The organism is Peribacillus sp. P4_B1 (assembly GCF_056402395.1).
In genome coordinates this window covers 1-57,671 of sequence record NZ_JBFUHM010000021.1, presented here as the reverse complement: position 1 = coordinate 57,671, position 57,671 = coordinate 1, and the positions used below count along the sequence as shown (strand labels likewise).

48 protein-coding genes and 5 pseudogenes (1 of these 53 running past the window's edge) are annotated in these 57,671 nt (G+C 42.2%); 36 read left to right on the top strand and 17 right to left on the bottom strand.

The window, feature by feature from the left end; genetic code table 11:
* The 4 genes in view from AC1DVK_RS14020 to nikC are tightly spaced (at most 12 nt apart) and all read right to left on the bottom strand, a layout consistent with a single transcriptional unit that may run on beyond the window.
* On the bottom strand, nucleotides 1–601 hold the 5' portion of the coding sequence (locus AC1DVK_RS14020; RefSeq protein ID WP_061466203.1) for an ABC transporter ATP-binding protein. 386 nt of this gene lie to the left of the window's left edge; the window shows 601 of its 987 coding nt (coding positions 1–601); the start codon lies at nucleotides 599–601; its stop codon lies beyond the left edge, outside the window.
* Nucleotides 601–1,626, bottom strand: coding sequence for an ABC transporter ATP-binding protein (locus AC1DVK_RS14015; RefSeq protein ID WP_410861566.1), 1,026 nt, complete (start codon nucleotides 1,624–1,626; stop codon nucleotides 601–603). The genes AC1DVK_RS14020 and AC1DVK_RS14015 overlap by 1 nt, the downstream gene beginning before the upstream one ends.
* 12 nt (nucleotides 1,627–1,638) lie before the next feature.
* On the bottom strand, nucleotides 1,639–2,559 hold the full coding sequence (gene nikB, locus AC1DVK_RS14010; RefSeq protein ID WP_061464897.1) for a nickel ABC transporter permease: 921 nt from the start codon (nucleotides 2,557–2,559) through the stop codon (nucleotides 1,639–1,641).
* Nucleotides 2,560–2,571: 12 nt separating this feature from the next.
* Entirely contained in the window at nucleotides 2,572–3,474 is a 903-nt protein-coding gene (gene nikC / locus AC1DVK_RS14005; RefSeq protein ID WP_061464895.1) for a nickel transporter permease, read from the bottom strand.
* Between the two features lie 210 nt (nucleotides 3,475–3,684).
* On the opposite strand from nikC, the gene AC1DVK_RS14000 reads away from it, so the two are divergent.
* From AC1DVK_RS14000 to AC1DVK_RS13965, 8 genes are all read left to right on the top strand, one after another.
* Complete coding sequence (locus AC1DVK_RS14000) at nucleotides 3,685–5,241, top strand: glutathione ABC transporter substrate-binding protein (RefSeq protein ID WP_410861564.1); 1,557 nt, start codon at nucleotides 3,685–3,687, stop codon at nucleotides 5,239–5,241.
* A gap of 66 nt (nucleotides 5,242–5,307) precedes the next feature.
* The gene (locus AC1DVK_RS13995) at nucleotides 5,308–6,822 is read left to right on the top strand and encodes an amidohydrolase family protein (RefSeq protein ID WP_477626721.1); all 1,515 of its coding nucleotides are present in this window, start codon (nucleotides 5,308–5,310) and stop codon (nucleotides 6,820–6,822) included.
* Entirely contained in the window at nucleotides 6,819–8,366 is a 1,548-nt protein-coding gene (locus AC1DVK_RS13990) for an amidohydrolase family protein (protein ID WP_477626720.1), read from the top strand. The genes AC1DVK_RS13995 and AC1DVK_RS13990 overlap by 4 nt, the downstream gene beginning before the upstream one ends.
* 60 nt (nucleotides 8,367–8,426) lie before the next feature.
* The gene (locus AC1DVK_RS13985; protein WP_061464890.1) at nucleotides 8,427–9,992 is read left to right on the top strand and encodes a glutathione ABC transporter substrate-binding protein; all 1,566 of its coding nucleotides are present in this window, start codon (nucleotides 8,427–8,429) and stop codon (nucleotides 9,990–9,992) included.
* 166 nt (nucleotides 9,993–10,158) lie between these two features.
* Entirely contained in the window at nucleotides 10,159–11,406 is a 1,248-nt protein-coding gene (locus AC1DVK_RS13980) for an amidohydrolase family protein (RefSeq protein ID WP_208857032.1), read from the top strand.
* Nucleotides 11,407–11,432: 26 nt separating this feature from the next.
* Nucleotides 11,433–12,683, top strand: a complete 1,251-nt coding sequence (locus AC1DVK_RS13975) for an amidohydrolase family protein (RefSeq protein ID WP_477626719.1) — start codon at nucleotides 11,433–11,435, stop codon at nucleotides 12,681–12,683.
* 28 nt (nucleotides 12,684–12,711) lie between these two features.
* Nucleotides 12,712–13,959, top strand: coding sequence for an amidohydrolase (locus AC1DVK_RS13970; protein ID WP_477626718.1), 1,248 nt, complete (start codon nucleotides 12,712–12,714; stop codon nucleotides 13,957–13,959).
* Nucleotides 13,960–14,452: 493 nt separating this feature from the next.
* Nucleotides 14,453–15,748 carry a uracil/xanthine transporter gene (locus AC1DVK_RS13965; RefSeq protein WP_089364229.1) on the top strand — a complete coding sequence of 432 codons (1,296 nt, stop codon included), beginning with the start codon at nucleotides 14,453–14,455 and terminating at the stop codon, nucleotides 15,746–15,748.
* Nucleotides 15,749–16,053: 305 nt separating this feature from the next.
* Here the strand turns inward: AC1DVK_RS13965 and AC1DVK_RS13960 are convergent, their stop codons facing one another.
* The gene (locus tag AC1DVK_RS13960; RefSeq protein ID WP_477626717.1) at nucleotides 16,054–16,407 is read right to left on the bottom strand and encodes a hypothetical protein; all 354 of its coding nucleotides are present in this window, start codon (nucleotides 16,405–16,407) and stop codon (nucleotides 16,054–16,056) included.
* Nucleotides 16,408–16,524: 117 nt separating this feature from the next.
* On the opposite strand from AC1DVK_RS13960, the gene AC1DVK_RS13955 reads away from it, so the two are divergent.
* From AC1DVK_RS13955 to AC1DVK_RS13945, 3 genes are read left to right on the top strand one after another with little or no spacing between them, the layout of a single operon-like run.
* Nucleotides 16,525–18,471, top strand: coding sequence for a putative thiazole-containing bacteriocin maturation protein (locus tag AC1DVK_RS13955; protein ID WP_477626716.1), 1,947 nt, complete (start codon nucleotides 16,525–16,527; stop codon nucleotides 18,469–18,471).
* Nucleotides 18,468–20,411 carry a TOMM precursor leader peptide-binding protein gene (locus AC1DVK_RS13950; RefSeq protein ID WP_477626715.1) on the top strand — a complete coding sequence of 648 codons (1,944 nt, stop codon included), beginning with the start codon at nucleotides 18,468–18,470 and terminating at the stop codon, nucleotides 20,409–20,411. The genes AC1DVK_RS13955 and AC1DVK_RS13950 overlap by 4 nt, the downstream gene beginning before the upstream one ends.
* Before the next feature lie 23 nt (nucleotides 20,412–20,434).
* On the top strand, nucleotides 20,435–22,006 hold the full coding sequence (locus AC1DVK_RS13945; RefSeq protein WP_477626714.1) for a SagB family peptide dehydrogenase: 1,572 nt from the start codon (nucleotides 20,435–20,437) through the stop codon (nucleotides 22,004–22,006).
* A 153-nt stretch (nucleotides 22,007–22,159) separates the two neighbouring features.
* Here the strand turns inward: AC1DVK_RS13945 and AC1DVK_RS13940 are convergent.
* Nucleotides 22,160–23,022, bottom strand: a pseudogene (locus AC1DVK_RS13940) (transposase); the annotation flags it as partial.
* A 532-nt stretch (nucleotides 23,023–23,554) separates the two neighbouring features.
* Here AC1DVK_RS13940 and pdxR point away from each other — a divergent pair.
* The 3 genes from pdxR to AC1DVK_RS13925 all read left to right on the top strand — a co-directional run bounded on the left by pdxR (nucleotide 23,555) and on the right by AC1DVK_RS13925 (nucleotide 26,595).
* A complete protein-coding gene (gene pdxR / locus AC1DVK_RS13935; RefSeq protein ID WP_477626713.1) occupies nucleotides 23,555–24,985 on the top strand; it encodes a MocR-like pyridoxine biosynthesis transcription factor PdxR in 1,431 nt (476 codons plus the stop codon).
* Between the two features lie 597 nt (nucleotides 24,986–25,582).
* On the top strand, nucleotides 25,583–25,777 hold the full coding sequence (locus tag AC1DVK_RS13930) for a hypothetical protein (RefSeq protein WP_061464872.1): 195 nt from the start codon (nucleotides 25,583–25,585) through the stop codon (nucleotides 25,775–25,777).
* Between the two features lie 368 nt (nucleotides 25,778–26,145).
* Nucleotides 26,146–26,595 carry a YfmQ family protein gene (locus AC1DVK_RS13925; protein ID WP_089364234.1) on the top strand — a complete coding sequence of 150 codons (450 nt, stop codon included), beginning with the start codon at nucleotides 26,146–26,148 and terminating at the stop codon, nucleotides 26,593–26,595.
* 257 nt (nucleotides 26,596–26,852) lie between these two features.
* Here the strand turns inward: AC1DVK_RS13925 and AC1DVK_RS13920 are convergent, their stop codons facing one another.
* The 3 genes from AC1DVK_RS13920 to AC1DVK_RS13910 all read right to left on the bottom strand — a co-directional run bounded on the left by AC1DVK_RS13920 (nucleotide 26,853) and on the right by AC1DVK_RS13910 (nucleotide 30,097).
* A complete protein-coding gene (locus AC1DVK_RS13920; protein ID WP_286140850.1) occupies nucleotides 26,853–27,731 on the bottom strand; it encodes a MurR/RpiR family transcriptional regulator in 879 nt (292 codons plus the stop codon).
* A gap of 106 nt (nucleotides 27,732–27,837) precedes the next feature.
* Entirely contained in the window at nucleotides 27,838–28,530 is a 693-nt protein-coding gene (locus AC1DVK_RS13915) for an N-acetylmannosamine-6-phosphate 2-epimerase (RefSeq protein ID WP_089363034.1), read from the bottom strand.
* 31 nt (nucleotides 28,531–28,561) lie between these two features.
* The gene (locus tag AC1DVK_RS13910) at nucleotides 28,562–30,097 is read right to left on the bottom strand and encodes a maltose/glucose-specific PTS transporter subunit IIC (RefSeq protein WP_477626712.1); all 1,536 of its coding nucleotides are present in this window, start codon (nucleotides 30,095–30,097) and stop codon (nucleotides 28,562–28,564) included.
* Between the two features lie 191 nt (nucleotides 30,098–30,288).
* Here AC1DVK_RS13910 and AC1DVK_RS13905 point away from each other — a divergent pair.
* The 3 genes and pseudogenes from AC1DVK_RS13905 to AC1DVK_RS13895 all read left to right on the top strand — a co-directional run.
* A pseudogene (locus AC1DVK_RS13905) lies at nucleotides 30,289–30,767 on the top strand (ABC transporter permease); the annotation flags it as partial.
* Nucleotides 30,768–30,782: 15 nt separating this feature from the next.
* A complete protein-coding gene (locus tag AC1DVK_RS13900) occupies nucleotides 30,783–31,847 on the top strand; it encodes an ABC transporter ATP-binding protein (RefSeq protein ID WP_477626711.1) in 1,065 nt (354 codons plus the stop codon).
* Between the two features lie 970 nt (nucleotides 31,848–32,817).
* Nucleotides 32,818–34,722 (top strand): endonuclease MutS2, encoded by a 1,905-nt coding sequence (locus AC1DVK_RS13895; RefSeq protein WP_477626710.1) that lies wholly within the window; start codon nucleotides 32,818–32,820, stop codon nucleotides 34,720–34,722.
* Between the two features lie 111 nt (nucleotides 34,723–34,833).
* On the opposite strand, the gene AC1DVK_RS13890 is transcribed toward AC1DVK_RS13895, so the two are convergent.
* Nucleotides 34,834–34,977 carry a hypothetical protein gene (locus AC1DVK_RS13890; RefSeq protein WP_477626709.1) on the bottom strand — a complete coding sequence of 48 codons (144 nt, stop codon included), beginning with the start codon at nucleotides 34,975–34,977 and terminating at the stop codon, nucleotides 34,834–34,836.
* A gap of 33 nt (nucleotides 34,978–35,010) precedes the next feature.
* Nucleotides 35,011–35,976, bottom strand: coding sequence for a DMT family transporter (locus AC1DVK_RS13885; RefSeq protein WP_477626708.1), 966 nt, complete (start codon nucleotides 35,974–35,976; stop codon nucleotides 35,011–35,013).
* A 138-nt stretch (nucleotides 35,977–36,114) separates the two neighbouring features.
* On the opposite strand from AC1DVK_RS13885, the gene AC1DVK_RS13880 reads away from it, so the two are divergent.
* The 3 genes from AC1DVK_RS13880 to AC1DVK_RS13870 all read left to right on the top strand — a co-directional run bounded on the left by AC1DVK_RS13880 (nucleotide 36,115) and on the right by AC1DVK_RS13870 (nucleotide 38,039).
* On the top strand, nucleotides 36,115–37,005 hold the full coding sequence (locus AC1DVK_RS13880) for a LysR family transcriptional regulator (protein ID WP_089363029.1): 891 nt from the start codon (nucleotides 36,115–36,117) through the stop codon (nucleotides 37,003–37,005).
* A 213-nt stretch (nucleotides 37,006–37,218) separates the two neighbouring features.
* Nucleotides 37,219–37,374 carry a DUF1540 domain-containing protein gene (locus AC1DVK_RS13875; RefSeq protein ID WP_065310844.1) on the top strand — a complete coding sequence of 52 codons (156 nt, stop codon included), beginning with the start codon at nucleotides 37,219–37,221 and terminating at the stop codon, nucleotides 37,372–37,374.
* Between the two features lie 428 nt (nucleotides 37,375–37,802).
* The gene (locus AC1DVK_RS13870) at nucleotides 37,803–38,039 is read left to right on the top strand and encodes a hypothetical protein (protein WP_477626707.1); all 237 of its coding nucleotides are present in this window, start codon (nucleotides 37,803–37,805) and stop codon (nucleotides 38,037–38,039) included.
* 48 nt (nucleotides 38,040–38,087) lie between these two features.
* Here AC1DVK_RS13870 and AC1DVK_RS13865 read toward each other — a convergent pair whose 3' ends face one another.
* The 3 genes and pseudogenes from AC1DVK_RS13865 to AC1DVK_RS13855 all read right to left on the bottom strand — a co-directional run bounded on the left by AC1DVK_RS13865 (nucleotide 38,088) and on the right by AC1DVK_RS13855 (nucleotide 38,419).
* Nucleotides 38,088–38,267 carry a hypothetical protein gene (locus AC1DVK_RS13865; RefSeq protein ID WP_477626741.1) on the bottom strand — a complete coding sequence of 60 codons (180 nt, stop codon included), beginning with the start codon at nucleotides 38,265–38,267 and terminating at the stop codon, nucleotides 38,088–38,090.
* Nucleotides 38,209–38,349: pseudogene (locus AC1DVK_RS13860) on the bottom strand (O-methyltransferase); the annotation flags it as partial. The gene AC1DVK_RS13865 and the pseudogene AC1DVK_RS13860, both read right to left, overlap by 59 nt.
* Nucleotides 38,291–38,419 (bottom strand): hypothetical protein, encoded by a 129-nt coding sequence (locus AC1DVK_RS13855; RefSeq protein ID WP_477626740.1) that lies wholly within the window; start codon nucleotides 38,417–38,419, stop codon nucleotides 38,291–38,293. The pseudogene AC1DVK_RS13860 and the gene AC1DVK_RS13855, both read right to left, overlap by 59 nt.
* 498 nt (nucleotides 38,420–38,917) lie before the next feature.
* On the opposite strand from AC1DVK_RS13855, the gene AC1DVK_RS13850 reads away from it, so the two are divergent.
* Nucleotides 38,918–39,478 (top strand): TetR/AcrR family transcriptional regulator, encoded by a 561-nt coding sequence (locus AC1DVK_RS13850; protein ID WP_477626706.1) that lies wholly within the window; start codon nucleotides 38,918–38,920, stop codon nucleotides 39,476–39,478.
* A 36-nt stretch (nucleotides 39,479–39,514) separates the two neighbouring features.
* Nucleotides 39,515–40,870: a DHA2 family efflux MFS transporter permease subunit gene (locus tag AC1DVK_RS13845; protein WP_477626739.1), complete on the top strand. Its 1,356-nt coding sequence runs from the start codon at nucleotides 39,515–39,517 to the stop codon at nucleotides 40,868–40,870.
* Nucleotides 40,871–40,912: 42 nt separating this feature from the next.
* Here AC1DVK_RS13845 and AC1DVK_RS13840 read toward each other — a convergent pair whose 3' ends face one another.
* The gene (locus tag AC1DVK_RS13840; protein ID WP_089363027.1) at nucleotides 40,913–41,356 is read right to left on the bottom strand and encodes a MarR family winged helix-turn-helix transcriptional regulator; all 444 of its coding nucleotides are present in this window, start codon (nucleotides 41,354–41,356) and stop codon (nucleotides 40,913–40,915) included.
* A 79-nt stretch (nucleotides 41,357–41,435) separates the two neighbouring features.
* Nucleotides 41,436–42,527 carry a low temperature requirement protein A gene (locus tag AC1DVK_RS13835; protein ID WP_477626705.1) on the bottom strand — a complete coding sequence of 364 codons (1,092 nt, stop codon included), beginning with the start codon at nucleotides 42,525–42,527 and terminating at the stop codon, nucleotides 41,436–41,438.
* A gap of 215 nt (nucleotides 42,528–42,742) precedes the next feature.
* Here AC1DVK_RS13835 and AC1DVK_RS13830 point away from each other — a divergent pair.
* The 7 genes and pseudogenes from AC1DVK_RS13830 to AC1DVK_RS13800 all read left to right on the top strand — a co-directional run.
* A pseudogene (locus AC1DVK_RS13830) lies at nucleotides 42,743–43,143 on the top strand (isochorismatase family protein); the annotation flags it as partial.
* A gap of 381 nt (nucleotides 43,144–43,524) precedes the next feature.
* Nucleotides 43,525–45,588, top strand: coding sequence for a BglG family transcription antiterminator (locus AC1DVK_RS13825; RefSeq protein WP_477626704.1), 2,064 nt, complete (start codon nucleotides 43,525–43,527; stop codon nucleotides 45,586–45,588).
* Nucleotides 45,585–45,851 carry a PTS sugar transporter subunit IIB gene (locus AC1DVK_RS13820; protein ID WP_048883162.1) on the top strand — a complete coding sequence of 89 codons (267 nt, stop codon included), beginning with the start codon at nucleotides 45,585–45,587 and terminating at the stop codon, nucleotides 45,849–45,851. Before AC1DVK_RS13825 ends, AC1DVK_RS13820 begins: the two co-directional genes overlap by 4 nt.
* Nucleotides 45,852–45,867: 16 nt before the next feature.
* Nucleotides 45,868–46,134 carry a PTS sugar transporter subunit IIB gene (locus AC1DVK_RS13815; protein WP_053347686.1) on the top strand — a complete coding sequence of 89 codons (267 nt, stop codon included), beginning with the start codon at nucleotides 45,868–45,870 and terminating at the stop codon, nucleotides 46,132–46,134.
* Nucleotides 46,135–46,166: 32 nt separating this feature from the next.
* A complete protein-coding gene (locus AC1DVK_RS13810) occupies nucleotides 46,167–47,435 on the top strand; it encodes a PTS ascorbate transporter subunit IIC (RefSeq protein ID WP_477626703.1) in 1,269 nt (422 codons plus the stop codon).
* Nucleotides 47,436–47,555: 120 nt separating this feature from the next.
* The gene (locus tag AC1DVK_RS13805) at nucleotides 47,556–48,401 is read left to right on the top strand and encodes an HAD family hydrolase (RefSeq protein WP_317777525.1); all 846 of its coding nucleotides are present in this window, start codon (nucleotides 47,556–47,558) and stop codon (nucleotides 48,399–48,401) included.
* Nucleotides 48,402–48,807: 406 nt separating this feature from the next.
* Complete coding sequence (locus tag AC1DVK_RS13800) at nucleotides 48,808–50,106, top strand: hypothetical protein (RefSeq protein ID WP_477626702.1); 1,299 nt, start codon at nucleotides 48,808–48,810, stop codon at nucleotides 50,104–50,106.
* Between the two features lie 150 nt (nucleotides 50,107–50,256).
* On the opposite strand, the pseudogene AC1DVK_RS13795 reads toward AC1DVK_RS13800, so the two are convergent.
* Nucleotides 50,257–50,540: pseudogene (locus tag AC1DVK_RS13795) on the bottom strand (transposase); the annotation flags it as partial.
* 438 nt (nucleotides 50,541–50,978) lie between these two features.
* Here AC1DVK_RS13795 and AC1DVK_RS13790 point away from each other — a divergent pair.
* The 7 genes from AC1DVK_RS13790 to AC1DVK_RS13760 all read left to right on the top strand — a co-directional run.
* Nucleotides 50,979–52,151, top strand: coding sequence for a M20 family metallopeptidase (locus tag AC1DVK_RS13790; protein ID WP_477626738.1), 1,173 nt, complete (start codon nucleotides 50,979–50,981; stop codon nucleotides 52,149–52,151).
* 12 nt (nucleotides 52,152–52,163) lie between these two features.
* On the top strand, nucleotides 52,164–52,364 hold the full coding sequence (locus AC1DVK_RS13785) for a DUF3311 domain-containing protein (protein ID WP_061464834.1): 201 nt from the start codon (nucleotides 52,164–52,166) through the stop codon (nucleotides 52,362–52,364).
* Complete coding sequence (locus AC1DVK_RS13780; RefSeq protein ID WP_477626701.1) at nucleotides 52,361–53,884, top strand: sodium:solute symporter family protein; 1,524 nt, start codon at nucleotides 52,361–52,363, stop codon at nucleotides 53,882–53,884. The genes AC1DVK_RS13785 and AC1DVK_RS13780 overlap by 4 nt, the downstream gene beginning before the upstream one ends.
* 169 nt (nucleotides 53,885–54,053) lie before the next feature.
* Nucleotides 54,054–54,458 carry a DUF1259 domain-containing protein gene (locus tag AC1DVK_RS13775; RefSeq protein ID WP_477626700.1) on the top strand — a complete coding sequence of 135 codons (405 nt, stop codon included), beginning with the start codon at nucleotides 54,054–54,056 and terminating at the stop codon, nucleotides 54,456–54,458.
* Between the two features lie 323 nt (nucleotides 54,459–54,781).
* Nucleotides 54,782–55,771, top strand: a complete 990-nt coding sequence (locus tag AC1DVK_RS13770) for a zinc-dependent alcohol dehydrogenase family protein (protein WP_430151589.1) — start codon at nucleotides 54,782–54,784, stop codon at nucleotides 55,769–55,771.
* 234 nt (nucleotides 55,772–56,005) lie between these two features.
* On the top strand, nucleotides 56,006–57,316 hold the full coding sequence (locus AC1DVK_RS13765; RefSeq protein ID WP_125160500.1) for an amidohydrolase family protein: 1,311 nt from the start codon (nucleotides 56,006–56,008) through the stop codon (nucleotides 57,314–57,316).
* Nucleotides 57,317–57,427: 111 nt separating this feature from the next.
* On the top strand, nucleotides 57,428–57,671 hold a 244-nt coding region (locus AC1DVK_RS13760; RefSeq protein ID WP_477626699.1), incomplete at its 3' end, for a hypothetical protein.

The window sequence follows — 57,671 nt, the reverse complement described above, 5'->3', positions numbered from 1 at the left end:
GTACTTGTGCTTGAATGGAGACATCAAGTGCAGATACAGCTTCGTCACAAATGATCAATTTTGGGTCTACTGCAAGAGCCCGCGCAATGCCGACCCGCTGTCTCTGGCCGCCGCTGAATTCGTGCGGGTATCTTTCCATGGACTCCGGTCTCAGCCCCACATGGCCCAATAATTCTTCAATCCTGCTCTTTCGTTTTTCTTTAGGCACCACATTTTGGATGGCCAAAGCTTCTCCGAGGATTTGCCCTATAGTCTGCCTAGGATTAAGAGAGGCAAATGGATCTTGAAAAATAACTTGCAAGTCCTTCCTGGTGCTCCTCATTTCTTTTTTTCCTAAACTGAGTAAATCCTTGTCCTGAAAGTGAATGCTCCCGCTTGTAGGTTCATCCAATCGAAGGATGGCCCTTCCGGTGGTCGATTTTCCGCAGCCTGATTCGCCCACTATGCTTAAGGTTTCACCCTGATAGATATGGAAGCTAATATCATCAACGGCTTTTACATGATTGACGGTTCTTCCGAAAAATCCACCCTTGATCGGAAAATATTGTTTCAATTGATCTACTTTAAGCAAAACCTTTTTCTCTGCAACTGGTACCCCCATCATAAAACCCCCACCTCCTCTTGATTGTTATAGTCCTTCTCCCATTGGGGGGTGAACATCCAGCAGCTGACCTGGGTGCTTGGGCCGGTTGCCTGGAGATCCGGTACGGCTTGTTCACAAATGCTCTTCTTATTTGCACAGCGGGGAGCAAAGCTGCAGCCTTTGGGCATGTTGTAAGGACTTGGAACAGTCCCGGGAATTGTAGTCAGTTCTTCCTGGTCCATATCCAATCGTGGAAGGGATTTTAATAAACCGATGGTGTATGGATGTTTTGGGTTTGTGAATATTTCCTTGGCCAACGTATATTCAACTATTTTTCCTGCGTACATGACGGCAACCCGGTCACAGGTTTCGTATACGACACCCAGATCATGAGTGATCAAAATGACTGCCGTCCCGAAATCCTTTTGCAGCGTCTTGATCAGTTCGAGGATTTGGGCCTGTATCGTCACATCCAGTGCCGTTGTAGGTTCATCCGCTATTAAAACCTCAGGGTGGCAGGCAAGTGCCATGGCAATCATGACCCTTTGCCTCATTCCGCCGCTTAGCTCATGCGGCTCCTGTTTTGCCCTTTTTTCAGGTGAGGGAATCCCGACGAGCCGAAGCATGTCGACGGCTTTGTTCCATGCTTCTTTTTTTCCCAGATTTTGATGGAGCCGGATGGCTTCTGCAATTTGCTCACCTGCTGAATATACGGGATTCAATGATGTCATCGGCTCTTGGAATATCATCGAAATTTCATTACCGCGTATAGATCGCATCTGTTTTTCAGTCTTCGTAAGCAGATCCTCCCCTTTAAAAAGGATGCTGCCCCCGGCAATCTTTCCAGGGGGCGATGGAATAAGCCTTAATAATGATAAGGATGTTATACTTTTACCACTTCCAGACTCCCCGACGATTCCGAGGGTTTCCCCTTTATTGAGGGAGAAACTGATTCCGTTGACTGCTTTACTCGTTCCTTCGTCAGTGAAAAAGTGGGTCTGCAGATTTTTTACCTCCAGTATTTTATCATCAACCTGTTTCATCATCCTACCTCCTTAATTCAAGTCTATTCTTTTGTTAAAGTATCGATAGAGGACATCCACTGCCAAATTCATGAATACGAAGATAACGGAAGCAATAAGGACCCCGCCTTGAACCATTGGCAAATCCCTCGTTCTGATTGCATCAACTATCAATCTCCCAAGACCATTGATGGCAAATACGGACTCTGTCAATACTGTACCGCCGAGTAGTGCACCGAACTGGAGGCCCACGACCGTAATGACGGGGATAAGCGCATTTTTCAGGCCATGTTTATAAATGATGACATATTCTTTTAATCCCTTTGCTCTTGCAGTCCGGATGTAGTCCTGGCGAACGACTTCGAGCATGCTCGACCTGGTCATCCTTGCTACAATGGCCGCTCCGCCGGCCCCAAGGGTTATGGCTGGGAGAATCATGTGCCTAATGGTTCCCCAACCTGAAACCGGAAACCAATGAAGGTTTACGGAAAAGAAGTAGATAAGCATCAGACCTAACCAGAAACTAGGTAATGAGATTCCTAATAAAGCAACGATCATGATGGAAATGTCAGATACCGAGTATTGCTTGGTTGCCGAGATGATTCCTGCCAGCATTCCCAGGACAACGGTTATGAAAATGCTTGCAAGTGCCAGTTCAAGGGTGATTGGCAAGCGGACCATGATTTCGTCCAAAACAGGGCGGCTGCTGCGGAGAGATTCTCCAAAGTCACCTTGTACAGCATGAATGATATAGTCTGCATACTGATAGAGGATTGGACGATCAAGGCCAAGATCATGTCGCAGCGATTCAATCGTTTCTTTAGTAGCCCCTTCACCTGCAAGCAGTGTTGCCGGATCTCCAGGGACCATTTGCATGATGAGGAAAACAACAAGACTCACTCCTAGTAAAACCGGTATGGTTTGAAAGACCCGTCGGATTATAAAAACGAACATTTTCTCTCCTCCTTATTTTTTCATTCTTGGATCCAGGGCATCTCTAAGTCCATCCCCGAAGACGTTGAAACCCAGCACCAGTGTTGATATGGCTATTCCGGGAAACAAGGCGATGTGAGGGGCGCTGAACAAATAATCCCGACCGCTGCTCAGCATGGCTCCCCATTCCGGTGAGGGAGGCTGGGCTCCCAATCCAAGGAATGATAATCCGGCTGCCGACAGAATGGCCGTTGCCAGACGTAATGTAGCTTGAACGATGACGGGTGATAGAATATTCGGAAAAATGTGCTTGCGTATGATCGTGAAGTCAGTGGCTCCCAATGCACGAATGGCATCGATATATTCCAGCTTCCTGACTGACAATGTGGAACCGCGTACAATCCGGGCAAACATCGGTATGGAAAAGACACCGACCGCTACCATTACATTGATTAAACTTGGGCCAAGGGCACTAATGATGGCAAGAGCCAGCAATATTCCCGGGAAAGCCAGCAGAACATCGACAATCCTCATAATGATGGTATCGATCCATTTTCCGTAATAACCTGCTGTTAACCCAAGCAGTATGCCGATGAACGCCCCGAAGAATACAGAGACAAACCCAACCGTTAATGAAAGCCTCGTTCCATATAATAATCTGCTTAAAATATCCCTTCCCTTATCATCCGTACCCATCCAATGTTCGGCTGACGGAGGCTGGAGTTTGTGGACTAAATCAATTTCATAGGGATCCTGTGGTGAAATCAAAGGTGCAAACATGGCCAATAAAATATAAAAAAGTACGATGTACCCGCCTATCAATGCCAATTTATTTCTCTTGAATTTTTTATAAAAAGCTTTCCAGTTTCTTAGTTTTGGAGATTTTCTTTCGTTTACCTTCAATTCGGTATTATTCAAGACGACCTCTGGCTTCATTGGATTTCCTCCTTTTCTTTCATTAAATTTATTCAAAATATGTATTGAAGTAAATATGATGCGGAAAAGCAGTAAAGATAATTAAAAAATGAGTAAAGATTCTGAAAATATAAAATTCTTTTTTTTCTTATAATTTGAAGTAAGCCCGATGTACTCATAGCTGAAAGTTACTTGGAGAAACAAAGGCAGGTTGAAAAGGGAGGAAATAGAATGAGAAAAGGTATGATTGGGGTACTATTCGCATCGTTATTAGGCATCTCATCCATTTTATCTGGGTGTGCAACAGATCAAACCGGCAGCAAGGAACCGGAAGAAAAAGCGAAAGAAGGAGGTACACTAATCGTCGCCCGATTATCTGACGCGACCATCCTGGACCCTCACTTCATAACAGACATTCCATCAGCAAACGTCGTTTATGAAAAGGTTTATCAAACATTGGTCGTTCCTGATAAAAACATGGATCCTAAGCCGCTGCTGGCAAAAGAGTGGAAACAACTGGATGATGTCACTTGGGAATTTAAATTGCAAGAGGGTGTCAAGTTCCATGATGGAGCTCCATTCAATGCCGAAGCGGTGAAAACCAATTTCGACAGGATACTGGATCCGGCAACAGCTTCCCCGCAGGCTGGTAAATTGGAAATGATCAAAGAAATTAAAGTGGTTGACGATACTACCGTACAATTCAAGCTGAAATATCCTTATGCTCCACTGTTATCTATTTTAGTTAGTAATGAAGGAAGCATCATCAGCCCTAAAGCCATTAAGGAGCATAGTGATAAACTAGGCCAAAACCCCGTTGGGACAGGACCCTTCATTTTTAAATCGTGGAAGCCCGGTGAAGAGATCGTACTTTCGAAAAACGAGGACTACTGGGGGGATGAACCTAAGATTGATGGGGTAGTATTCAAGGTTGTACCTGAAGATGCTACGAGGATTGCGATGATTGAAACGGGTGAAGCACATGTGACCGATCAAGTGCCAGTGACCGAGATTGAGAGGATCGAAGCATCGGACACGATGGATTTATATCGCACGGAGGGACTTGCAGTTGAATACCTAAGCTTCAATGTTAAGAAAAAACCTTTCGATGATGTACGTGTCCGTAAAGCGGTCGCACATGCCATCGAGGTCGATTCGATTATCAAAGGGGTTTATAACGACGTCGGTACGAGGGCAAATTCAACAATGAGCCCAAAGGTGTTTGGCTATGATCCGGATATAAAAGGCTACGACTATGATATTAATGAATCGAAGAAGCTCTTGACTGAAGCAGGGGTCAAGGATGGCTTGGAGTTTACACTGACAACGAGTGATCGTAAGGAAAGGATCAACATGGCGGAGGTGATTCAATCCCAGTTAAAAGGAATTGGAATTAAGGTCAAGATTCAGGTCCTTGAGTATGGGGCTTACATTGACGCGACCGCTAAGGGCGAGCACCAAGTATCGATAGGCGGCTGGGGCAATGCTACCGGCGATGGAGATTATAATCAATTCAATCTTTTTGATAGCAAATCCCAAGGTGCTGCGGGAAATAGTTCATTCTATAGCAATCCGGAAGTGGATAAATTGATTGAAAATGCACGTCAAGAATCGGATGGCGATAAACGTAAGGAACTATATTCGAAGGCACAAGAAATTGAAAGGGAAGAAGTTCCATATGTTCCTATTCGCAACTATGAGCACTTGGCCGTATATGGAGGGACGGTTAAAGGGCTTTGGCTGAATCCGGCAAATTATTTAATGCTCGATGATGTAACCGTGAAGTAGGGAATTCAGCAAAAAAGGAAGGCAGCATAAGGATGTTATGCTGCCTTCTCAATTAGGAGGGGAAATATGATTGATTTACTGCTAATCCATGGGACCGTGATAACCATGGATCAAAACAGGAGAATTCTGTCGGATGGCGCCATCGCCATAAATCAAGGAAGGATTTTAGCCGTTGATGCAACCGAGAAACTGCAATTGAAGTATGAGGCTGTAAAGGTCATTGATTGCAGCCATCAGTGTATATTGCCCGGATTAATAGACGTTCATGGTCATGGGGGGCATTCCATGTTCAAAACGATAGCGATGGAGAATATTGATTTTTGGATGCCCATCATGACAAATACGTATAAACATTTTGTAACAGATGATTTTTGGTACTACGAAGGAAAGCTCTCCTCTCTTGAGAGATTAAAGGCGGGTGTGACAACAGGTGTGAGCGTTTTAGGGTCCATGCCACGATCCGATGAACCGATTTTCGCCATCAATCACGCAAAAGCATACGCCGAAGTGGGGATCAGGGAAGTGGTTTGCACCGGGCCCTGCAACCCTCCATGGCCACATTCGTTCAGTCGGTGGATTGACGGAAAGAGAATGGTAAAGGAAGTTTCCTATGAAGAAGTATTGAAGGGGGCAGAAGCTGTAATCGAGGCACTGAACCATGCAAATGAAGACCGCACGAGAGCCTTCATTACACCATTTGTCATCGTTACATCCGTTGATCCTTCCAATCCCACATCTCCTGACAGGCTTTATGGGCTGAATGAACATGATCTTTATCAAGCGAAGAAAATAAGGGAGATTGCCAGGAAATATAACACACGGATACACTCTGATGCCTTTGGCGGGATGATTCATTTAGCGATACAGGATAAGGAAAATGCCTTGTTGGGTCCAGATGTTCATTTACAGCACTGTCGCGGCATTTCCTTCGATGAGGCAAGAATATTGGCGGAAACAGGTACAAACGTCAGTGCATCACCTGGATTTGGCCAGGTTCATGCACGTACCCCCATAACCGAATTATTGGAGATGGGGGCAACTGTGGCAATCTCCACGGATGGGACTTCCCCTTCCACAAGTTTCGATATGTTCCAGGCAATGAGGAAAACACAGTTTGTTCACCAGGCAGCCCTTAGGGATTACTATTATTTACCCCCAGGCAAGCTGTTGGAAATGATCACGATAGATGCTGCGAAATGCATTGGCTGGGATGATGAAATAGGCTCCCTGGAGATTGGGAAAAAAGCCGATGTCATTACGGTCAATCTGCATCAGCCACATCTGACCCCTGAATTCATGCATGTTCATCGGCTTGTGTTTCAAGCAGTGGCGAATGATGTGGAGCATGTCATCGTGGATGGGAAATTGATCATGGAAGGGAGGAATGTACGGACCGTTCATGAAAGTACAGTGCTTGATGAAGCGAATGAGGAGGCCTTTTCAACGATAAAGCGTGCCGGGCTCGAAAAGTATATGCAACCGACGAAATATTTCTGGGGACACGCCAGGGCATATGTAGATGAAAAGCGATATGACGAACGAGAAGACGCTGCCGGCCATGCGGAAAGGGGAATAAGATGAAAACCAAGCTTAAAGGAAGATATGTAATTGGGTATGATGGGTGCGATCATGTCATTTTGGAAAACGCAGAGATCGTTTATGAAAAAGACACGATACTGTATGTAGGGAAAAATTACAATGAAGAAGTGGACGAGGTAATGGATGCCGGTAACGCCATTATCAGTCCTGGGTTCATAGATTTAAATGCATTAGGGGACATTGACCATGATATTTTACATTTTGAAGCCAGTACCAACAGACAGAAAAACCTTCTCTGGTCAGAGAATCATATACAAAGCGGACATCCCGAATTAATGACCGAGGAAGAAGAATCCTTTAAATCTTTATATGCTTATTCACAACTCATTCTTCATGGTGTGACGACGGCCATGCCTATCACTTCCGTTTTTTATAAAAGCTGGGCCGAAACCTATGAAGAATTGGCAGCTGCGGCAAAACATGCAGCTGAATTGGGGTTAAGGATTTACCTGGGCCCGAGTTTCCAATCAGGAATGAGAGTCGTCCAGCCTAACGGAAATATAAAACTGCATTGGGATGAAAAAGCCGGTGAAGCGGGATTGCAAAAAGCGGTGGAGTTTGTAGAAAAATTCGATGGAGCCCATGGAGGTATGGTCAGAGGGATGCTCGCTCCAGAACGCATAGAGTCCCAAACGGCAGAGCAATTAAAACAGATCAAATATTACAGCGAAAAATTGGATGTCCCGATTAAGCTCCATGCCGCACAAGGAAGTTTTGAATTCAACACCATCTGGGAGGCCCATCATGTTACACCGATCAGATATTTGTACGACCTTGGTTTTCTCGGTCCAAGAACAGGGATCCCGCATGCCCACTTTGTTTCAGGATACAGTGGAGCGAAATATGGACAGGGTGATGACTTGGCGCTACTAAGAGAAACGAATACAACGGTGATTCATTGCCCCCTGATTATCGGGAGGCATGGGGAAGCGTTAGAATCATTCGCTAAATATAAAAGGGCTGGGATCAATATAGCCCTTGGAACGGACACCTTCCCTCCGGATATGTTCCAGAACGTAAGGATAGGGAGCATGCTCTCACGGATGGTGGAAGGAGAAACGGACGGCTCTGTCTATGCCGATTTCTTTCGGTCAGCCACACTTGATGCGGCTGCTTTTCTTGGCAGGAACGATCTTGGCCGCATTGCAGCAGGGGCAAAAGCTGATATCATTGCGATTGATTTGGACAGATATCATATGGGCGTAATCGATGATCCCATTCGGACCATGTTCGTAAGTGGGTCTGGGAGGGACGTTAAATTATCCATCATAAATGGAAAAGTAGTCATGAAGGATCAAAAAATCCCCAATCTTGATTTAAAAGAAATCAAATATAAGGGGCAAAAGTATTTTGATAAGATGAGAAGAGGATATCTGGAAAGAGATTATCAGAAGCTTCCCGAGAAAGAATTGTTTAAGCCATCATTTAAGATCGTGGAATCGATAAGCGATGCAAAAGCGAGAAAACAATTTACGAAAACAAGTAAAGAAAATGAAAAACATAGTAAAGATTTTCAAAGTAAATAGTCAGAATATTTCCTATAATTAGATAAGTGTTCAAAAAATGAAATCTGGAGGTCGAAGTCCATGGGATTGAAGCGTGGGGCAGGAAAGCTTTTCCTAATCATGTTCATGGTTATCATCATTACTGGCTGTTCTTCTAACAATGACGTAAGCACAACAGCAAGTGATCCGAACAAAGCATCAAACGAAGGGGGTACACTGGTCATTGCCCGCTTATCCGACGCCGAGAATTTGGATCAGCAGTTCATGTCCACGATTAACGCCGCTAGCGTCACTCACCATAAAATCTATGAAGGTCTTGTCCAGCGTGATGAGAATAGTGAGATACAGCCTATGCTGGCCGAAAAATGGAAGCAAATAAATGACACGACCTGGGAGTTCAAGCTTAGGCATGATGTAACGTTTCATGATGGCACACCATTTAATGCAGCTGCAGTAAAAAAGACGTTTGATCGACTATTGGATCCGTTGGTCGCTTCTCCTAGAGCGGTAGTATTCGATATGGTAAAAGAAGTGAAACCGGTTGATGAATATACCGTGCAATTCATTCTGAAGGAACCTTTTTCCCCGCTGCTTTCCATCTTGGCGAATCACGAAGGCGGAATCATCAGTCCAAAAACGATTGAAAAGTACGGAAAAAAAATTATCCAAGAACCGAATGGAACAGGTCCTTTCGTTTTTGATTCATGGTCACCAGGCCAAGAAATTACCTTGATGAAAAACAAAAATTATTGGGGAGACAAGCCAAAGGTGGACAAAGTTATCTTCAAGGTCGTCCCTGAAGATTCCACGAGGATATCGATGATAGAAACGGGAGAAGCACATATTGCAGAACCTCTTCCTGTAGCTGTCATGGACCAGGTAGAATCCTCAGCGGCTATGGATGTTTACCGCAATGAAGGGTATGGTACCGAATATATAGGATTTAATGTAAATAAAGAACCGTTTAATGATGTCCGTGTTCGTAAAGCCATAGCCCATGCCATTGAAATGGATTCCATTATTAAGGGTGTCTTTAATAATGTTGGTGTAAAGGCAAATTCCTTAATGGGATCTAAGGTATTCGGGTACGACGCTGATCTGAAAACCTATGATTACAATCTTAAAGAAGCAAAGAAATTGATGGCTGAAGCTGGTTATTCTAAAGGTCTTGATGCGACTATTCTAACAATGGATAGTAAAGAAAGAGTTAATTTGGCAGAAGTACTTCAATCACAGTTAAAAGGTATCGGGATCCATTTGAAGGTTCAGGTCATGGAGTACGGTTCGTTCGTTGAACAAGTAAATAAAGGGGAATCGGAAATGTTCATCATCAGTTGGAGAAACGCGACAGGGGATGCCGATTATAATCAATATAATCTATTTCATACGGAATCACAGGGAGCGGCTGGAAATACCTTCTTTTACAGCAATCCAAAGGTTGATAATTTAATAGATGCTGCCCGTAAAGAAAAAGACGAAGAAAAACGCAAAGACCTATACTCAGAAGCACAAGAGATTGAGATGAGTGATACCCCATATATTCCTGTAAGGGTCATTGAAAATGTTGCCGCAGTCTCGAAAGGTGTAAAAGGGTTTTCAATCAGTCCTTCAGGCTATCTGGAAATAAATGAAGTAACGATAAAGTGATGGGGAGATAAGAAGAAAGGGTTCATCCATTAGGGTGAGCCTTTTTTCTTTGGCACAATAAGTAAAAATAACATAAAAAAGAGTAAAAATTCTGAAATTATTAGATGACCTTAAGAATTATAATGAAAGGGACGCATGTTCAATCTGGAATGGAAGGGTGAGTTTAATGTCACAATCGTATTGGTTGACGAATGTACGCTTGGAAAATGGTTTTACTTATGATGAAAATGAAACGATTACCGGTACTGAAACGGGAAATTACCACATTAAGATTGAAAATGGAATAATATCATCCATTTTATTAGCGAAGGAATCGATAACAGATCAGGACCCACAGCATGATGTTCACGGTCTCCTGATGGTCCCTTCATTTAAAGAAATGCATATTCATATTGATAAAACGTACTATGGCGGACCTTGGAAGGCTTGCATGCCTGCCATTAATGGCGTGAAAACCCGGATAGAGGAAGAGCAGGTCTTACTTCCCGAGTTATTGCCTACCGCTAAAGTAAGAGCAGAAAAAATGCTGGATTTATTATTGGACTTCGGATCTACCCATATACGCACCCATTGTAACATTGACCCCGTGATAGGTCTGAAAAATTTAGAGGCCACCATTCAAGCGTTAGAAGGGTATAAGGATAAATTGACGTATGAAATCGTCGCATTCCCACAGCATGGACTATTACGCTCAAATTCCGCAGGATTACTACGGGAGGCCATGAAGTATGGGGCGAATCTTGTAGGAGGCGTGGATCCCGCCACAATTGATGAAAATATAGAGCGGTCCCTTGAAACGATCATGGATATCGCGGTTGAATCGAATTCCGATATCGATGTCCATTTACATGATCCGGATCAGCTTGGACTCTTTACGATGCAACGTCTCGCTTCCATGACGGAAGACGCAGGCTGGCAAGGAAGGGTAACGGTTAGCCACGCCAGCGGTTTGGCAGATGTTTCAGTTCCAGAAGCAACGAGTATAGCCGAAAGGTTTTCGGAAACAGGAATATCCATTACATCCACAGTGCCTATCTTCAGGACGATCCCCATCCCCCTGCTCCATGAAAAAGGGGTGAAAGTCGAACTGGGTAATGACAGCATCACTGACCATTGGACACCCTTTGGCATTGGGGACAATCTGGAAAAGGTCGGCCGCCTTGCAGAGAGGTTTCGCATGATTGACGAACGCTCATTAGCTAAAAGCCTGCAATTCATAACGGGAGGGACTACCCCATTAAACCAAGACGGGATCAAGGCATGGCCTAATGTCGGGGATGTGGCGAATATCGTTTTGCTTGAAGCAAGCTGTTCAGCGGAAGCGGTGGCCCGAAGATCAAAGCGTGCCGCTGTCATCTTCAGGGGCAATGTAGTTAGCGGATCTATTTCATCTTTCGAGACGACAGGTGTTTAATCTTCTATTAAAGAGAGTGAAATTTGATGAATAAAGCATACTGGCTTACAAACGTTACACTTGATAGTGGATTTGTTTTTGAGAATGAAAGAATTGTTCGAACAAAGACAGCTCCATACAACATGTATATAAAAGATGGGATCATAGAGGAATTGCAATTGGTCTCAAGTATGCCTTTGAAAACGGATATGCCCGTTCAAGACGCGAAAAAGCTGCTTGCACTTCCTCCTTTTAAAGAGATGCATAACCATCTGGACAAGACCTATTTAGGACTGCCCTGGAAATCATGCACTCCGGTTCCGAATTTAATGGAACGCTTAAAACTAGAAGCGAAAGAGCTTGCTGAACTTGCTGAAACTGGGCGACTCCGGGCTGAACGGATGCTTGAACTATTGTTAAGCGGCGGTGCGACGCATATAAGGACGCATGTTAACATTGACCCATACATCGGTATGAAAAATTTGGAAGAAATTCAAAAGGCGCTAAGTAGTTTCAAAGGAAAAATGACATATGAGATCGTGGCTTTCCCCCAGCATGGACTGCTAAGGACGAATTCAAAAGGGTTAATGAGACAAGCGATGAAAGAAGGGGCGGCTTTGGTGGGAGGCTTGGATCCTGGTGGAGTGGATAATAATATTGAAGCTTCCCTATATGAAATGGTGGATCTAGCCGTTGAGTTTGATGCAGATATTGATATCCATATACATGATCCAGGTCATCTTGGATTTTATACGATCAAGAAACTGGCTTCTTTAATCGAGGAAGCTGGATGGAAAAATAGGGCGGCTGTCAGTCATGCCTTTGCACTTGGGGATGTCCCTATTGAAGAATCACATGAACTGGCCAGTATTTTATCAAACCTAGGAATAGCCATCATGTCTACTGTTCCGATAAACCGGGTAATTCCCCCCATTGATTTACTTCATGAAAAGGGTGTCCATGTTGCTCTAGGATGTGATGGTTTTTATGACTCCTGGTCTCCATTCGGTACAGGAGATATGCTGGAAAAGGCAGGAAGATTGGCTGAGAGGTACAACTGGAAGGACGAGTATGGATTGTCTCAATCGCTCCAATTCATTACGGGCGGGGTCAAGACACTGGACCCTGAAGGAAATCGTGTATGGCCGAATGTGGGAAATGACGCAAGTATGGTATTTGTGGATGCATCAAGTGCTGCCGAGGCAGTTGCCAGGAGATCGACGCGCGCAGCAGTCATGGTCAATGGAAATCTTGTTTACGGTGGACTCGACTGTGAATCCGCCTTGAAGGCGAATTGAATGTCTATTTCAAGAAGGGATGAAGGGCATGAATACAATCTATTTGTTAAAGAATGTTCGTTTGGAATGTGGTTACCGGAAAGAGAATGAAAGAGTTACAGGAACGATAACCGGGCTATTTCATCTGTTGGTGAAGGATGGAAAAATCACGAAGATTATCAAGGATGGGGAAGCCATGCCTACTGATTCACCAGTGGAAGATGCAAAAGGATTGCTGGCATTACCCTCCTTCATTGAAAAGCATGTCCATCTTGATAAAACACTGATGGGGGATGCTTGGAGAGCATGCACTCCTTCTTCGAGTGTCATTGAACGCTTTGAAAATGAGAAAAAGGTTTTGCCTTCGATTGCAACTAGCACATGTAAACGTGCAGAGTCTTTACTGGAAATACTTTTAGCTTCTGGCTCCACACATGTACGGACTCATGTTGATATCTACCCGGAAGTGAGATTGCAAAACTTAGAGCAAGTACAACAGGCGCTTGCCGGCTATTCTAGTAGACTCAGTTCAGAAATCGTCGCATTTGCCCAGCACGGATTGTTGCGGTCGGGTTCTGCCAAGCTTGTCAGGGAGGCATTGCGAAACGGAGCAGGAATCGTCGGGGCAGTCGATCCAGCATCAGTCGATAACAATATTGAAGCTTCGCTTGTACAATTGATGGATCTAGCAGTGGAAGCGGACGCTGATGTCGACTTGCATTTACATGATCCCGGGCACCTGGGCACGTTCACCATGAAACGTTTGGCAGCTCTGACCAAGCAAGCAGGCTGGGAAGGCAGGGTAGCATTAAGCCATGCGTTCGGTATAGGGGACGTATCCAAGGAAGAAGCCTATGAGCTGGCTGACATTCTTAGGGATGCGGGGATTTCGATCGTCACCAGCGTCCCCATTAACAGGCAGATGCCCCCTGTCGATTTATTACATGAAAGAGGGGTTGAAGTATCAGTAGGTAATGATAATATCTTTGATGTATGGTCACCTCTAGGGAATGGCGACATCTTAGAGAGAGCCGGCAGGCTAGCGGAACGCTTCAAATGGATTGATGAAGTCTCCCTATCTCGAACACTTGGGTATATAACGGGCGGAAAAACTCCATTAGATGAAAATGGTAACCGAATATGGCCGAAAGCTGGGGATGCTGCAAGCTTAGTATTGATTGATGCGAGCTGTTCTGCAGAAGCAGTTGCGAGGCGTTCTGAACGTAAAGCGGTCATTTACAAGGGGAATTTAGTTTCCGGTTCACTGTATAAACAAAAGCAGTCAATAGAGTTGTAAGGCTAACCTAAGGATCTCTGGATACTTCCGGATTTCCTTTTTATTTGGGTTTTGAAAGTCTAGCAAAACAGGCTGGCTGCCGTGTCTGCTCCCGTGTACTTTTTACTTACTGGCGTTATTTGTTGAGGAAGTAATTATTTTGCTATCATTTGTTAAGGATCTCCCTCCCATGTCATTATCGTTATTGCCCAATATACTAAATGGAGAATTCGATTCAAAAAAGGACTGGTTAACAATGCTCCTTTTATAAAGGGTTTGGCTTCCGCTTGTCCGTAATCGAGTCCAGCCAACAAATTAGCAGGGAGCTGCAGCGTTTGTTATATTAATGGTAAGCTCTGATATTTTGTGTGGAATCTGGACCTTTATTCCGGCATGATGGACGGCAGTCATTAACATGGGTGTTGTCCTTTCGCCTTTGTTCAAGGGAAAGGCAATCGAACCATGTATTCACCATGATCTTTAAAAAGTATCATGTTCAAAGGAGATGGAATCTATGAAAAGCTGGAGATCTTCTGTGACTCTATTTTCTTCTTTTCAATGGTTGTTTTTTATTTTTGCAAATACGGTAGTAGTACCAATATCGATTGGCGCAGCTTTTGATCTTCCCCCAAATGTTACGGAAATGACCATGAGAAGCTCGCTCATTTTCACTGGGATCGCTTGCGTGATTCAGGGGTGGAAGGGACATAAGTATCCAATTATGGAAGGGCACTCCGGACTACTGTGGGGAGTGATGTTGAATTTAGGGTTATCTGCACCATCCATAGGGCTCGGTTATGCTGAAATAGGAGGGGGAATAGCGACTGGTCTCATTGCAGCTGGTGTAGTGACCATCATTATTTCTGCCTTCAACCTGATTTCTTATGTCCAGAAGATTTTCACTCCCATGGTCATGACCGTTTACTTATTCCTTCTGACGTTCCAGCTCATTTTTGTCTTTTTTAAGGGGATGCTCGGGATCACGGAGGATGGGGGAATTAACATCCCGGTCAGTATCCTGTCATTGGGGATTGTCTTTTTAGTAAGTATATTAAAGATAAAAGGACCAAGGACCATTAGCAATTTCTCCATTTTGATCGGGATAATAGTGGGGTGGATTTTTTACTCGCTGCTATTTCCAGAGGCTGGGGGAGAAATGGGGCCGGCGAGTGCCTCTTTTTCATTTTTCCCATTAGGTGTTCCAAACCTGGAATTCGGGATAATAGCGATTTCTTTTTTTGCAGGATTACTGAATTTGTGTAATACGTTCGCTTCCATTCAAGCTGCATCCGAGTTAATGGGGGATGAAGCTGACCACAAGCAGTATCGAAATTCTTTATTCATGACTGGCGGTTTTACCATTTTCGCTCCTGTGCTTGGCCTTGTTCCGTATACACCTTTTACTTCATCCATTGGATTTTTGCAAAGTACTCAAATCTATGAGCGGAGGCCGTTCTTATTTGGAGGCATGCTGTTGACCATAATCGGACTCATTCCTCCTTTTATCTCTTTCCTGGCCACCATGCCCATAACAGTCGGGAATGCTGTATTGTTCGTCGCTTACCTTCAACTGTTTGGCACGGCTTTCAACAGCGTCAAGGGTCAGCATTTTACTTCAGACACGATATTCAGGCTTGCCGTACCAGTATTGGTCGGAGTGAGCTTGATGAATATCTTGCCTAATGCATTTTCGGGCGTTCCCACGCTTTTACAGCCCTTTTTGACCAATGGGCTCATAATGGGTGTATTGATATCTATCGTGCTGGAGAAATCAGTAAACTGGAAGCGTTATGAACAACTGCAGAATTAAGGTGACTTTCCATTTAAGCATATCCTGGTGACCGATCGATATGGCTATACATAAATGATCCTCCATTGAAATAAGGAAGAGGAAAAGGCAAGTGACTTGTAAGAACCTTAATTTAAAGAGGTGTGCATGAAAGCCGGAAGGATGTAACCTTCTGGTTTTCTGTTTTTTCATTTGTCTTTTAATGGTGATCAGGCATTCGTCGTGAATGGGTATTTGGTGAAAATAGGCTTTTTCTTCAGTGGCAATACCCACTCCCTTTACATATTTTGTTGAAGGGAGTACTTAATGTGGTGTGGGTTCTTAGATTATCTTGATCCTATTTCCTTTTCTGTAATAAGTATTCCCTCAATGAATATATGGAGGTTATATAAATGTATGAGTTTCAAAATCAACTTCAAATGTTGAATGTAGACGATTTTCAGGTAAGCCAGCCAATTCCTTGGGATCAAGGCCAGTTCCAGCAAGGGTATTCTGACGATTCCCGACTCATTGGTTTCGGTTTTGGTTGTTTTGGTTGCCTTGGTTGCTTTATTGGGGGCTGTGGGTTCGGTCGTTGCGGAGGTTGTGGAGGCTGTGGTCGTTGCGGAGGTTGCGGTCGCTGCGGTCGTTGCTTCCGTTAAGAGTCCAGGTTTTAAAAAGAGGAGGAGATGTCCCTGCATTGATGCTGCAGGGACTTTTCTATGAGGTATTAGACATAAGAGACAAATTGTCATACATAGGATTAAAGTGAAGTGCTGAAGCAGAACCAAGAAAAGCTTCGGGTTAGGAGGATCGGAATGGGAAATATGACCCCTTCTATGCGTCTGAAAGTGAAAAGGGACACGTTTTTTCTCCCTGAACCAAACAGAGGTGTGTACTTCAGGAATAACATAAGTTCGTTCCGTATGGAGGGCAGTTCAATTGTTCAGTGGGTTGAAAAGCTATTACCGATGTTCAATGGGCACCATACATTAAGTGAATTAACGAATGGATTGCCTGACCCATATCGGAATCGTGTGATGGAGATTGCCGAGGTTTTGTACGCGAATGGGTTTGCTAGGGATGTGAGTCAGGATATTCCTCATCAATTAAGGGATCAGGTTGTTGATAGGTATGCTTCCCAAATCGAGTTCCTGGACAGTTGCGGCGATTCCGGGGCTCACCGTTTTCAAACTTATCGAAAGGGAAAGGCGTTGGCTATAGGATCTGGCCCATTGTTCCTTTCATTGGTGTCCTCGCTGGTCGAATCCGGATTGCCCACATTCCATATCCTCATTACGGACACGGTACCGACCAATAGACGAAGATTGAAGGAAATCGTTGAACATGCGCGTGAAAGGGACGAAGAGGTAGCCATAGAGGAGGTCGTGCTTGAGAAGGGAGCGGGGAATGAATGGCAGGAGATCACGCGGCCTTTTGACTCGATATTATATGTGTCACAGGAGGGTGATATAGGGGAATTAAGAGAACTTCATTCGGTGTGCAGGCAAGGGAAAAAGGTTCTGTTCCCTGCATTGGTCATCAATCAAGTAGGCATGGCTGGTCCGCTTGTCCATCCTGATTCCAAGGGGTGTTGGGAGTCAGCGTGGCATCGTTTACATCAAACTGTGCTGGAAAAGAATCAGGCGTCTGCTTCTTTTTCCTCCACAGCCGGAGCGATGTTAGCCAATATAATGGTATTCGAGTGGTTTAAAGAGGCTACAGGTGTTACTACAGCAGAACAAGCCAATCAATTCTATCTGTTGGATATGGAAACATTGGAGGGAAAATGGCATCCATTTCTTCCACATCCGGGGGTGACGGGAAAAGGAGCCGCTAAATGGATTGAAGATTTTGATCAGCGGCTCGAACAGAAATCGGGCAGGGGTGAGCCTGGGAAAGTGTTTATGCATTTCAGCCGGTTGACATCGGCGGAATCCGGAATCTTTCATAGTTGGGAGGAGGGAGATTTAAAACAGCTGCCGTTGGCTCAATGCCGCGTTCAGGTTGTTGATCCGTTGTCGTCCGGCCCGGCCGAACTTCTGCCAGATATTATCCGTTCAGATCTGACGCATGAGGAAGCGAGGAGGGAAACCGGCCTGGCGGGGGTTGAAGCATATGTATCCCGAACACTCAGCCAGCTCGTACCGACTCTATCTCCGCTTAAAGGATCAGGCGAAATAAAGGAATCCATCGGTGTCGGAGCAGGGGAAACATTTGCTGAATGTGCTTGCCGCGGGTTGCAAAGCAGTTTGGATACAGAGTTTGGAAATAAGGAGTTCAACCAGGAGAATCTTGTGGCAGTCCAGTTGGCAGAGGTGGATGATGAACGCTGCCGGTATTATTTACAAGCGTTGACCCGGCTGCAAGGAGAGCCGATCATCGCGTTGGGTGAGGATGTGTCCGGTTTCCCTGTAGTTTGGGCAGGAACGAGCGATGGCTGGTCAGGCGCTGTCGGTTTGAATGTAACGATCGCATTACGGAACGCGTTGCAAAAGGCGGTTATGAAAGTCCAAAATCAGACCGTTTGCCTCACAGCTCCAGATTTAGTGGCATCGCCTGTTCTTAAAGAAGAAATGCCCTTGAATCTTGTGATTCCTTCGTGCGGGGTGACGGGGAATTCCGAGATATTAAAGTCCGCCCTTCAAGTCTTGGAGAAGAATAAGAAGCGGATCTTCGTTTTCGAATTAGAACTGGAACCTTTCTTGAAGGAAGAATTGGCAGGTGTGTTTGGGGTGTTTTTGCGAGAGGAGGAATCAGGGTGAAAACTGACGTATTGGTTGTCGGGGAAGGAGTGTTGGCCGACCATGTTCAAGGGGATCTGTCCGGCCAATATCAAGTCAATCGCCAAACCGATTTCGAATCAGGAATACCGCAAACGACGGCTATGGTCCTTGTGCTGCAAGATGCTTGGAATCCCGCTGTCCATCAAATGGCGGAAGAGGTGATAAGGGCAGCGGGTATTCCATGGCTGCGGGGGTTCGTATCATTTGGAGAGGGAGTGGTAGGTCCGCTGGTACGCCCGGGCATTCCGGGCTGCTCACAGTGTGCAGACCAAAGGCATCTCATGGCTGGGCGTGATCGTAAGGAAATGTGGGGAATCCGCAAGCAACTGCAAGATAATGGGGGGATACAGCGTGATGCGGCTGCATCCCGCACAGGCCTTTTGCAGATGGCACACCTGATTGGGGCAGAGGTAAAGAAGGTGATGAATGGAGAGCACGCCCGTTCGGAAGGACGTGTATCAATAATCAACATGAAGACCCTGAATGGTTCGTGGCACTCGTTTTTACCTGATCCATTGTGTATGGTTTGCAGCCGATTACCTGATGACTCGAAGGATCGTGCAAGGATTACGTTACAGCCAAGTCCGAAAGTCAGTCCCGACAGCTACCGAACCCGTTCAATGGAGGATCTGAATGAAGTTCTGGCCAAGGATTACTTGGACCACCGCATAGGATTCTTGAATAATAAAATGATAGACCTTGTGCCGCCTTTTGCCGATGTAAGTGTTAATTTGCCTTTGTTCATTGGAGATGAAGGGGCGGCAGGCCGGACTCTCTCATATGCCGCCAGTGAGATGACTGCCATATTGGAGGGCTTGGAAAGATACTGCGGATTGGAGCCCCGCGGCAAACGGACAGTCATGCATGGAAGCTATAGCAACCTGAAAGAGCATGCGCTCGATCCCATCAAGATAGGAGTACACTCGAAGGAACATTATGCACAGCGGGATTTCCCGTTTCAACCGTTTGATCCTGACCGCTCGATAGATTGGGTATGGGGCCATTCATTTTTGCAAGAACGGCCGATCTTGGTCCCGGAATTGCTTTCCTATTACAGTTTGGGCTGCGGAGATGGATTTGTTTATGAAACTTCCAATGGCTGTGCTTTAGGGGGAAGTTTGGAGGAGGCCATTTTCTACGGCATTATGGAAGTGGTGGAACGTGATTCGTTTTTGTTGACCTGGTATGCGCAGTTGCCTCTCACACGTCTTGATCCTTATTCTGCAAATGACAAAGAACTGGAATTGATGATTGAGAGGGCAAGGGCGGCAGGTGGATATGATATCTACTTGTTTAATTCGACCATGGAACACGGTATACCAAGCATATGGGCATTGGCAAAAAACAGGAAACAAAAAGGATTGAATATCATATGTGCGGCAGGGGCTCATCTGGACCCGGTCCGGGCGGTAAAAAGCGCGGTCTTCGAATTAGCGGGCATGATGCTGACCCTTGACGATAAATTGGAAGAGAACCAGGAGGAGTTTGAGAAAATGCTATATGATTCCTCACTGGTACGGCAAATGGAGGATCATGGCATGCTGTACGGTTTGCCGGAAGCGGAAGAGCGACTGCAGTTTCTGCTGGATGATGACCGTCCAATGCGGACGTTTGATGAAGAATTCAAGCAAATGCCAAAGCATGCGGACTTGACCGATGATCTGCAGGACATTCTTCAGGAGTTTCGACGGTTGAAACTCGAGGTGATCGTGGTGGATCAGACGGCACCGGAAATTGAACGGAATGGATTACATTGCGTGAAAGTGCTGATCCCGGGGATGCTGCCGATGACATTCGGGCATCATCTTACGCGGATAACAGGAATTGAAAGAGTACTGAAGATCCCGATGGAACTTGGATATGCTGACCGGCCGCTTGAATTCGAACAGCTCAATCCGCATCCGCATCCTTTTCCATAAGCGGTGACTTAGGAGGTAGGAGGATGAGTCTAGAGGCATTTCTGTACAATTTGCATTTTGATATCGAAAAGGCAAGCCCGCCGGATTGGGAAGTGGATTGGGATGATGCACCGCTAAAGTATAAGCTTTATCGTGACTTGCCTGTTTTTCCACTATCGCTGGAGGTGCCGCTGTCGCTTGAGGGGTGCAACGGGCCTTCCAAGCAGGACCTCGAAGGAATCGGTCATTTTCTCTGGTATGCATATGGCCTGACCCAAGTTAGTCAGTCACTGATATCCTTAGAGTCTGGGGACCTCATGCAGTCATTCCGGCGTTTTCCGCCATCAGGGGGAGCTTTGTATCCAAGTGAATTGTACGTGTACTTGAAGATGGATGAATTGCCTGCTGGCATATACCATTATGATGTGGCACACCACCGGTTGGTATTGTTGCGGGAAGGGGATTTTGATTCATATTTAACAAAGGCTCTTGGTGGAAAATTTGATATGTCTGCAAGTTTTGGAACGGTTTTTGTATCGACGATGTTTTGGAAAAACTTCTACAAATATAATAATTTTTCATACCGTCTGCAAGGGCTTGATGCGGGCGTGCTCATTGGACAGTTGCTCGAAGTGGCGAAACGGTTTGGAATCGCAGCTGGGGTGTGCTTCCAATTCCTTGATCGGGCCATCAATCACCTTCTTGGGCTTTCGGATGAGGAAGAGAGCACATATGCGGTGATCCCCTTATCGGCAGACACCAAATTTTGGTGTGCTGATGAAAGTAATGGTAACGGACCTGTCACTTCGACAGAATTATGCAGGGAATTGACGGGCATTCAGCCTGAACACTATGTTCGGTCGCAGAGAATCAGAGAATTTCCGATGTTAACTAAACTGAATGAAGCATCCATGATTGAGTCCACCCAATCATTCCGGCCAATCAAGCCAAAGAATGGGGCTGAATGCGAAGGAAAAGTGATAGCCCTTCCTATCGTGAAGCGGTTGTCCTATGATTTAGCATCAGTTTGCCGAAATCGATTTTCCCCTGAAATGGACTTCGTTCTAGGGAAGGTCAGTCAACTGCAACTAGCGGCACTCCTGCAGGAGGCAAGCGCTTCGTTCTCCTATCGAAATGATTTGGATGGAACAAATGAGAATGACGAACATCGCGTTTCCCTATACGCTTGTTTGTATAATGTGGAAGACATTCAAGATGGTGCTTACCATTATGACAGCATGACACATTCATTACGACAGATACAACCAGGAGATCATCGGCTCCGATTGCAATACGGAATGTCCTTGGATACCATGAATTTTCAGCAAGTGCCAATTTGCATAAATGTAGTTGGCGATCGGGATCATTCCAAAACGCAACTTGGATATAGAGGATATCGCATCCAGCACATGGAGGCGGGGATGCTCGTCCAGAGATTACTAATAGCGTCGTCAGCCCTTGGAATGAACGGGCACCCGCTGCTCGGCTTTGATGTGAAAATGTGTGATGAACTTTACAAGATCGGTGGTGGCCCCCAAGGAAAAACGAGTCTGATCCAAATCCCGATCGGCCATTATCGGAATCGTCCCTGGCTGATAGGAAGTTTGAATAATTAAAAAATGTAACTATGGCCTTCATTCCTTTTAAAGAATGGAGGCCGCAGTTTGTCGACAAAAGGGGTTCGGAATGTATTAATTCCGAACCCCTTTTGATATTTTCTTGGAATTTTGCTCAAGATTAAGAGCTTGGGTCTCTACGAGCCCACTATGTTAGGCCATTTTTGGACCTTGCCATGTCCAATTGACCATCTTCTTTACATTCATGGCAGCGAAAGTAAGCATCGCCTGCATCGACAATTTTTTAAGTCCCCTTAAAGTAGTCCAACGCATACCATGCTTTTCTTTTGCATCTGCGAATACACGCTCAATCGTTTCCTTGCGTTTCGCATAGATAGGTTTTACATCTTGATGATGACGCAGGTGATCTGCTTCTTCCATATTTTCTTGCCAGATATGGCGTGTCACTACTTTTTGATGGTCTTTGCTTTCTGTACACTGTGATAAAAATGAACATGTCTTACAAATGTGTTTGGGAGATTTGTACTCACGATATCCCTCTTTATTTGTTGTTGAGTACTTTAAAATCTCGCCCGATGGGCAAAGGTAACAGTCAAAATGTTCATCGTAAACATACTTATGTTTGCGGAAGAATCCTTCTTTTGTTCGTGGCCGTGTATAGGGTAAAGCCGGTGTGCTTTCTTTGTCAAAGAGGTAGCTTGTAATGGCTGGTGTTTTATAAGCTGCATCTGCGGCAACAGCTTCTGGTTTTCCAACTTTCTCAATCACTTGTTATTAACCAGAGGCTCTAAGATATGACTATCATGCGTATTTCCGTGTGTTACTTATTTTCCCCAACACAAATCCATTGCGGTCCGCTGCCGTATGAAACGAATAGGCAAACTGTTTTGTTCGTTCATCTTACACATAGTAGCCACTCTCAAGATCAGTTGAACTTTTTTTAACCTCCTTGTTTCTTCCTTGATAAACTTATCTGGTGGAAAAGGCTTCTTTCCACTGTTTTCACGATCTTGATTAATTTCTTTTTGCCGCTTATTCGTACTGGCTTTCACATGTGGGAAAGAAAACATCCTTATCACCTCAAGTTTTAATCCTTCTATTTTAAAAACAAAAAAGCCTGTAGGTAATAGGAGTTCTATCTAAATGTTAAAACAAAGTTGATTGGAACGGAAGGTACGAGACTCCTGCGGGAAAAGCGCGTCCAAGGGAGACCCCGCAGGCGCAAAGGCGCCGAGGAGGCTCCCGGGACCGCCCGCGGAAAGCGAGTGCCTGGAGCGGAAATCAACGGTCATATTTTAAAAACCTAAAAAAAATTGTAGACAATCTCCATTACTATCGAGTTTGTCTACAGTCTAAGGCCTTCATTCCTTTTAAAGAATGGAGGCCGTTTCTATTTATTGAGGAAAAACCAATTATAATAAAAACTGGAACTTTAAAAACGTTACAGCTTCCATCCTAAGTGTGCAATAATCCCGGCCGAGGATTATACTGATATAAAAGGTTTCCCATTTAAGGGAACGAATAAATAGATAATAAAGTTAATAATTTGGAACGCTTTTAACAAAACCAATTTAAAGGATGTAGCTTATGGAATGGAGAACGGATAGAAAATCCAAGGAGCCTTTATATAAACAAATAGCTGGTTATATTGAGAGCGGTATTGCTGATGGAACATTTTTACTAGATAAGCCGTTACCTTCTGAGCGCTTCTTGGCACATGAACTGGGGGTTAACAGAAGTACAGTTGTAGCAGCTTATGATGAATTGGAAGCAAATGGGTTAGTTGAACGAAAAAAAGGGAGCGGAACGATGATCAGCAAGGATATATGGGGAATCAACAGAAAACGTATGCCTAGTTGGAATAGATATATCGAAGCTGGTTCATTTTTACCCAATTTGCCGGTAACCCAAAGAATCCGGAAAGAAACGGAAGGGAATAATCTTATAAACTTAGCTAGTGGGGAGGTATCAGAAGACTTATTTCCGGTCCAATCCTTACGTGAAATCATTTCGAATAGGTCCTTTATTGGTAGTTTAGGTTATGATCATCCTCAGGGCAATGCGGTTTTAAGGGACACAATTACTAATCATGTGAAACAGTATAGAAAAATCGATACCCATCCATCTTCCATACTGATTACCTCTGGTGCACAACAAGCCATTCACCTCGTTATCCAATGCTTGTTGAAGCCAGGCGATGCCGTTGCATTGGAAGATCCATCATACAGTTACAACCTTCCCATTTTTCAATCCGCAGGACTAAGAACTTTTCTTTTACCAGTTGATAAGGATGGTATCAACCCAGAGGATTTACTAGCACTACATAAAAAACATCGTATCAGGATGATATTTTTGAATCCTGTTTTTCAAAACCCAACAGGAACGGTGCTTCATATTAACCGGCGTAAAAGGATTCTAGAGCTTTCATCCGAATATGGAATACCGGTTGTAGAAGACGATCCTTATAGTTTAACTTCTTTTTCCGGGGAAAAAATCAATACTCTTAAGTCGATGGACAACAACGGAAATGTTCTATATATAAGCTCTTTATCAAAAATTGTTGCTTCTGGCTTAAGAATTGGCTGGATAATAGGACCGAAACCAGTTATAGAGCGGCTGTCTGATGCAAAGCAACAGGTTGACTTCGGCCATGGCTCATTCACTCAATGGATAGCAAACGATTTTCTTGAATCAGAGCATTTCCCCACTCATATTACCTATTTAAGAGAGCAGCTAGAAAAAAGAAGGGATGCAATAGTTTCGAGTCTTAACGAATTCCTTCATAAAGAAGTTGAGTATTTTTCGCCAAATGGTGGAATTCATTTGTGGTGTAAGCTGAAGGTGCCTTTGAACGAAATAAAATTACTGGAGGAATCCATCAAAAGAGGAGTCATATACGTTCCTGGTTCAACATTAGGTACTAATAAGGAATATGTACGCTTTACTTTTGCAAGGGAAAATGAGGAGTCCATTCACGAAGGCATCAAAAGGTTTGCAGAGGCTGTAAAAAGTTTATAATCATCTGCTTTGATATTCAGGAAAGTGAATCATGATGTATCCCTGCTTCCAGACTATAGACGTTGATTTCCGCTCCAGGAACTCGCTTTCCGCGGACGGTCCGCCCGCGGGGTCTCCCCTAGACGCGCTTTCCCCGCAGGAGTCTCGTACACCCGCTCCAATCAACCATTTATAAACTTTAGATAGAAACCATACCCGAGGTGGTTCAGGAACATCCTTTGATGAAAGTACGTTTTCCGAACTCCTTTTGGCTACAAACTGGAATCATGACTAAAGTCATGATTCTTTTTTGTCTGCAAGTTAGGTCACTGCATTTTTCTTTGTATATTAACGAAAGAATTCAACAAGTGGATGGTGGAAATTTCCCTTGATTGGATGGTCCTAAAATTGGTTGTTCTTTTATTATAGAGAAGTAGGCTTTTTCTAATATATTTACTCAGTAAACAAGAAGAGCGATCTACCTACCTGACCATTTAATTTTGATATGTTTAAATTAGGAACGGGTTTTTATGCAGTTACACTACGATATACGATAAGAATCGGAATAATTTGAAATGGTTCAAGGAAATAGATAATAATATTGGGAGGCGTTGAATCATGACGATAAGTGTAATATTAGTAGTAGCCATTAGTTTAGTTGCTCTGGTTGGTACCCTTTCGTTAACGGGGAAGAGTGATAGTGATTATTCTGCAGCAACGAGAGGGAATTTGTTGAACCTTAGTTATATATATATTGGTCTTGCCCTAGTTTTAACTGTAGGCATCATCTACTTCGTAATAAAATTAGCCTAAGATACCCCGTGAATGATTAATATAATAGTATATCAAAATGCATGGAAATATAGGCTTAATTGTATAAAGGTCATGTTGTGTACGAGTGATTTACAAAACATATCTCTATTTGTGGGAAATTGTGAATTTGTTCACATATGTGGCAAAAATGTGAACGGAAAGAATCTGAAAGATACCTGAAAAAGAACATCTTTGAAAGCTGAGTGAACAATCAAATGAGGCTTTTGCCATTTATGGATAAAAAATTTAAATGAAAAATATATTGATAGAGTCTGATTATGTTTTGTGCCCTCCTTTAAGTACAACTTTTCACCAAAAATGAAACGGTCCCTTCAAAGAAATTTATAACGTAGCGGAGATGATGAAATATGACATTGCCTGTTTTGATTTTGACAATTCTTTTAGGCTTGTTAAAACTATTAGTTACCTGTCTTCCAACCGATACAGTGAATTGGATTATCAGCAAATTTAAACTTCATTCAGAACTTAGTGACGCGAATACCATCATAACCATTGGCGGAAAACGCTTGGAAGGTGAAGACAAAATTCAAGTTATTAATTATTTCAACAAAGCGATATTTTTGAAAAAGAATCATATATTCCCAGGGAACGAGCATTTGTTTTTAAATCCTGAAAACAGTGGGACTCCATTAGTCATTGATACTAAAAGAGGCAAAAAGGATGTTAGGTTATTTGTGTACATTTACAACGACCACGTAGATGTAGTCAAACAGTACAAAAAGAAAATAGTTTCGTATAGTCTGCTTTCCGAGAGCCTCCAAGAACGTTCTATGCCGGTAATAAAGAAATTAGTTTAAACTGTTTCTAAAATGAACTGCACCCCAATTGTTAGACACGGTCTAACAATTGGAGGTCCAGTTTTTTTATATGATGAATAACGAAAATGGCTTTCGGTCAGGCTGTAGATGTACGGGCGCTGTGGGGGAGTCGCTTTATAAGAATATAATAAGGGTTAATCCATATTTTGGTTGATTATAACTGTATGTAGTCGAAAAATGGATTTTGTATAATTCGTGTATGGGTAAGTCAATGTACTTTTTAACGCGGCCAAAAGTCAGTCCTTCTTGGTTAATACCTTTAAAGTCTTTTCCCTGATGCTTATCCTGTTTTTATAATCTTTAGCAACCAACTCTGTGTATATTAAATCAAAAAGTAATAGCAGCGGAAGCAATGGAGAGATGTTTTGTCCCATATGCATGCTGTTCTTGCTTGTGACCAATAGCGATATATCGCCAAGCTGTGAGAGCTCGGAATTCTTATCCCCAGTAAAGACCAAGATGCGTGAACCTTGCTTCTTTGCGATTTTAACTGCAGAAATCACTTCTTTCGTTGTTCCGGAAATGGAAATGCCGATGACAACACTATTCTCGTTACTTAAAGCTGCATCCATCATTGACTGATGGGGATCTGAAATAGCTTCAACAGTTAAGCCGATTCGGAAAAACTTTGACTTGAACTCCTGGGCCGCTATACCTGAACTCCCTATTCCATATACATGGATCCTATTTGCCTGTGTAAGGAAAGATACGGCTTTTTGGATATTGTCATATGTGGTTATGTGAAAGGTATTATCAATGATGCCTAAGTGATCTTGATACAGTTTAGCGAAATAATCCACCTGCTTGATGTTCTTCATATTTTTCGGTGTATTTCGGAGATCCACGAACCTTTTTAACTCATGCCTGAACTCATTGAACCCAGAAAAGGCTAATTTCTGGCAAAAACGCGTAATGGTTGCAGGTGAAATATGAAGCTTTTTAGCTATTTGACTTATGGTAAACTGACTTACTTCTTCAGGGCGCTGCAGAATATAATTGGCCAATTCTTCTTCTGTTTTGGTGAATTTGTCCATGCTGCACTCAATGCCATATATGAGGTTTTCTGCTAGATATTCCATTTGATCACCCATTTCAAATTTCTTATATGTATTCATAGTTTAATGTATCCAATAGGGACGTCAATAACCTGAGGAAGTATGAATCAAAAAAAAGACCCAAACCGTTGCCAGTCTGGGTCTTTTCATTACTATGTGCAATGTTCTATTTTTGGATAGCATCCACGAACCTTTTAGTGATTTGCTGCGGTCTGGTAATGGCCCCGCCCACTACTACAGCATGGACATTCATATCCAAAACAGAGCGGGCGATTTCTGGTGTTATGACGTTTCCTTCAGCGATCACTTTTGCTTTTTTCACTGCTTTTACGATCTCTTTGAGCAGAGCATAGTCATCCTGATATATTTTCTCGCCGATCGTTTCGTCCGTATAGCCGTATAAAGTGGGCGCTACAATATCAAATCCTAAATCGTCAGCGAATATGGCTTCCTCAATGGTGGATACATCCGCCATTAGTAAAACATCCGGATATTTTGCTCTTATTTCACCATAAAACTGCTTTAACGTTTTACCGTCCGGTCTTACCCGGGCTGTAGCATCCGTCGCAATGATTTCCGCTTTAGTTTCCATCAATGCATCAATTTCGGCCATGGTAGGAGTAATATAGACATCGTTTTGTCCATACACCTGTTTAATGATCCCTATGACTGGAAGGTCCACATTTTTCTTGATTTCCATTATGTCAGCTACAGAGTTTGCGCGAATGCACTTCGCACCGCCTTCTTTGGCGGCAATGGCCATGCGCCCCATAATAAAAGAGCTGTGCAGCGGCTCATTCTCCAATGCTTGACATGATACAATTAAGCCTTTGTGAATTTTATCCAGCACCTGTTGCATGTTTAACACGTCCTTATCGTTATCTATGTTCTCAATGACCCAAGTATTCTTCCACTTCATTTTTGATTATCGTTACTTGGGGACCGTATACTATTTGAATGCCATTCCCTTTTTTTACGACGCCTTTTGAACCGGTTTGTTTAATGACGTCCTCTTTCACCAATGATTCATCCTTTACCGTGACACGCAGACGAGTCGCACAGCAATCGACTATATCGATATTTTCCTGTCCGCCTAATCCATCAACGATGGTCTGGGTTCTCTCTGATGCCGTTACTTGGGTAACAGCGGCCTGTTCATCATCTTCACGGCCAACCACTTTTAAATTCTTCTTCCTGATCAAGAATTTAAAAGTGAAGTAGTATAGGAAAAACCACGGAATGCCGACGAGAAGTACATAAACCCAGTTTGTTTTACTGATACCCTGGAGTATCCCGAATAAAGTAAAATCAATAAATCCTCCAGAAAAGGTTTGACCGATCGTTATATTGAATATATCTGCCATCATGAAGGCAAGTCCGTCAAAGAAGGCATGAAAAACATAAAGGATCGGGGCGACAAATAAGAAACTGAATTCAAGCGGTTCGGTGATGCCTGTTAAGAAAGATGTTAAGGCAGCTGAAAGAAGCAAGCCGGCCACGATTTTCTTATTTTTAGGTTTAGCGCAGTGATAAATGGCCAATGCCGCGCCGGGTAAACCAAACATCATCGTGATGAACCGTCCGGACATGAAACGGGAAACACCCTCATAGTACTTGACGGTAGTTGGGTCGGCCAATTGCGCAAAGAAGATATTCTGGGTCCCGCTGACAATCTGCCCTTTAATCTCCATCGTTCCGCCTAAAGCTGTTTGCCAGAAGGGAAGGTAAAAAATATGGTGCAACCCTAACGGCCCGAGCATCCGTAATATGAATCCGTAAAAGAAAGTCCCAATCGTACCTGTGCTCGTTACCAGCGCACCTAATTGGTTTATGAAAAGTTGGAAATAAGGCCATACGATAAACAGCACGGCTCCAACCAAGATGGACGCGAAGGAAACGATGATGGGAATGAAACGGGAACCACCGAAAAATCCTAACACTTGCGGAATCTGAATTTTATTATATTTATTGTGCAAAAGTGCGGCAACGATACCTACTACGATACCGCCAAACACACCGGTCTCCAGTGTTTGGATCCCGACCGCCATTCCCTGTCCGGCACCTGCCAAATTCTCTTTGGCAAGTTCCCCATTTATTTGAAGCAGTGCACTTATTGAACTGTTCATGACGAAATAGCCGATCATGGCTGCCAGTGCAGCGGTCCCTTTATCCGAACGTGCCAATCCTACTGCAACACCTACCGCAAAAATGACCGGCAAGTTGCCGAATACGATGCTTCCTGCAGAACTCATGATTGTGAAAATGGCCTGCAGCCAAGCAAAGTCTAAAAAAGGATAGGCCTCAACTGTATTTGGATTAGAAAGAGCACCGCCAATTCCCAGCAATAAACCGGCCGCTGGCAAAACGGCAATCGGGAGCATAAAAGATTTACCGAACTGCTGCGCTTTCTCAAAAGCCTTCTTCATAATAATTCCTCCCTCATTTAACGAGCCTTTGATACTCTCTATTTTTAATCGCTCTATACTAGCTATATTAAATCCCTATGAGAGCGTTTTCAATGCGATGCAAGGTTATATCAATTGTTTTCAATCTTGCGCTTAGTTCTCTGAAAAAGTTTTCAAAACAGGAAAACGCTTGGCTATCTGTTGCACTGTAACTGGGAGTGCCGGCTGCCTATGCATTAAGCCGGTTCGATTTCAAAGGAAAAAGCGTGATTTATGCATTTTTCGTTTCTCCCATTTAATACCGGGAATTGTGCTGGGCTTTGCGTTTTACGTTATATTGTGGGGGTTTATCAGCTTCCGATTTATGGGCTCTGTTTGTAGGACATACTATTATCATGCCGCCGTTCATCATCCGTGTGATTCAAGCGGATCAAATTTTGACTTTTTCATTGAAGAAGCAGCTGAGAGCCTTGGAGCGCACTTTCTATAAAGTCTTCTTACCGAATCTAAAATCAGGAATTTTGGGCAGCAATGACCGCCTTCTTAGAATCCTTCAATAATGTAGGCATTTCCGTTTATATGACAGGGGCTGGGGTAAGGGCGTTTCTGATTCAGATGCTGATGTATGTAGAAAACTACTTTGATCCTACCAGAACGGCTCATGGGCTTGTCTTATTTCACAAAACGATAAAGGCGGTAATGATGGATGGCTTTGTTCACTTTACAAGATATATCTGTAGCTTATAACAAACAGAATATATTAAAGGATTTCAATCTTGAGATTGAAAAAGGGAAATTAGTATCCCTTCTTGGCCCGAGCGGCTGTGGGAAAACGACGACCCTGCGTTTAATTGCCGGGCTTTTAACAGCGAACGAAGGGAAGTTTTTATTTAAGGAAAAGGACTATACGAAAGTGCCCGTCAACAAGCGGAATTTTGGCTTTGTGTTCCAAAACCATGCATTATTTCCGCATTTGTCGATATTCGATAATATTGCATTCGGTCTACGGCTGAGAAAGAATTCCAAAAGCGAAATTGAAAATAAAGTAATGAATGTGCTCGAAATCGTCAATTTAACAGGATTTGAAAAGAGATATCCCAAAGAGCTTTCAGGAGGGCAAAAGCAGCGGGTTGCGATTGCCAGGGCGCTGGTGATTGAACCGGACATCCTATTATTTGACGAGCCATTGAGTAATCTGGATGCGAACTTAAGGGTGAATATGAGAGGCGAGATTCGCCGCATCCAACAAGAGCTGGGGATTACAACGGTATATGTTTCCCATGACCAGGAAGAATGCTTTTCGATATCCGACCAGGTAGCGATCATGAATAAAGGGATCATCGAGCAGCTTAGTGATCCTGCGACCATTTACAAATATCCTGAAACCAAATTTGTAGCAGACTTCATCGGCTTCAAGAACTTCATTGAATTCGATAAGCGTACGGATCATATAGATAAAATCGAACTGAACAAGCAAGGCTACTCATTTGTGCTGCAAAAGGATGCACAGATGACCAATTCAACTGGAAAAATAGGTGCTATCAGGCCGGACGATCTGATGATCAGGGAAAAAGATAATGCTGGAGCGGTTCTGGAAAATAGTTTAACTGGCCGAGTCAAGGTGAGTACGTATCTGGGAAAAAGCTATCAATATGTCATTGAAACCGTGATAGGGGATTTCACTGTGAACAAGGAAATGACGGAATCCTACCGGACGGGTCAGGAAATCATCCTAGAAATTCCGAAAAACCAGATGGTGCTTATTGACTAGCTTAGGAGGGTAGGTTATGCGAATGTTCAAGTATTCGATCACTTCTTAAGTCATGGACTGATCAACGTGAATGAAAGGAAAATGGTCCCTCTCATAATGAGTAATGACGCTTTATCCCGTATTCTTACGAATGCTATTCCAATAGAAATTTGAGCTAATTAAAACGGTCTATTGCAGGAAGCCTTTTCGTCAAATGTCAGCTGCACTTTTAACTAGGGTAGAAGGGGAGAGTACGGCCTTTTTTTATTAGTGTTTTATTTGAACGTAATTACGATTGTTGGAAACATATGATAGGAAAGAAGGGCGACTGAGGATAGAGTGGCAGGTCACAGTTTTGCTTTTCCATCTAATTTTAGACATTTCTTATTGAACTTAATTACAGATATGGGTAAAGAGATTTTTGTTGCTGTAGCAACCAGTCTGACCCTGTCTGTGTTCGCCTAGAAACGGAAAAAGAACCACTCATCCTCCCAGGATGGCAATGGTTCTTCTTCTGACGATTAATTAAGTTAAAAAGAATTGACTCTTTTTTACTTATATGGTATGTTAATTCCAATCTAAGAAAAGGTGTGGTGTTTTATGTCGGGAGTAGGTATCAACTAATTTAGTTGAATAAGGTATTTAATCACTGATTGGTCAGTGGATTAAGTATGCCTTTTTCCACAGTGCAATTCTGCATTGTTGGATACCTACCTTAAGACTGCTTCCTTTTCCATAAATCGTGTAACATGTAGGTGTTACGACGAAAAGCATGGTGGGATTTGTCCTATCATGCTTTTTTGTGTACGCGGTTCTATTCGAGCTGCCCAATTTGTTATCGATTGTAGGTCCTTATCTATAGATAAGGCCGATGCCCGCAGGAGCTTTCTACTCAAATGGCTTGTTCATTTGTAAAGGTAGGGGGACTTTTGCGGGCATTTTTTGGATTCTGGGAATTTTAATCACTCACTCATTCAAGGGGGATCATTAGATGAATAAAATGACTTATGAAAAATTACAATATATCCAACTCAAGGAAATGGTGAAAAACCATTGCGTAAGCGGATTGGGAAAAGCGTTATTGGATCAGCTTAAGCCGAGCAGCCATTTGAATGTCGTTAAAAATCGTTTAAACGAGACCACGGAGGCAAGGAATTTACTGAATGCGGAAAGTCATATTCCCTTAAAAGGCATTTCACATGTTGGCTACCATATCGACAAATTGGAAAAGGGAATGATATTGGAGCCATCAGAGTTAGTGGCGATAGCAGACTTCTTAAGAGGCTGCAGGAATATCAAGAAATTCATGACCGATAAAGAGTTCTTTGCACCAACACTGCATTTATACGCCCGCTCGATGACTGAATTCAGGAGCATTGAAGAAGAAATCCAATTCACCATCAAAGGAAATGCTGTTGTTTCCGAAGCAAGCAGGGATCTGAAACGCATCAGGAACCAAATCATCAAGACAGAAAGTAAAATAGAGGAACGGCTGAATAAGTTCTTGAAGAGCGGAGCCAATAAGGAGTTCATTCAGGAATTCTTCATAAGTAAAAAGGATGACCGCTATACCATCCCGATCAAAGCCTCCTATAAAAATCAGGTGGCAGGAACGATCGTGGAAATATCTGCAAAAGGGGCTACCGTGTTCATTGAACCTGCCTCTGTGACGAAATTGAATGTAGAATTGGCAAGTTTAAAAGCGGAGGAGTCGATGGAAGAGTATCAACTTTTGGCCACATTATCCGGAACGGTTTTCGAGCAATTGAAACCGATTAAGATAAACATCGAGTTAATCAGTCAATATGACATGATCTTCGCAAAAGCCAAGTTCAGTAAAAGCATGGATGCGATCGAACCGAAAATTAATGATCATGGTTATATTAAGTTAAAAGGCTGTAAACATCCCCTTTTGCCACAAAACAGTGTACCTTTGGATTTTGAAATCGGTAATGATTATCGCAGCTTGATCATTACAGGCCCTAATGCCGGTGGAAAGACTGTCGTCCTGAAAACGATCGGCATCCTAACGTTGGCTGTCATGTCAGGACTGCATGTTGCCGGGAAAGAAGGGACGGAGCTTGCCGTCTTCGATCAAGTATTTGTCGACATCGGTGATAACCAAAGCATTGAAAATGCACTGAGCACGTTTTCATCGCATATGAAAAACATCTCGGAAATCATGGGGGCATTAACCAATAACTCATTGCTGCTGTTCGATGAAATCGGGAGCGGAACGGAACCGAATGAAGGCGCCGCTTTAGCGATTGCCATCCTTGAGGAATTTTATCAGAGGGGCTGCATAACCGTTGCGACGACCCATTATGGTGAAATCAAGCGCTATTCGGAAATACACAGTGATTTCATGAATGCGGCCATGCAATTCAACAGTGAAACACTTGAGCCAAAATACAAGCTGTTGATTGGTCAATCCGGGGAAAGCAATGCCCTCTGGATAGCAAAAAAAATGAATGTCCGTGAAAAGGTTTTGCAAAGGGCAAAGCTTTATATCGGCAATAAAGACTATGACTTGGAGCGTGTCCAGGAAGGTAAAATCAAGAAAGCGAAGGTATCGGCGGTTCCAAAGGAAGCATTGTATGAATTTGAAGTCGGCGACAAGGTGAAGGTTAGCGAACTGGATGATTATGCGATCGTTTATAAGAAAAAGGACTCATATAATAATGTCGTCGTACTTTTCGAAGATACCTTCATGGAGGTTCATGCCAATAGGCTCGAGCTTGAAATAAAAGCCGTCGATTTATATCCGGAAGGCTATGATCTGAGTTCTTTATTTGTCAGTTATAAAGAAAGGAAATTGAACAGGGACCTTGAAAGGGGATCAAAAAAGGCTTTAAAGAATGTAGCGGCTGATATCCGGAAGAAACTTGGTGAATAGTACGGTCATGTGGCAGTAAAATATCGAAGCAAAGTGCAAAAAAAGCCTTAAATAAGGAGGCTTTTTTGCACATGGTTTTGCTTACAGGCACTGTTGTGCCAAAAGTCCATTTTACTGATTTCTTTTACTACTATCATTATATAGATTAATTAATTCTGCATTTTGCTCATTCATTTTTTTTACATTCTTATTAATCGTTGCCAATTCCCATAGTATAGCCAATCCAAAAATTATTATAATTGTTAAGTAATCCATTATTGTCCTCCCATTGATGTTTTGTACCATAAATTAACTGACTCTTTTTTCTTCCATTGGATTCAATTCTTCAACATGGGAAGGCAAGTTTTTTCTTTGATAATAATTGTTTTGAATTAAAGCATATATCACTAAAAAAGTTCCCAGTAATTCGAATGATGTAAGTGATCCCCCTTGGATAAAAACAATGGCTAACGTGGTTATTGGAACTAAATTGATAAATAGAATGCCATTAATGGGCGTTAAAAGTTTAATACCTAAATTCCAGCTTAAAAGTGCAATGGCACCCGGGAAAATAATCATGAAAATCATCTCGCCATAAATGGATTCAATAACCTCTGCTGTGGGGACAGGCAGGCCAATTAAAGTTGCAAGGAATGTTATGATTGCAGATACTGTTGTTCCCAAAATACACGTTAAAGTCGAATAGCGGAGTGTTGACCACCCATTAAATTGGTCGCCGCCCATCGTATATATAACCCATCCTATAACCCCAAAAAGAATGAAAAGTATAGGAATGATGCTATCCTTCAATAAAAATAGGAATGATAAATTGCCATTGGTAATCACAAGAATAGCCCCTATTAAGGCAAGGGACATACTTGCGATGGTATATTTCATAGGTCTGGCATTTTTGAAAACCCACATTATCATAATTGAAATCATAGGCATTAATGATTCCATGATGGAAGCAACGATTACCCCGTTATGGCCCAGTAAGTCTTGACCTGCGAAAATGAGAAAGTTGTATACTGTAAACGCCATCGTTCCAAAAAACAATAAGTTCTTTCCTTTCCCTTCCAAGCGAAAAGACTTCGTTCCCTCTTTAACTAAAAGCAATATCCCTAAAATTATGCTAACAGCTAAATATCGCAGAAAAGAGAAATAAAAAGGATCTATATACATGAGTGCCCTTTCTGCAACCGGAAACATGGCTCCCCAAGAAATGCTGGCTGTCAAACATAAAAGTGCACCGATTAAAACTTGATTCTTTTTCATTTAAAGCTTCCCCTCAAAAAAAATAATGATTGATTAAATTCCTATACACACTTTATGATAAAGTCATTATCATGTAAAATGACTTAAAGTGAATGTAACCATCATTATTAATGATATTTAGGAAAGGGGATCACTTTTATGGAAATTCGGGATTTGCAAATATTCCAGTGCGTCGCTAAATATGGAAGCATAAGTAAGGCTGCTGTTGAGTTGAATTATGTCCAATCCAATGTAACGGCGAGGATTAAGCATTTGGAGCATGAGTTACGGACGCCTTTATTCAATAGGCATAAACGTGGTATGTCCTTAACCGCAGAGGCACGAAAGATGCTGGTGTATGTAAACAAAATTTTGCTTGATATGGAAGAACTCAAACAAGTATTCCTGGATAGTGAAACACCTACGGGGATATTGAACATCGGCACTGTTGAAACGGTCAGCGGCCTTCCTAAGATTCTAGCCTCTTATCATAAACAGTATCCAAATGTCGATTTATCCATAAAGGCTGGGTTAACGGAGGATTTAATTAAAGATGTTATTGAACATAGGCTGGATGGCGCTTTTGTTACAGGACCGATTAAACATCCACTCATTCAGCAATACGATGTGTGTACAGAAAAACTTGTTTTAGTTACAAGGAATGAAACATTAAACCTTGAAGAATTTTTAACAGAACCAATTTTAGTATTCAGTCAGGGTTGTGGATATCGATCTAAACTGGAGCAATGGTTGAAAGAGGAAGAAGTGATGCCTAAAAGGATTATGGAGTTCAACGTATTGGAAACCATCTTAACCAGCGTAACACTCGGCCTTGGCATTACCCTCGTACCACAATCAGCGGTAAATCACCTTGCAGCCAATGAAAACGTGCATGTTCATGCAATTCCGGAAGAGTACGGCAATATTTCGACTGTCTTCATTCATCGTAAAGATGCTTATATGACAAACTCCATGCAAAGCTTCTTACAAACAATCGAAGCCAATCATGAATGTACGGTCAATCCGATATCAAGCCTGAACCATTCCTGAGCCAATATGAATCTTTACATAGAAGAACGCTGAAACTTGGGCCTGTCCCGAACATGCTTTGACAAACTGGCGTCCTTTTTCTGCCGGTCCTTCGATTCCGTGAATCTTTCGAGCAATTCCGTTTTCATTAAAAACAAGGCACCCGAACCTGAAAAAGGAAAGTATCAAGAACCCCAACTTTGTTAATGATAGCAAATGAGGAGGTGTGATACGATGGCAAAGGATGTTCTATGTGAAGTGAATAATTGTAAATACTGGGATTCTGGAAACAAATGCAGTGCAGATGCTATTTATGTTGTCAGCCATAAAGGGAATCAAGCATCAAATAGCAAAGAAACGGATTGCAAAACATTTGATCCAGAAATTTAAATCATCGGGGGTAACCATCAAACTTGGTTACCCTCTTCCATTTTATTATTGATAATAAAAATCATTTTCATTCAAGATTATAGAAATTCCGTTATTTTTTCTTCATGAAAAGGATATTTGGGCGATAAACTCGTGAGTTTGATCGATGATATCGAAAGTTTGAGCGATATAATTGAGGGTTTGAGCACTATACTCGAGGGTTAAAGCTATAAACTCGAGTTTGATCGATATAATCGAGAGCGTGATCGATAAATTCGTGAATTTGTGCGATAAATTCGGACATTTTAGCAATTTACTCGTGAGTTTGAGAAGTTAACTCGTGAATTTTAGCAATTTACTCGTGAGTTTGCGCAATTTACTCGTGAGTTTGAGAAGTTTACTCGTGAATTTTAGCAATTTACTCGTGAATTAGCGCTTTACTCGAGAGTTTGGGCGATAAACACGAGAGCTTGATCGATAAATTCGTGAATTTGTGCGATAAATTCGGACATTTTAGCAATTTACTCGTGAGTTTTGCCGTTTTACTCGTGAATTTAGCAGTTTTACTCGTGAATTTGAGCAGTTTACTCGTGAGTTTTAGCAATTTACTCGTGAATTTAGCCGTTTTACTCGTGAATTTGCAGTTTACTCGGAATTTGCGCTTTACACGAGAGTTTGGGCGATAAACTCGAGAGCTTGATCGATAAATTCGTGAATTTGTGCGATAAATTCGGTCATTTTAGCAATTTACTCGTGAGTTTGAGCAATTTACTCGTGAGTTTGAGCAGTTTACTCGTGAATTTTGCCGTTTTACTCGTGAAATTAGCCGTTTTACTCGTGAATTTGCGCTTTACACGTGAATTTTCCTTTGCTGCCGAATCCTCTGGCAAGGCAAATCCCGCTATAGTCCCCAAGAGCGCCTATCTCCAAAACATTTTTAGCCCTTAAAATGAATATAAGCATGGCCAGATGTGGAGATACCGATATGGACGGCATTCCGTTTTCTTGGTATGGACGTAATGACTACATCAAAGCACTGAATCGATATAATTGTAATTTGTTTCATTCATTTCAATTCCTTTCCCGCCATTATTGAATTAAAAGGTTGCCTTTGCTTCACTTTCTTGTATTTCAAATAATTGAATGAATTCGTTGATTAACACATTAATGGCTTTTAATTCACCGACTAAGATTTGATTATGGATTGAAATTCTGGTTTATCTAACTGTTCCTTAATGGTGTAACGTCAAAGATCCATCATTTCTAAAGAAAGCAATTGCCGCCCTCGGCGAAAGGTTTTCGGGCCAGGACCTTTTCCACTGTAATGCTCACCATGGTGATGTCCATCTTTCTTAAAATCCCTGAATTTTTCATTTCGAAACCCCCTCCTTTGTATACAACTGTCAAAAATCCCCCAATTTAAATTAATTAACATGCAATTTCAAAAAGTTTGTCTAAATTGTGAATTCGTTATTTAGAGAGCAAAAAAGTACTTACATCCAAAGAATTTTTTTTGTTATAGTAACAAATAGACCGGTTGGTATGGTGGGGGTGTGCTACGGAAATGGATACTAAATCGTTGATAATCGACCATGCAACGATTCTTTTCCAACAAAAAGGATATAAAGGTGTTGGACTAAGCGAAATCTTAAAAGTATGTCATGTTACGAAAGGTTCGCTTTATCACCATTTTCCTAATGGAAAAGAGGAATTATTAATCGCTTGCCTTCATTCTTTGAATGAAGTAATTACGATGGATATCGTGGAGATTTTTGAACGATATCCGACAACATTAGAAGCGACAAATTCAATGATTGAAAAGCTAATCGTCAATTTAGAAAGAGAAGGGACGATTACGGGTTACACATTTAGCAGCATGGTAAGTGAAATGGCCACATTAAGTGAGCCTGTTCGAAAGGCTTGCGCCGAACTTTATACGAAAATTCAAGGGATTTATTTTAAAAAGCTACTGGAAGATGGACATTCAAAAGAGTTAGCTTCCAATATCGCATTGATGATGACAGCCTCCATCGAAGGGGCAATGATGCTTTGTTTGGCCGAAACATCAGCAAAGCCGCTAAAAGTAATTTCGCAATTGTTACCCAATATATTGAAGGAGTTTTAACAAGTGGATAATAAAAATATTAAAACAGGACCGGTAATGGCTGCTCTCTTGGTAGCAGGCTTTGTCGGGCTATTTAGTGAAACCGCATTGAACATCGCCTTAGGTGAATTGAGCCACATTTTTGGCGTGGATGCGACGACAATACAATGGCTTGCAACTGGGTACTTTTTAACGCTTGGTATTTTAGTGCCGGTAACAGGAATTTTAATGCAAAAATTCACAACACGCCAAATGTTCATGGCGTCTTTATTTTTTTCAATCATCGGAACGGTCATCGCTGCAGCAGCACCGGCTTTTAGCGTGTTATTGACGGCCCGTGTCATTCAGGCAGCTGGACTGGCGATCATTTTGCCATTGACGCAAAATGTCATTTTCACGATTTTCCCACCGAATAAACGCGGCGGGGCAATGGGTGTGATGGGCTTAGTCATCTTGGCGGGTCCAGCATTCGGTCCTACATTGGCAGGAATGATTATAGATACGTTATCATGGCCTTGGATATTTTGGTTTACGATTCCGTTCTTGTTATTCTCCCTTATCTTCGGCTATATCTATATTCCGAATGTCAATGAAACTCGGCAAGTATCAATTGATATCGTGTCAGTTGTGTTATCGACGATTGGCTTTGGTGGAGTTGTATACGGTGTAAGTGTAGGCGGGGATCATGGTTGGAAGAGTATGACGGTAATTGGAACGATCATCGTTGGAGTGATCGCCCTAATCCTGTTTGCAATCCGTCAAACGAAGATGGAAAACCCGATGTTGAATTTAAAAGCTTTCAAATACCCACTATTTGTACTGGGTCTTGCGATGAACGTGATTACCTTTCTTAACATGTTATCGATGCTGGTTGTGTTGCCAATGTATATGCAAATGGCGTTATTGGTGTCTGCGTTCGCCACTGGGCTGATCATGCTGCCAGGAAGTCTATTAAACTGCGTATTTGCCCCGATCATCGGTCGGGTGTTCGATAAATATGGACCTCGTGCCGTAATTACACCAGGAACGATTCTGGTTGTCATTGGCTACGGGCTATATGCAATGTATGGAACAGACACAGCACTATGGATCATGGTTGTTACGCATATCGTGATGATGCTTGGCATTGGCATGGTGCTCGCTTCAGTACAAACGAATACATTGAATGCATTGCCAAAAAAATTCTATCCGGATGGCATTGCGATCACGCAAACATCACAGCAAGTATCAGGGGCAATTGGCATAGCGGTCATGGTTTCGCTATTCTCTGCGAAGCAAAATGGCTACTTGACTGATGTGGCAAATCATTTACCGGCAGCAGCTGCCTCGGGTTCATCACTTGTATTTAAAATTAGTTTGATTTTCGCCATCGTGAATGTGGTGCTTTCATTGTTCATGAAAAAACCGAAGTAACAAAGAAAAAAACAGATCACCATTCTTGCAGGTGATCTGTTTTTATTTTTGAACTTTACTAAGTAGATCTAAAAGCTGTTGTTTTTCCGTCTCATTCAAGTTGGCAAACTGTGATGCCTGAAAATGCTCTTGTTTTGGAACAACTTCATGAAAAAACTCTTTTCCTTCCTCAGTCAACGAAAGGTATTTTGTTTTCCATTCCTGTTCCCGTTTAATCAATCCCAATTCTTCCATTTTCCTTAATAGTTGAGTGATATTGCCTTTCGTCACAAAAAGCTTATTTGCAAGTTCTTGCTGAGACAATCGTTCATGGGAACCCACTTGAACCAAGATATCGAATTGGGCTGCCGATAGATTCCATTTCTTTAAATGTTGATTGGACTCCCGAATACTTTGGTTATATATTCGTGTTATTCTGAACCATAACATTAAACCCAGTCGTTCCTCATTGTTAGATGTGGAGGGATTCGTTGTGTTTTCTTTCATGAATGTCACCTCATTCTTTCTTCGTCACATTCAGCTTATGAATAAACCAATATGGTGTCAAATGCAAAAACTTCCATCCTTATGTAATCGTTAGTTTGGCAAAGATGATAAAAAACAGTGTTAATTCGGCTATTATCACGATATTTGGTACCGGGACAATCAAATTAAAAATAAAAAAGACGGCTAAAACCCCTAAAAATAACGCTAAATGATATATTTGCAAGCGCTGGTGCTTATGTCGATATTGGTGGAAAACAAAAGTGGTTGATATGAAATAGAGCAATACGGAACCAAAAACAAAATATAAGATGAATGAATAATGGACTTCCTGTAAAAACAATAATCTGATGGCCGCTGCAATCATGCTTATAGACATTAAAATAAAAAGATGACCGTAAATGATGAGCTGGCCGGAAGATTGTACAGACTTGTCGACTTTCTTCTCCATGTTATCGAAATATTGCCACCACATAGATATTATCAGGGCAAATGAAATGATAGAAAAGGCTATCGAATCCCAATTTCCTTGTTTAGGTTGGATTACCGCAAGAGTGCTCACAAGAGCTTCCCCAAAGAGAATGATGGTAAATAGACCGAATCGCTCTAACAAGTGGGCCGTATTTGTAGGAACCTTTTCTAAACACTTCCTTCCAAGGATCGGGATAATGATATCGATCAGGATGCCCAAATATAACACAGCATATCGAAGCCAGGAATCAAAAAGGACGGAAAATAATGAAATCCCGATTCCAATCCAAAAATACCTTCCCAAAAAGAGTGCTGCTTTTTTTCGAAATCCCTCTTCTATCCGCTGTACAACAAGATATTGGATAGCCGTCACGGCTCTTAAGCCAATATAGCCAGTTAAAAAAGAAAGATAATAAGGATCAAAATCAACTGATAAGCTTGAGGTCATAATTAGGACAAAAAACATTTGCAATATCAAAAATAGCCGTTGATGAAATAAATCCTTTCCAAACCGGTTAATAAATATGGTTTGCCCTACCCAAGCCCACCAGATAGGAATAAAAATCAACACGAACTTCAATAAATACTCTGGATGGATATATCCATCTTCAACATGCAGTAAAACATGAGTTGCGCCCGCAACGGCCGCCACAAATAACAAATCATAAAAGAGCTCTAACCATGTAACTTTCTTTTCATCCATTTCTGCACTCCTCCCAATTCCCTTATAGCTTATAGTATGTTGTAAACATTCAGAAAATGGAAGGGGTTCAATATAACCAAAACCATTTACATTATCTTGGAGTGTGGAATTTAGAATTCATGATCAATTATGGGAAGTTCTTTTTACCAAACTATAAACTGATTGAAACCAACGAAGGGGTTTGGGGGAATTTCCCTACATACGAACTTTCTTCGCTCGTGCAAGAATTGGAAGAACTCTTTCCTAACGCGCCAAAAATAGCTCGGCCTGGACAAATTAACGCATGGGATAATGAAGATTTTGTTAAAGTAATCGAAACTGGAAAAAAAAACCTTATCATTGCTGGCGTGGTTACTGATGTCTGCGTTGCCTTCCCAGCACTTTTTGCTTTGAACGGAGGTTATGAAGTATTCGCTGTCACTGATGCTTCTGGAACAGTCAGCAAACAGGTAGCTGATGCTGCTTTAGCGCGTATGGCCCATGGCGGTGTGCAGCTTATGAATTGGTTTAGCGCAGCATGTGAATTACAGCGTGATTGGCGCAACGATGTCGAAGGTTTTGGTGCATTCCTGGTCATCAAAATATAATCGGTAGCTATAGGGGAGCACAGCGCGATCAGCAAGCAGATTTAAAGATAACACACTGGGAGGGGACATTTGTCCCCTCTTATTTTTTCATGAACATCTGCATTGTTTTCACCCTAGCTTCATCCCGAACTCCTTTTATTGCTCGGTCTCATGACCTTACTGGCCTCCACACTAAAAAACATAAGGTCTTTATCATGCATTCTAATATGTATGAAAAAGCCTACATAGTATTTTTTTCTACATATAGACTGCATTGAAAATGGATTACTGACTTAAGCAAGGATGCAGTATTGTGCACAAATGTTTAAAGAGTATATTATTGTGCAGTACCTATGACAACATTCGGACTTAGAAATGCTACATTTTTAATAAGAAGTGAGATATCGTAGAAGCAGGGAGAGGGATTGAGAATGTTTTTAGATGAAAGAAGCGCCAATTTACTAAAACTATTACAGCATTCGCCCATTTCAAAAATGAAAGAACTTGAAGCCCAAACAGGTCTGACGAGAAGGCAAATACAATATGGTCTGAGCAAAGCGAATGACTGGCTCCATTTTCATGGATATCAACCGATTCAATATAATCGTGAAATGGGCTACTCCTTTTCTGAAACAATCAGGGATGAAGAATTGAATGTAAAACTGACAAAACGCAATTATATATTTTCAGAGACAGATAGGGAAAAAGTCTTTTACCTCATGATCTTGTTAAGCCAAGAAGAATTGTCCGTCTATCATTTCCAGACGGTCACCGGGCTTTCAAGAAATACGGTGTTGAAGGATTTGAAAAGACTTAAAGAGAAAAACAAGGACATATCGCTCAAAATCCAGTATTCCAAACAAGATGGCTATGTGGTGATTGGGGAAAGCCGAGTAAAACGATATATCATTGAACGTCTCGTGCATGGTGTACTGAATAGTCCTAATAGTGAATTAATTATGGAGTGCATATGGGGAAATCATGAAAAGCAAATCAGCTCGATCCGGTTACAGCTTGAAAGGATCGAACGTAATTTAGGCATCACCTTTACGGATGAGCGGCTTCATGAACTGAGCTATTTATTTTTATGTACAGATCGGCTCATAGAAAAAGGGGAAGAGTTACAGGCCGACCAGAGCTGGGCTCCGTTTGTTGCGACAGAAGAATATAAAATGGTTGAGGAAATGACGAGAACGAATGCCTTTCAATCAGTATGGAGCGAAACGGAAAACTTATACGCAACCTTACATTTATTGAGCATGAACCGAACGAAGGATATTTCCCCGCTTAAGGATGATGAAGTCATTCAACACCTTTTGCAGGAAATCGTGGAAGAGTTCGAGAGGCTGGCATTTGTTCACCTGAAAGACAAAGAACAGCTATGCCAACAATTATACGTACATTTTAAACCGGCATATCATCGCCTAAGGTATGGTCTCCCGCAACTTAACCCGATGACGGGACGGGTGCAGAAGGTCTATCCTGAACTGCATCATTTGACAAAAAAATCTCTGTGGGTGTTGGAGAGAGAGATTGGCTGTCCGGTATCCGAAGAGGAAGTCGCATACTTCACGATCTATTTTGGCGGATGGCTGCGCAGGCAAGGGACGACATTGGATGATCGAAAACGGGCGATTGTAGTATGCCCGAATGGTATTGGCATCAGCAATATCCTCATTTATACATTGAGGGAATTATTTCCGGATATTTTGTTCCTGGATGTTCTTTCCGTTAGAAATGCGGCTGAATCCCCACTGTCGTACGATCTAGTTTTTTCAACGGTACATATGAGAACAAAAGCGGCATTATTCGTTGTACCGCCCATTTTGGAAATGCAGGACAAACATAAATTACGCCAACAAGTCATGCAGGAATTGTATGGATATACGACGGAAAGTGTAGATGTTTCAGCATTAGTAAAAGTCATTTCCAAGTATGCAACCATCCATGAACAGGATCAGCTTGAAAAGGCTTTGAAGTCGAATGTGTATACACATCAAAAAATAACCCAATTTTCTTTAAAGGAGGCAGAGAAGCCTGTGTTAGAAGAACTGCTCAATTTGCAAACGATTCAATTACAGCAGCATGTTTCCGATTGGAAAGAAGGCATTCAAGTCGCGGCCAAGCCTCTCGTGGACTTAGGAACAGTCGAAGAACGATATGTGGATGCCATGATCGAAGCGATAGAAACGAATGGACCGTATGTAGTGATAACGCCTGGAGTCGCGATTCCCCATGCACGTCCAGAGCAGGGGGTCAGGTCTTTATCCATGAGTTTGCTGAAATTGGATGAAGCCGTGGACTTTGCGCCGGATAAACCAGTTCGCCTGATTATCATTTTGGCGGCAGTAGATAACGATTCGCATCTGCGGGCATTGATCCAGCTCACTCAATTATTGAATGAACCAGCCAATATAGAAGAAATCCTACGCACTTCAGATAAATCGGTCCTTATGGAGTACGTTCATAAATATTCGAAGGAGGAAGCGGAATGAAAATCATGGTAGTATGCGGGAACGGATTGGGAAGCAGCTTCATCATGGAGATGAATGTGAAGAAAGCGTTGACGGAAATGGGTAAGACGGCCGAGGTGGATCATACGGATCTTGCATCTGCAAAAACGGTTCAGGCGGATATTTTCCTGGGAGCGGCGGATATTGTCGGTCAGCTGGATGATGGAACCCGGACGATCGTCACACTGGAGAACATGATGAGCATCCCTGAAATCAAATCTAAATTGGAAATGCATGTAGGATAAAAAAGGAGAGATTGATATGAAGAAAATCATGGTAGTATGCGGAAACGGATTGGGAAGCAGCTTCATCATGGAGATGAATGTAAAGAAAGCGTTGACGGAAATGGGTAAGACAGCCGAGGTGGATCATACGGATCTTACCTCCGCAAAAACAGTTCAGGCGGATATTTTCCTGGGAGCGGCGGATATTGTCGGTCAGCTGGATGATGGAACCCGGACGATCGTCACGCTGGAAAACATGATGAGCATTCCCGAAATCACATCGAAATTAGCTTCACATCTATAACAAGAACCAAATAGAAGAGGGGGAGAGAGGCAATGCTGGAACTTATCATGAATGACATCTTGGGTACACCTTCCATACTTGTGGGGCTGTTTGCCCTCATTGGACTGCTGTTACAGCGGAAATCCAGTGCGGATGTCGTATCTGGAACGCTAAAAACCGTCATGGGCTTCATTATTATTGGAGCGGGAGCGGCAGTGCTCATTGGCGCCCTTGATATATTCAGTAAAATGTTCGATCATGCATTCAATGTACAAGGAGTCATACCAAATAACGAAGCCATTGTCGCAGCTGCCCAAAGTGATTTTGGGACTTCGACTGCACTTATCATGGTTTTTGGTATGGTTGTCAATGTTTTGCTGGCTCGTTTCACGCCATTTAAATATATATTCTTAACGGGACACCATACCTTATTCATGGCTTGTTTACTTGCAGTCACCCTATCGGTCGGCGGACTTAACGGTTTTCCGCTCATCTTGGTCGGTTCCATTCTATTAGGGGTATGTATGGTGATGTTCCCTGCCCTCCTTCAGCCATATGTACGGAAGATTACCGGAAGCGATGATTTTGCCATCGGCCATTTCGGGACAATCGGATATTTTGTATCCGCGACTGTTGGAAAATGGTTTGGAAATAAGGAAAAAACGACAGAGCAAATCAAGGTTCCTAAATCTTTAGGATTCCTGAGGGATACATCAGTCGCTGTATCGCTTACGATGACGATGTTCTTCGTGATCGTCGCATTGTTTGCCGGACAGAACTATATTGAAAGGGAATTATCCGGCGGTTCGAACTTCATCGTATTTTCTTTCATCCAGGCGATAACATTTGCTGCAGGAGTCTACATCATCCTTGCAGGGGTACGGATGTTAATTGCTGAAATCGTCCCTGCCTTCAAAGGGATTGCCGATAAAGTCGCTCCTGATACGAAGCCTGCGCTAGATTGTCCGACCATCTTTCCATTCGCTCCAAATGCAGTGATCATCGGGTTCCTATTCAGTTTCTTGGCTGGACTATTATCCATGTTCCTCCTTCCGGTACTTGGATTGAAGGTCATCGTTCCGGGGCTTGTACCGCATTTCTTCACCRGAGCTGCAGCAGGTGTATTTGGAAATGCCACAGGCGGCAGACGCGGAGCGATGCTCGGGTCCTTTGCCAACGGACTCATCATTAGTTTCCTGCCGGCGATACTCCTTGTTTTCTTGGGGGATGTAGGGTTTGAAGGTACCACATTTGGTGATTCGGACTTCGGTGTGGTCGGTCTCCTAATTCTAAGCGTCATGAAACTTTTAGGATTATCCTAAACTGTTATACTGATTAGGTAAAGTAACAAAAATAAATGAATGAAAACAACAGCCTAAGATCTTTATAGATAATGGGCTGTTGGCATTTACATTATCATTCGGATTTTTGAGGTGATTTGCATGACCAATAAAGCAATTGTGCTCGATTTGGATGGCACGACATTGAACGAAAGAAATACTGTGAGTGAAACGCTGGAACAGTACATAGGGGAACTTAGGGAAAGCGGAAAGCTGATTTTCATTGCAACAGGAAGAACGCTGGAAGAAGCGAGGGACGTATTGCCGTCCGGCATGGAAGTCGATGGAATGGTGACTGCCAATGGAATGTCCGTCTTCATCGGAAAGAAACAGATCGTCGAAAATGCCCTGCCGCCGGAACTTGTGGAAGAATTGGTCGCCAAAGCAGGAGCGGGCGAGATTTTTTACGAAGTACATCCGAATGAAGGAACACGGATGGCATTACTTAAAGATAAAGGCTATATGGTTAAACAAGGTTTGGTGCCAAAGCCCGAGACAGTCGATGAAAATGAATGGCTATCAAGGCAGGATGCAGTGGAAGACAAAATTAGATGGTCAGAACAACTGGATATAAGCAGCGTAGCCAAAATCTACTTTTTCAGTAATGAAATGGATACCATCCGAAAATGGAAAGCGGATTTGGGAGAAATCAAGCAGTACAATGCCTTCACAACAGCTTCCTCCACTCATCACAATGTAGAAGTGACCGTGGAAGGCGTCTCAAAAGCAACAGGCGTTCAACTATTACTGAAGCATTTCCAGCTAGGACCGGAAAATATCCTGGCAGTGGGCGATGGCGAAAATGACCTCCCGCTATTTAAACTCGCTGGGCATTCCGTTGCCATGAAAAATGCCACAGACCTGGTCAAAGAACAAGCCGATGAAGTGACGGAGCATTCATATAGAGAAGATGGACTGTATCGCTTTTTGAAGGGTATGTTTCAATGACCAATAAAAAAAGGGGAATTTATCACTTTCTTTAGAAATCAGAGGTCAAGTTCAGGCTAATTCTAGTTTAGAAGAACCTATTGAAAATATGAAAAAACCACCTAAAGAGGTGGTTTTTTAGCATAACTGGAAAATTGGTTATGTCATGTCAAAAAGAAAAAAGAACTCTTGGAAAACACAAAGATAATGGATGATTATCTAAGAAGTATAACAAAGCTGTCATGAAAACCTAACATGAATAACGTATACAACGTATTTTTCCTTCATGTCGCATGATAAAATAGGACAAAAGGTAAAAAGAACTGAGCAGAAAATTTAAATTTACGATAGCATGACTTACGTTAAACTAGGATATTTACAAAGAACATTGATTATATTACTGATGATAAAGGAAGTAGAATACAGGATGTATAAAATCGGACTAGTCGGACTAAAAACTTCTGTAGAACAGATTTTAGACTTGGCAGAAGAATATAAACATGAATTGGAATTCATCTCTTTGCCCTATGTAAAGACTGAAGAGGTAGAGAATATTGTAAAAGAACATCATTCTCACGTACATGCATGGCTTTTTTCCGGTCCACTTCCCTATGAATTTGCGAAAAAAACACTAGGCACAGATAAAATAATGGTCCATGTTCCTGCTACGGAATCAGGTTTTTATAAATCTTTTTTAGAGTTGATTTACGAACAAGGGAAAATTATTGAGAGGCTTAGTATCGATACTATGTCTTCAAACAATATCAGTGAAGAAGCTTTGTCACAGTTGAATATTAAAACCCCAAAGATCTATACGAAAGTGTTTGAGTCAGATGTCGACACTAATGAATTGTTTCATTTTCACTTGGATTTATGGAATAAGGGAAGGACAGAAGGCGCTTTATCTTGTTTTCCGTCCGTGTGTGAAGCTTTAAGAGAGTATGGAATTCCAGCTTACCGGATGTCGATGAGTAAGATGGAAATTCGGCAAACGCTTCGGATTCTTTCTGAAAAAGTAAAGACTTCCTACTTTAAAGATACACAAATTGGTGTTGAAATCATTGAAGTTGAATATTTTAACAGAGTGGCAGAGGAAATGAAAACTCCTTATCATTTACAGTACTTGGAGCTTCGGCTAAAAGAAATGTTAATTCAACTTGGTGAAAAAATAAATGGTTCCTTTTCAGAGAAAGGGAATGGAAGATACATGATTTTTAGTTCTCGCGGCGCAATTGAACGGGAAATTATTACGCTTGAAGATACCATTCAAAAATTGGCTTTTGAAGCAGATACAACCGTTGCCGTTGGAATTGGCTTCGGCGAAACTGCCTATTCGGCGGAAATCAATGCTTTTCGGGCTATTCAACATTCAAAAGAGATGAAGAAGCGTGAAATTGTAATTATTCAAGATGATGGAAAGATTATTGAATCACCAGGCAAAAAGAAAGAATTACAATATGCTACCCGGTCCCACAATGAACTCCTTATCGAAAAGTTAAAAAAGGGGAATATCAGTGTAAAAACATATAAGAAGATATCAGCCCTTGTACAAAGAATGGGCTGGGGTAATTTTACAACAAAGGAATTAGCGAAACATCTTGAGATGACAGAACGTAATGTACGGCGTATTATTGCGGATATGTGCGAAGTTGATTTGGCACAATGCGTTGGTGAAGAGGCTCACGCCACACGTGGAAGGCCGAGTAAAATTTATCGATTATTATAAGCACCCAAAATTGGGTGCTTCAGTTTGAAGACAAAAGGGGTTCGGAATTAAAACATTTCGAACCCCTTTTTGAAATTCCCTTTGAATTTTGCTCCATATTAAGGATTGGGTCTCTACGAACCCACTATGTTAGGCCATTTTTTAACCTTTCTATGTCCAATTGACCATCTTCTTTACATTCATGGCAGCGAAAGTGAGCATCGACAATTTTTTAAGTTCCCCGTAAAGTAATCCAACCATGCCATGCTTTTCTTTTGTATCTGCGAAAACACTCAATCGTTTCTTTCCGTTTCGCATAGATAGAATTTACATCTTGATGATGACGCAGATGATCTGCTTCTTCCATATAATCTTGCCAAATATGACGTGTCGCTACTTTTTGATGGTCTTTATTTTTCGATACACTTTGATAAAAATGGACATGTCACATAGATGTGCTTTGGTAAAAAACTGTAGGCAAAAAAGAGGTTCAATCTAAATTTTATAACAAAGTTGATTGGAGCGGAAGGTGCGAGACTCCTGCGGGGAAAGCGCGTCTAGGGGAGACCCCGCAGGCACAAGCCGAGGAGGCTCCCGGACCGCCCGCGGAAAGCGAGTGCCCTACGTTCCAATCAACGTTCCCAAATTGTCTACAGTCTGAAGCACCCAAAAATCGGGTGCTTTTTTATTTTGCATGTTAAAGCATTAAAGGAGAACTTCCACTATTAAATCTAGTAATCAAACAAAATAGTTTAGAATTTTCAAAAAACATTGAAATAAAGAACACGGGATATTATACTCTATTTAAGGAATTTATTCCTTAAACTAACCGAAAATAAAGATTACCATGTAAATTGAATGAAAAGGGGATGTATTGGGTGTCTCAAACGATAATGATTCATGATTTAATCGAGGCTGTTAAAGATGAAGTGATTGGATGGCGAAGATATTTACATATGTATCCGGAGCTGTCTTTTGAAGAAGTAAAAACAGCACAATTTGTTTATGAAACGCTACAAACTTTTGGTGATCTGGAAATTTCACGTCCGACAAAGACGAGTATAATGGCTCGTTTGATTGGCCAGCAGCCTGGGAAGGTTATTGCACTGCGGGCAGATATGGATGCGCTTCCAATTGAAGAAGAGAATGTTTTTGACTTTGTGTCACAGAATTCAGGCGCGATGCATGCATGCGGACATGACGGGCATACGGCGATGCTGCTTGGCGCGGCGAAGATTCTTACACAGTTAAAGGAGCATATTAAAGGGGAGGTGCGCTTTTTATTTCAACACGCCGAGGAACTGCCGCCCGGTGGAGCCCAAGAGATGGTGAAAGCCGGTGTGCTTGATGGAGTGGATATGATCATTGGCACCCATCTCTTGTCGACTCTTCCTTTAGGGAAAATTGGTTTGGGTTACGGTCCGGTGATGGCTGGAGCTGATACTTTTAACATTACCGTGGTCGGTAAAGGGGGGCACGCCTCACAGCCTGAACTTACCGTCGATCCCATTGCAATTGGAACTCAGGTTGTATCAAATCTCCAACACATTGTTTCGAGATATCGAGATGCCCAGGAAGCTCTTGTGATTTCAGTGACTCAGTTCCATGCGGGAAGTGCGATTAATGTTATTCCAAGTAAGGTAAGCATTGGCGGTTCCGTTCGAAGCTTTAATCCGGAGTTAAGGGAAAAAATACCGAATTTTATCGAACGAATTATAAAAGGAATTACTGAAGCGCATGGAGCTACTTACGAATTCGATTATCAGTTCGGTTATGCTCCGACCATTAATGATGAAGAAGTTACCCGATTGATGGACGAAACCGTCTGTGAAGTATTTGGTGAAGAAAGCCGAGAGATTGTAAAGCCGATTATGGGAAGTGAGGACTTCTCTGCTTTTCAAAAAGTAGTTCCGGGATCTTATATTGTAATAGGGGCCCGTAATGAAGAAAAAGGGATTATATATCCTCATCATCATCCGAAATTCACGATCGATGAACAGGCTTTACAAAATGGGGTGAAGTTATTTGTTCACGCGACTTTTAAAATGTTAAATCTAACTTACTAGGGGGCTAAGAGTATGAAAAAAATATATTGGCTCGGAATAATCCCGTTTCTTGGCATTATTGTAGGTGCTTTGTTTACAAATAAAGTGACTCCCTATGTTCTGGGAATGCCATTTTTTCACTTTTGGATTGTACTCTGGTCTGTGCTAACCACATGTATTATGGGGATTATCTATCTATTGGATCCAGCTAATCAGAAGGGAGATTCAAGATGAATATTGCCGTGTTATTCATCCTGTTTTTTTTCGTCATTTCCGTAGTGATTGGTATCCAGGCTAAAAAAGGGAAGGAAATGAACTTAGAACAATGGTCAGTCGGGGGACGCGGAATGGGAGCCCTTTTGATTTTCCTCTTGTCCGCAGGTGAAATGTATACGACCTTCACCTTTTTAGGTGCAAGTGGCTCGGCTTATGGGGAAGGAGGTTCCATCTTTAGTATCGTATCATACGGCTGTCTGGCAACAGTCATCTCCTACTGGACATTTCCTGCTATCTGGAGGTATGCAAAGAAACACCAATTAGTTTCCCAATCAGATTTTTTTGTGAAAAAATATCAAAGTCCTTATCTTGGTGTGCTTGTTGCTGTAATTGGTGTTATAGCTTGTACTTGCTACTTAGTTCTGCAATTGAAGGGGTTAGGATATATCGTTTCTGCAACATCTTATGGGGCCATTTCTTCTACAGCTGCCATTTGGGTTGGAGCAATTGGTGTAACCATTTTCGTAATGGTTTCCGGTATTCACGGTTCTGCCAGGACAGCTATTTTGAAGGATATTCTGATTCTTGGCATTGTCGTATTTTTAGGGGTTTATTTCCCTCTTCATTATTATGACGGTCTTCAACCCATGTTTGAGGCCATTGAAAATGCAAAGCCGAACTATACCATACTTCCGGATCAAGGAATGGGCGTTTCGTGGTATATATCGACCGTTATACTAAGCTCCATTGGATTTTATATGTGGCCGCACGGGTTTTCTCCTATTTATGCTGCCTCTAGCGAAAAAGCTTTACGAAAAAATGCAATCCTAATGCCAATGTACCAATTGATTTTGTTGTTTGCCTTTTTTGTCGGATTTGCAGCTATCTTGCAGACGCCTGGATTAAAAGGCAGCGAAGCCGATCTTATCTTGCTGCAGCTTTCTAAACAGGATTTTGATCCATGGTTTGTGGGCTTAATAGGTGGCACTGGCGTGTTAGCCGCTTTAGTACCAAGTTCCATGCTGTTGATGTCAATATCAACATTGCTTGCAAAAAATGTATATAAGGTATTCAATCCATCGGCAACTGAAAATCAGATTGCAAAATTGGTAAAATACTTGGTTCCCCTTATTTCTCTCGTAGGAATTTACTTGACCTTTAAAGGTGGAAATTCCCTCTTTAGTCTTGCTTTAATCGCCTATAATTTTATCACACAACTAGCTCCTGCCTTTTTCGCAAGCTTGATGAGAAAGAATTTTATAACCAAACATGGAGCATTTGCCGGGATTATAACAGGAGGCGTGCTAGTCTCCATTATGGAACTAGGGAACATAAAAATTGGTCATCTATTTCCTTATCTTCCTCAAGCAATTAAAGACTTGAATGTAGGAATTATCGCTCTATTTGTTAATATCGTAGTTTTAGTGGTTGTCAGTGTGATGACAAAAAACATTACTAATACTCATAAAGATAATGATGTTTTGGAGACAACAACAGTAGAGAACAAGCTTCTAATACAAAAAGAATCAAATAGCTAACACAACATGAATATTTGCTGCTCCAAGTAATTCATTCCGATAAGATTATATTAATACGAATGCCCTCCAGTTAAATGATCTGGAGGGTATTTTTTCCTTCCTTTATTTTATGATTCATCATTAATTAGGATTAAACATCATAATATCCCAATTAAAAGGAGGCTTAATTATGAATGACTATAACTCTCTTTGTGAACAATTTGCCAAAATTCTAAATGGGAAAAGCGACATAAATAAAGGTGTTTGTTCTGTATCCTTGCATCGCAATATTGAAGTGTTTGTCCAAGGGCGTCCGAGCAACTCAGTTGTACCAGTAGGGGTTTTATTTGAATCATTGGATCAAAACGGTATTGCACTAAATTTGGGTGAAATAGCAATTTTACAAGAAGAAATTCCAGGATTTATGCAATCAGTTGTCCAACAGGGAATTATTGTTAGTGCCTTGCATAATCATTGGTTATATATGAAACCTTTGATTTTGTATATTCATATTCAATCAGTCGAACCCCCATTAAATTTCGCGAAAAAATTGGCGCATTCTTTTTCAACTTTAAGCAGCTATCCAGTTCGATAAATTGATATTTGTTCGTATAAACAAGGCGTTAGCGGTAAATTCTACTGGATTAAATTGAGGGATTTATAAAAAGGTTTTAAGTATTTTCTTATTAACAAAAGGATGTTTTACTAAAACCAGGGGTGCTGCGGCAGCCTTTTTCTTATGGAACGAAAGGGGCAGATCAATTGAAGATGAAAAAACAGAAGAAAAGTGAAAAGCTCTTTCCGTTTTTAAGATTTGCTGTTTAAAAGGTGAGTGACAACTCTTGGAAAAATACAGGATAGGCTGGTTCTGTATAAATGATAAAATAGTTAGAACTATATTAAAGGAGACTTACTATTTTGGAAGCTAAATGTGCTAAATTTTATGAGTTTGGGCATCCACAAAAAGTTATAAAAGTGGAAAATAAATTCATTCAAATGCCTGTGGACGGGGAAGTCCTTGTACGGATGACTGCACGTCCTATCAATCCATCTGACTTGCTGCCCATTCGGGGCGCATATTCCCACCGAATTCCCTTGCCTTCCATTCCTGGTTATGAAGGCGTCGGCATAGTGGAAGCGGTGGGTCCTTCGGTTTCGCAAGAGCTGATTGGTAAGCGTGTTCTGCCTTTGCGCGGTGAAGGTACCTGGCAGGATTATGTTAAAACATCTGCGGATTTGGCAATCGTCATTCCTGATTCCATTGAGGACCATATAGCAGCGCAATTATATATAAATCCGATAACCGCTTGGTTAACAATCACAGAAGTATTGGCATTGAAACCTGATGATGTATTACTCGTGAATGCTTGCGGATCTTCCATTGGCCGCATCTTCACCCAGTTATCCAAGATTCTTGGATTTAAGCTGATTGCTGTAACCAGAAACAATACCTATACGGAAGAACTGCTTAAACTTGGTGCTGCATATGTAATCGATACATCTGAATCATCATTGCATGATACCGTGATGGAGTGGACGAATGGACGCGGAGCGAACGCGGCCATAGATTCGGTGGGAGGTACAGATGGTTCCGAGTTAGCCTTTTGTGTTCGGCCTAATGGCATATTATTAACAATTGGTCTTCTATCAGGAAAGTCTGTAAATTGGGCGAAAATTTCACAAAGGACAAAAGTAAATGTTAAAATGTTTCATCTACGGCATTGGAATCAACAGGCATCCGTTCAGACATGGCAAGAAACGTTTAACCTTTTGATGGGATTCATTAACGATAAAAGGTTGAGTTTCATGATGCCGGATTCTTACTACGGCCTTGGGGATGTACAAGAAGCCATTCGTGTCATGGAAACCCCTATGAGCAATAGGGGGAAGATTTTTTTAAGCAACTGATTTTGCATTCTTCATCAATTCGTTAAATTTGCAATGGGCATCATCGATGTGGTTTGCTGATTAAATGAAACAAGATTATTCCGTTCACTCTTCCAATAGGTTCCTAAGGTAAATGGAAATGCTCCCYGATAATATGGAATTACTTGATTATCTGTAAGAGGCTAGTTTAGAATGCGGAATAGTAACATGACATGTTGTTCAATGATACGAAATGACTTTGGAGGAAATAATTACATGAAAACGATATATATGAATGGTACCTTTTTTACGATGGACAAGGAAAATCAAATCTTTGAAAAAGGCATGATGATTGTACAAGATCAAACCATATCCTACATCGGCCAGCATTCTGAAGAACAATTGGCAGATGCCGATCAAGTGGTCGACCTTGGCGGAAAATGGATTATGCCAGGTCTAGTGAATGCCCATTCGCATATTGTGATGACTCTTTTACGCGGAATCGGGGACGATATGCTGCTGAAGCCATGGCTTGAAACAAAAATATGGCCGATTGAAAGCCAGTTTACAACGGAAATCGCCTCTGTAAGTTCTCAGCTTGGCATTATGGAAATGCTGAAATCAGGAACAACGACATTTTCGGATATGTTTAATCCTAATGGAATAGATGCAGGTGCTGTCATGGAGACGATAGGCGAAACAGGAATGCGCGGAGCCTTTTCCTACACGATTTTCAGCTTAGGTACGGAAAAAGAACAAAAAGCGAACCTCATGGGGGCTGAGCAGTTTTCAAAAAACTATAAGACGTTTGCCGATGGCCGCCTGACTACCATGGTCGCGCCACACAGCCCTTATGCTTGTACACCTGAAGCGATTATGGAAAGTGCACGGATTGCAAAAGAGAATGATTTGATGGTGCACATTCACGTTTCGGAAACGGACTTTGAAATCCTTGACATCGAAAAGCGTTTTGGATTCCGTCCTGTCGAGCACCTTCGCCGTTTAGGTCTTTTTGATCAGCCTACAGTGATGGCCCATGGTGTCGTACTCAATGATGAAGAGCGGGCGATACTAAAACAGCATGATGTTCGGGTTGCTCATAATCCAATCAGTAATCTGAAGCTGGGATCGGGAATTGCTGATATCGTCAGCCTTCTTGATGCAGGCATTAAAGTTGGGGTTGCAACAGATGGTGTTGCATCCAACAACAACTTCGATATGTTCGAGGAAATGAGGACGGCGGCATTATTGCAAAAAGGCATCTATAAGGATGCCACTAAATTCCCTGCTCAAACGGCACTGGCCATGGCCACGAGAATGGGTGCCGAAGCAATCGGCATGGGTCATACGGGATCACTTGAAGCTGGTAAAAAAGCAGATTTCATCACCATTTACCCTTATAACAAAGAGCATCTGCAGCCGCTGAGTGAAGCGTATTCGCATTTGCTTTATGCCGCACGCGGAAATGATGTATCTGATGTATACATTGACGGCAAGATGATTGTGAAAAATGGCGAATGCTTAACGATCGATGAAGAAAAAGTAATTGCCGAAACGAATCGTCTGCAGGGCACACTATCACGATAAATACGACACGAAACTTGCAGCTTCTTTCAGACTGAAGGCAAACTCGATAAAAATGGAGTTTGTCTTCAGTTTTTTTAGGTTTTAAATTTTGACCGTTCCAATCCACTCTGCATGAAAACGAAGATCAAACCCAATTTACCCAYCGTTTTGGAGGGTTTGTACTACAACCGTTCCAATCCACTGCAGGCACTCGCTTTCCGCGGGCGGTCCGGGAGCCTCCTCGGCGCCTTTAGCGCCTGTGGGGTCTCCCTTGGACACGTATTTCCCGCAGGAGTCTCACGCCTTCCGTTCCAATCCACTCTGCATGAAAACGAAGATCAAACCCAATTTACCCAGATCAAACCCAATTTACCCA

What these genes read in the sequence shown, in the direction of transcription:
- AC1DVK_RS14015 (WP_410861566.1), bottom strand. Translation starts at nt 1,626, where the DNA reads ATGAAACAGGTTGATGATAAAATACTGGAGGTAAAAAATCTGCAGACC.
- nikB (WP_061464897.1), bottom strand. Translation starts at nt 2,559, where the DNA reads ATGTTCGTTTTTATAATCCGACGGGTCTTTCAAACCATACCGGTTTTA.
- nikC (WP_061464895.1), bottom strand. Translation starts at nt 3,474, where the DNA reads ATGAAGCCAGAGGTCGTCTTGAATAATACCGAATTGAAGGTAAACGAA.
- AC1DVK_RS14000 (WP_410861564.1), top strand. Translation starts at nt 3,685, where the DNA reads ATGAGAAAAGGTATGATTGGGGTACTATTCGCATCGTTATTAGGCATC.
- AC1DVK_RS13995 (WP_477626721.1), top strand. Translation starts at nt 5,308, where the DNA reads ATGATTGATTTACTGCTAATCCATGGGACCGTGATAACCATGGATCAA.
- AC1DVK_RS13990 (WP_477626720.1), top strand. Translation starts at nt 6,819, where the DNA reads ATGAAAACCAAGCTTAAAGGAAGATATGTAATTGGGTATGATGGGTGC.
- AC1DVK_RS13985 (WP_061464890.1), top strand. Translation starts at nt 8,427, where the DNA reads ATGGGATTGAAGCGTGGGGCAGGAAAGCTTTTCCTAATCATGTTCATG.
- AC1DVK_RS13980 (WP_208857032.1), top strand. Translation starts at nt 10,159, where the DNA reads ATGTCACAATCGTATTGGTTGACGAATGTACGCTTGGAAAATGGTTTT.
- AC1DVK_RS13975 (WP_477626719.1), top strand. Translation starts at nt 11,433, where the DNA reads ATGAATAAAGCATACTGGCTTACAAACGTTACACTTGATAGTGGATTT.
- AC1DVK_RS13970 (WP_477626718.1), top strand. Translation starts at nt 12,712, where the DNA reads ATGAATACAATCTATTTGTTAAAGAATGTTCGTTTGGAATGTGGTTAC.
- AC1DVK_RS13965 (WP_089364229.1), top strand. Translation starts at nt 14,453, where the DNA reads ATGAAAAGCTGGAGATCTTCTGTGACTCTATTTTCTTCTTTTCAATGG.
- AC1DVK_RS13960 (WP_477626717.1), bottom strand. Translation starts at nt 16,407, where the DNA reads ATGCAGGGACATCTCCTCCTCTTTTTAAAACCTGGACTCTTAACGGAA.
- AC1DVK_RS13955 (WP_477626716.1), top strand. Translation starts at nt 16,525, where the DNA reads ATGGGAAATATGACCCCTTCTATGCGTCTGAAAGTGAAAAGGGACACG.
- AC1DVK_RS13945 (WP_477626714.1), top strand. Translation starts at nt 20,435, where the DNA reads ATGAGTCTAGAGGCATTTCTGTACAATTTGCATTTTGATATCGAAAAG.
- pdxR (WP_477626713.1), top strand. Translation starts at nt 23,555, where the DNA reads ATGGAATGGAGAACGGATAGAAAATCCAAGGAGCCTTTATATAAACAA.
- AC1DVK_RS13930 (WP_061464872.1), top strand. Translation starts at nt 25,583, where the DNA reads ATGACGATAAGTGTAATATTAGTAGTAGCCATTAGTTTAGTTGCTCTG.
- AC1DVK_RS13925 (WP_089364234.1), top strand. Translation starts at nt 26,146, where the DNA reads ATGACATTGCCTGTTTTGATTTTGACAATTCTTTTAGGCTTGTTAAAA.
- AC1DVK_RS13920 (WP_286140850.1), bottom strand. Translation starts at nt 27,731, where the DNA reads ATGAATACATATAAGAAATTTGAAATGGGTGATCAAATGGAATATCTA.
- AC1DVK_RS13915 (WP_089363034.1), bottom strand. Translation starts at nt 28,530, where the DNA reads ATGCAACAGGTGCTGGATAAAATTCACAAAGGCTTAATTGTATCATGT.
- AC1DVK_RS13910 (WP_477626712.1), bottom strand. Translation starts at nt 30,097, where the DNA reads ATGAAGAAGGCTTTTGAGAAAGCGCAGCAGTTCGGTAAATCTTTTATG.
- AC1DVK_RS13900 (WP_477626711.1), top strand. Translation starts at nt 30,783, where the DNA reads ATGGCTTTGTTCACTTTACAAGATATATCTGTAGCTTATAACAAACAG.
- AC1DVK_RS13895 (WP_477626710.1), top strand. Translation starts at nt 32,818, where the DNA reads ATGAATAAAATGACTTATGAAAAATTACAATATATCCAACTCAAGGAA.
- AC1DVK_RS13890 (WP_477626709.1), bottom strand. Translation starts at nt 34,977, where the DNA reads ATGGATTACTTAACAATTATAATAATTTTTGGATTGGCTATACTATGG.
- AC1DVK_RS13885 (WP_477626708.1), bottom strand. Translation starts at nt 35,976, where the DNA reads ATGAAAAAGAATCAAGTTTTAATCGGTGCACTTTTATGTTTGACAGCC.
- AC1DVK_RS13880 (WP_089363029.1), top strand. Translation starts at nt 36,115, where the DNA reads ATGGAAATTCGGGATTTGCAAATATTCCAGTGCGTCGCTAAATATGGA.
- AC1DVK_RS13875 (WP_065310844.1), top strand. Translation starts at nt 37,219, where the DNA reads ATGGCAAAGGATGTTCTATGTGAAGTGAATAATTGTAAATACTGGGAT.
- AC1DVK_RS13855 (WP_477626740.1), bottom strand. Translation starts at nt 38,419, where the DNA reads ATGAAACAAATTACAATTATATCGATTCAGTGCTTTGATGTAGTCATT.
- AC1DVK_RS13850 (WP_477626706.1), top strand. Translation starts at nt 38,918, where the DNA reads ATGGATACTAAATCGTTGATAATCGACCATGCAACGATTCTTTTCCAA.
- AC1DVK_RS13845 (WP_477626739.1), top strand. Translation starts at nt 39,515, where the DNA reads ATGGCTGCTCTCTTGGTAGCAGGCTTTGTCGGGCTATTTAGTGAAACC.
- AC1DVK_RS13840 (WP_089363027.1), bottom strand. Translation starts at nt 41,356, where the DNA reads ATGAAAGAAAACACAACGAATCCCTCCACATCTAACAATGAGGAACGA.
- AC1DVK_RS13835 (WP_477626705.1), bottom strand. Translation starts at nt 42,527, where the DNA reads ATGGATGAAAAGAAAGTTACATGGTTAGAGCTCTTTTATGATTTGTTA.
- AC1DVK_RS13825 (WP_477626704.1), top strand. Translation starts at nt 43,525, where the DNA reads ATGTTTTTAGATGAAAGAAGCGCCAATTTACTAAAACTATTACAGCAT.
- AC1DVK_RS13820 (WP_048883162.1), top strand. Translation starts at nt 45,585, where the DNA reads ATGAAAATCATGGTAGTATGCGGGAACGGATTGGGAAGCAGCTTCATC.
- AC1DVK_RS13815 (WP_053347686.1), top strand. Translation starts at nt 45,868, where the DNA reads ATGAAGAAAATCATGGTAGTATGCGGAAACGGATTGGGAAGCAGCTTC.
- AC1DVK_RS13805 (WP_317777525.1), top strand. Translation starts at nt 47,556, where the DNA reads ATGACCAATAAAGCAATTGTGCTCGATTTGGATGGCACGACATTGAAC.
- AC1DVK_RS13800 (WP_477626702.1), top strand. Translation starts at nt 48,808, where the DNA reads ATGTATAAAATCGGACTAGTCGGACTAAAAACTTCTGTAGAACAGATT.
- AC1DVK_RS13790 (WP_477626738.1), top strand. Translation starts at nt 50,979, where the DNA reads ATGATTCATGATTTAATCGAGGCTGTTAAAGATGAAGTGATTGGATGG.
- AC1DVK_RS13785 (WP_061464834.1), top strand. Translation starts at nt 52,164, where the DNA reads ATGAAAAAAATATATTGGCTCGGAATAATCCCGTTTCTTGGCATTATT.
- AC1DVK_RS13780 (WP_477626701.1), top strand. Translation starts at nt 52,361, where the DNA reads ATGAATATTGCCGTGTTATTCATCCTGTTTTTTTTCGTCATTTCCGTA.
- AC1DVK_RS13775 (WP_477626700.1), top strand. Translation starts at nt 54,054, where the DNA reads ATGAATGACTATAACTCTCTTTGTGAACAATTTGCCAAAATTCTAAAT.
- AC1DVK_RS13765 (WP_125160500.1), top strand. Translation starts at nt 56,006, where the DNA reads ATGAAAACGATATATATGAATGGTACCTTTTTTACGATGGACAAGGAA.